At 54.0% G+C, this 57,671-nt stretch carries 46 protein-coding genes (2 of these 46 running past the window's edge); 19 read left to right on the forward strand and 27 right to left on the reverse strand.

What is annotated here, in order from left to right:
* Positions 1-157, forward strand: the end of a protein-coding gene (locus tag FRY97_RS05020; protein WP_147166340.1) for a glucose 1-dehydrogenase. It extends 602 nt beyond the left edge of the window; only the last 157 of its 759 coding nucleotides appear in the window; the start codon falls outside the window, past its left edge; its stop codon occupies positions 155-157.
* Here the strand turns inward: FRY97_RS05020 and FRY97_RS05025 are convergent.
* Together FRY97_RS05025 and kdsB are read right to left on the reverse strand one after the other, a co-directional pair.
* Entirely contained in the window at positions 154-1,230 is a 1,077-nt protein-coding gene (locus tag FRY97_RS05025; RefSeq protein WP_147166341.1) for a hypothetical protein, read from the reverse strand. The two genes, FRY97_RS05020 and FRY97_RS05025, sit on opposite strands and share 4 nt — an antisense overlap.
* Before the next feature lie 129 nt (positions 1,231-1,359).
* Positions 1,360-2,127, reverse strand: a complete 768-nt coding sequence (gene kdsB, locus FRY97_RS05030) for a 3-deoxy-manno-octulosonate cytidylyltransferase (protein WP_147166342.1) — start codon at positions 2,125-2,127, stop codon at positions 1,360-1,362.
* 313 nt (positions 2,128-2,440) lie between these two features.
* Between kdsB and FRY97_RS05035 the strand changes: the two genes are divergently transcribed.
* Together FRY97_RS05035 and FRY97_RS05040 are read left to right on the forward strand one after the other, a co-directional pair.
* Entirely contained in the window at positions 2,441-3,319 is an 879-nt protein-coding gene (locus FRY97_RS05035; RefSeq protein ID WP_147166343.1) for a lytic transglycosylase, read from the forward strand.
* 323 nt (positions 3,320-3,642) lie between these two features.
* Positions 3,643-5,001, forward strand: coding sequence for a pyridoxal-phosphate dependent enzyme (locus FRY97_RS05040; protein WP_147166344.1), 1,359 nt, complete (start codon positions 3,643-3,645; stop codon positions 4,999-5,001).
* Here the strand turns inward: FRY97_RS05040 and FRY97_RS05045 are convergent.
* Complete coding sequence (locus FRY97_RS05045; RefSeq protein WP_147166345.1) at positions 4,998-5,846, reverse strand: C40 family peptidase; 849 nt, start codon at positions 5,844-5,846, stop codon at positions 4,998-5,000. The two genes, FRY97_RS05040 and FRY97_RS05045, sit on opposite strands and share 4 nt — an antisense overlap.
* Before the next feature lie 183 nt (positions 5,847-6,029).
* Between FRY97_RS05045 and FRY97_RS05050 the strand changes: the two genes are divergently transcribed.
* Entirely contained in the window at positions 6,030-7,070 is a 1,041-nt protein-coding gene (locus FRY97_RS05050) for a PorP/SprF family type IX secretion system membrane protein (protein WP_147166346.1), read from the forward strand.
* A 6-nt stretch (positions 7,071-7,076) separates the two neighbouring features.
* On the opposite strand, the gene FRY97_RS05055 is transcribed toward FRY97_RS05050, so the two are convergent.
* The 7 genes from FRY97_RS05055 to FRY97_RS05085 form a co-directional block, all read right to left on the reverse strand.
* Positions 7,077-7,490, reverse strand: a complete 414-nt coding sequence (locus FRY97_RS05055) for a hypothetical protein (protein WP_147166347.1) — start codon at positions 7,488-7,490, stop codon at positions 7,077-7,079.
* Between the two features lie 4 nt (positions 7,491-7,494).
* Positions 7,495-8,133 (reverse strand): LON peptidase substrate-binding domain-containing protein, encoded by a 639-nt coding sequence (locus tag FRY97_RS05060; protein ID WP_147166348.1) that lies wholly within the window; start codon positions 8,131-8,133, stop codon positions 7,495-7,497.
* A 763-nt stretch (positions 8,134-8,896) separates the two neighbouring features.
* Positions 8,897-9,490, reverse strand: a complete 594-nt coding sequence (locus tag FRY97_RS05065; RefSeq protein ID WP_147166349.1) for a toxin-antitoxin system YwqK family antitoxin — start codon at positions 9,488-9,490, stop codon at positions 8,897-8,899.
* 7 nt (positions 9,491-9,497) lie between these two features.
* On the reverse strand, positions 9,498-10,607 hold the full coding sequence (locus FRY97_RS05070; RefSeq protein ID WP_147166350.1) for an endonuclease/exonuclease/phosphatase family protein: 1,110 nt from the start codon (positions 10,605-10,607) through the stop codon (positions 9,498-9,500).
* A 10-nt stretch (positions 10,608-10,617) separates the two neighbouring features.
* Positions 10,618-11,340: a 4-hydroxy-tetrahydrodipicolinate reductase gene (gene dapB, locus FRY97_RS05075; RefSeq protein WP_147166351.1), complete on the reverse strand. Its 723-nt coding sequence runs from the start codon at positions 11,338-11,340 to the stop codon at positions 10,618-10,620.
* Positions 11,341-11,510: 170 nt separating this feature from the next.
* Positions 11,511-14,111: a DNA mismatch repair protein MutS gene (mutS, locus tag FRY97_RS05080; protein WP_147166389.1), complete on the reverse strand. Its 2,601-nt coding sequence runs from the start codon at positions 14,109-14,111 to the stop codon at positions 11,511-11,513.
* Between the two features lie 122 nt (positions 14,112-14,233).
* A complete protein-coding gene (locus FRY97_RS05085) occupies positions 14,234-15,238 on the reverse strand; it encodes a long-chain-fatty-acid--protein ligase (RefSeq protein ID WP_246141567.1) in 1,005 nt (334 codons plus the stop codon).
* Positions 15,239-15,258: 20 nt separating this feature from the next.
* Between FRY97_RS05085 and FRY97_RS05090 the strand changes: the two genes are divergently transcribed.
* A complete protein-coding gene (locus FRY97_RS05090; RefSeq protein WP_147166352.1) occupies positions 15,259-15,759 on the forward strand; it encodes a hypothetical protein in 501 nt (166 codons plus the stop codon).
* On the opposite strand, the gene hemF is transcribed toward FRY97_RS05090, so the two are convergent.
* Positions 15,740-16,654, reverse strand: a complete 915-nt coding sequence (gene hemF / locus FRY97_RS05095) for an oxygen-dependent coproporphyrinogen oxidase (RefSeq protein ID WP_147166353.1) — start codon at positions 16,652-16,654, stop codon at positions 15,740-15,742. The two genes, FRY97_RS05090 and hemF, sit on opposite strands and share 20 nt — an antisense overlap.
* 69 nt (positions 16,655-16,723) lie before the next feature.
* Positions 16,724-17,080 (reverse strand): arsenate reductase family protein, encoded by a 357-nt coding sequence (locus tag FRY97_RS05100; RefSeq protein ID WP_147166354.1) that lies wholly within the window; start codon positions 17,078-17,080, stop codon positions 16,724-16,726.
* A gap of 561 nt (positions 17,081-17,641) precedes the next feature.
* Here FRY97_RS05100 and FRY97_RS05105 point away from each other — a divergent pair.
* On the forward strand, positions 17,642-18,511 hold the full coding sequence (locus FRY97_RS05105) for a nucleoside phosphorylase (RefSeq protein ID WP_211356813.1): 870 nt from the start codon (positions 17,642-17,644) through the stop codon (positions 18,509-18,511).
* Positions 18,512-18,514: 3 nt separating this feature from the next.
* Positions 18,515-20,587 carry a sensor histidine kinase gene (locus tag FRY97_RS05110; protein WP_147166355.1) on the forward strand — a complete coding sequence of 691 codons (2,073 nt, stop codon included), beginning with the start codon at positions 18,515-18,517 and terminating at the stop codon, positions 20,585-20,587.
* A 345-nt stretch (positions 20,588-20,932) separates the two neighbouring features.
* On the opposite strand, the gene FRY97_RS05115 is transcribed toward FRY97_RS05110, so the two are convergent.
* Positions 20,933-21,607 carry an NUMOD4 domain-containing protein gene (locus FRY97_RS05115; RefSeq protein ID WP_147166356.1) on the reverse strand — a complete coding sequence of 225 codons (675 nt, stop codon included), beginning with the start codon at positions 21,605-21,607 and terminating at the stop codon, positions 20,933-20,935.
* Between the two features lie 1,398 nt (positions 21,608-23,005).
* Here FRY97_RS05115 and FRY97_RS05120 point away from each other — a divergent pair.
* On the forward strand, positions 23,006-23,611 hold the full coding sequence (locus FRY97_RS05120) for a hypothetical protein (RefSeq protein WP_147166357.1): 606 nt from the start codon (positions 23,006-23,008) through the stop codon (positions 23,609-23,611).
* A gap of 126 nt (positions 23,612-23,737) precedes the next feature.
* Here FRY97_RS05120 and FRY97_RS05125 read toward each other — a convergent pair whose 3' ends face one another.
* The 3 genes from FRY97_RS05125 to FRY97_RS05135 are packed head-to-tail and all read right to left on the reverse strand — an operon-like array spanning position 23,738 to position 26,024.
* Complete coding sequence (locus tag FRY97_RS05125; protein WP_147166358.1) at positions 23,738-24,244, reverse strand: metallophosphoesterase family protein; 507 nt, start codon at positions 24,242-24,244, stop codon at positions 23,738-23,740.
* Positions 24,241-25,203, reverse strand: a complete 963-nt coding sequence (locus tag FRY97_RS05130) for a quinone oxidoreductase family protein (protein ID WP_147166359.1) — start codon at positions 25,201-25,203, stop codon at positions 24,241-24,243. The genes FRY97_RS05125 and FRY97_RS05130 overlap by 4 nt, the downstream gene beginning before the upstream one ends.
* 8 nt (positions 25,204-25,211) lie before the next feature.
* Positions 25,212-26,024, reverse strand: coding sequence for a C1 family peptidase (locus tag FRY97_RS05135; RefSeq protein ID WP_147166360.1), 813 nt, complete (start codon positions 26,022-26,024; stop codon positions 25,212-25,214).
* A gap of 262 nt (positions 26,025-26,286) precedes the next feature.
* On the opposite strand from FRY97_RS05135, the gene FRY97_RS05140 reads away from it, so the two are divergent.
* Positions 26,287-29,397, forward strand: a complete 3,111-nt coding sequence (locus FRY97_RS05140; protein ID WP_170254510.1) for an AsmA-like C-terminal region-containing protein — start codon at positions 26,287-26,289, stop codon at positions 29,395-29,397.
* Positions 29,398-30,020: 623 nt separating this feature from the next.
* Here FRY97_RS05140 and smc read toward each other — a convergent pair.
* Entirely contained in the window at positions 30,021-33,584 is a 3,564-nt protein-coding gene (smc, locus tag FRY97_RS05145; RefSeq protein ID WP_147166362.1) for a chromosome segregation protein SMC, read from the reverse strand.
* 822 nt (positions 33,585-34,406) lie between these two features.
* Positions 34,407-38,423: a hybrid sensor histidine kinase/response regulator transcription factor gene (locus FRY97_RS05150; RefSeq protein WP_147166363.1), complete on the reverse strand. Its 4,017-nt coding sequence runs from the start codon at positions 38,421-38,423 to the stop codon at positions 34,407-34,409.
* 281 nt (positions 38,424-38,704) lie between these two features.
* On the opposite strand from FRY97_RS05150, the gene FRY97_RS05155 reads away from it, so the two are divergent.
* Complete coding sequence (locus FRY97_RS05155; RefSeq protein ID WP_147166364.1) at positions 38,705-39,220, forward strand: DUF1573 domain-containing protein; 516 nt, start codon at positions 38,705-38,707, stop codon at positions 39,218-39,220.
* 120 nt (positions 39,221-39,340) lie between these two features.
* Positions 39,341-40,213, forward strand: a complete 873-nt coding sequence (locus FRY97_RS05160) for a UbiA-like polyprenyltransferase (protein ID WP_147166365.1) — start codon at positions 39,341-39,343, stop codon at positions 40,211-40,213.
* Positions 40,214-40,431: 218 nt separating this feature from the next.
* On the opposite strand, the gene FRY97_RS05165 is transcribed toward FRY97_RS05160, so the two are convergent.
* The 6 genes from FRY97_RS05165 to pdhA all read right to left on the reverse strand — a co-directional run bounded on the left by FRY97_RS05165 (position 40,432) and on the right by pdhA (position 46,916).
* The gene (locus FRY97_RS05165) at positions 40,432-42,078 is read right to left on the reverse strand and encodes a DNA polymerase/3'-5' exonuclease PolX (protein ID WP_147166366.1); all 1,647 of its coding nucleotides are present in this window, start codon (positions 42,076-42,078) and stop codon (positions 40,432-40,434) included.
* 13 nt (positions 42,079-42,091) lie between these two features.
* Positions 42,092-43,318, reverse strand: a complete 1,227-nt coding sequence (locus FRY97_RS05170) for a M28 family peptidase (protein WP_211356814.1) — start codon at positions 43,316-43,318, stop codon at positions 42,092-42,094.
* A 26-nt stretch (positions 43,319-43,344) separates the two neighbouring features.
* The gene (locus tag FRY97_RS05175) at positions 43,345-44,199 is read right to left on the reverse strand and encodes an MBL fold metallo-hydrolase (protein ID WP_147166367.1); all 855 of its coding nucleotides are present in this window, start codon (positions 44,197-44,199) and stop codon (positions 43,345-43,347) included.
* A gap of 124 nt (positions 44,200-44,323) precedes the next feature.
* Entirely contained in the window at positions 44,324-44,845 is a 522-nt protein-coding gene (gene ribH / locus FRY97_RS05180; RefSeq protein WP_147166368.1) for a 6,7-dimethyl-8-ribityllumazine synthase, read from the reverse strand.
* A gap of 101 nt (positions 44,846-44,946) precedes the next feature.
* Positions 44,947-45,639: a tetratricopeptide repeat protein gene (locus tag FRY97_RS05185; protein WP_147166369.1), complete on the reverse strand. Its 693-nt coding sequence runs from the start codon at positions 45,637-45,639 to the stop codon at positions 44,947-44,949.
* Positions 45,640-45,878: 239 nt separating this feature from the next.
* Entirely contained in the window at positions 45,879-46,916 is a 1,038-nt protein-coding gene (pdhA, locus tag FRY97_RS05190) for a pyruvate dehydrogenase (acetyl-transferring) E1 component subunit alpha (protein ID WP_147166370.1), read from the reverse strand.
* A 258-nt stretch (positions 46,917-47,174) separates the two neighbouring features.
* Between pdhA and FRY97_RS05195 the strand changes: the two genes are divergently transcribed.
* The 8 genes from FRY97_RS05195 to FRY97_RS05225 all read left to right on the forward strand — a co-directional run bounded on the left by FRY97_RS05195 (position 47,175) and on the right by FRY97_RS05225 (position 55,991).
* Positions 47,175-48,230: a ferredoxin--NADP reductase gene (locus FRY97_RS05195; protein WP_246141569.1), complete on the forward strand. Its 1,056-nt coding sequence runs from the start codon at positions 47,175-47,177 to the stop codon at positions 48,228-48,230.
* A gap of 68 nt (positions 48,231-48,298) precedes the next feature.
* Positions 48,299-49,144, forward strand: coding sequence for a zinc ribbon domain-containing protein (locus FRY97_RS05200; protein WP_147166372.1), 846 nt, complete (start codon positions 48,299-48,301; stop codon positions 49,142-49,144).
* A 372-nt stretch (positions 49,145-49,516) separates the two neighbouring features.
* Positions 49,517-50,857 (forward strand): glutamine synthetase family protein, encoded by a 1,341-nt coding sequence (locus FRY97_RS22930; RefSeq protein WP_211356815.1) that lies wholly within the window; start codon positions 49,517-49,519, stop codon positions 50,855-50,857.
* Positions 50,858-50,860: 3 nt separating this feature from the next.
* Positions 50,861-51,880, forward strand: a complete 1,020-nt coding sequence (locus FRY97_RS22935; protein ID WP_211356816.1) for a hypothetical protein — start codon at positions 50,861-50,863, stop codon at positions 51,878-51,880.
* 15 nt (positions 51,881-51,895) lie between these two features.
* The gene (locus FRY97_RS05210; protein WP_147166373.1) at positions 51,896-52,744 is read left to right on the forward strand and encodes an HAD-IIA family hydrolase; all 849 of its coding nucleotides are present in this window, start codon (positions 51,896-51,898) and stop codon (positions 52,742-52,744) included.
* 85 nt (positions 52,745-52,829) lie between these two features.
* Entirely contained in the window at positions 52,830-53,009 is a 180-nt protein-coding gene (locus FRY97_RS05215; protein WP_147166374.1) for a DUF2256 domain-containing protein, read from the forward strand.
* A gap of 6 nt (positions 53,010-53,015) precedes the next feature.
* The gene (locus tag FRY97_RS05220; RefSeq protein WP_147166375.1) at positions 53,016-53,660 is read left to right on the forward strand and encodes a cytochrome c oxidase subunit 3; all 645 of its coding nucleotides are present in this window, start codon (positions 53,016-53,018) and stop codon (positions 53,658-53,660) included.
* Positions 53,661-54,005: 345 nt separating this feature from the next.
* Complete coding sequence (locus FRY97_RS05225; RefSeq protein ID WP_147166376.1) at positions 54,006-55,991, forward strand: monovalent cation:proton antiporter family protein; 1,986 nt, start codon at positions 54,006-54,008, stop codon at positions 55,989-55,991.
* A gap of 77 nt (positions 55,992-56,068) precedes the next feature.
* Here the strand turns inward: FRY97_RS05225 and FRY97_RS05230 are convergent, their stop codons facing one another.
* From FRY97_RS05230 to FRY97_RS05240, 3 genes are all read right to left on the reverse strand, one after another.
* Positions 56,069-56,641: a Uma2 family endonuclease gene (locus tag FRY97_RS05230; RefSeq protein ID WP_147166377.1), complete on the reverse strand. Its 573-nt coding sequence runs from the start codon at positions 56,639-56,641 to the stop codon at positions 56,069-56,071.
* A 287-nt stretch (positions 56,642-56,928) separates the two neighbouring features.
* Positions 56,929-57,495, reverse strand: a complete 567-nt coding sequence (locus FRY97_RS05235; RefSeq protein WP_147166378.1) for a Uma2 family endonuclease — start codon at positions 57,493-57,495, stop codon at positions 56,929-56,931.
* 52 nt (positions 57,496-57,547) lie between these two features.
* On the reverse strand, positions 57,548-57,671 hold the 3' end of the coding sequence (locus FRY97_RS05240) for a tetratricopeptide repeat protein (protein ID WP_147166379.1). The gene runs 740 nt beyond the window's last position; the window shows 124 of its 864 coding nt (coding positions 741-864); its start codon lies off the right edge, out of view; it ends in the stop codon at positions 57,548-57,550.

The raw sequence follows: 57,671 nt of genomic DNA on the forward strand, positions 1-57,671 counted from the left end.
CAATGAGAAGATTTTGAAATACGCCCTTGCGCAGCTCCCGCTACCCCGGGTAGGCCAGCCGGAAGAAATAGCAGGGCTCGGGCTTTTCCTAGCCTCTTCAGCGAGTGCCTACTGCACGGGAGGGGTTTATACTGCAGATGGAGGCTTTACGGTTTAGCCTCCACCCTCGTACCGGCTATTGATTTCTGCGATTACCGCCTGAATGCGGCCGAGCTGCACAGGGTTGTCCAAGATGTCCTGAAAGATGTATTTCCCTTTCAGGTCGGGGTACCCTTCCAATAGTTCCTCCATAAACTCATCGTTGACGATATGTGGCACCCCGGTGTAAGTGTCGAGCACAATGCCGGCCATGGAGCCAGCAAAAACACCCCGCCCAAATAGGTCTGAATCCGGCTCGGTGTACATGCGGTCGATCAGGAACCAATACCGGCCTGACTCCAGCACCCGGGTAAAGTAGTTGCCGCCACCGGGGTAAGTATAGCCCCTAAGGAACCACTCCTGCCCTACCTTAATGGCATATAAGTCTGATTTTTCCTGATCCTTGCGGCTTTTCAGGGAGAAGCGGTTCAGGTTTTTCCTCGAGATAGGCTTCAGCCGCCCGGTGAAAGGGGCCAGGCTGCCGTTGTGCAGGTCTAAGAAGTTTTTTGCACTGGCATTGGCAGGTATAGCCCGGCTACTGCTACTATTGGCTGCATGCACATAGGCGCTGCCGTGCTGCCTAACCTGCTGATAGCGCTGAAGGCACTGAAAAAAGGCGTCTTCAAGCCTGGGCGAATGCCCGTGGGCAACGGTAAGGTGGGGCCCGGAAAGCTGAAGAGCGATCTCCTGCTGTTTACCGTCTGTTGTTTCAAAGCTGACTTTCAAACGGATAAACCCCTGCCCCTCATCATCTTGATAAAGGTGCTCCCAAAAGAAAAGCTCCTTTACGCGCACGGTTACAGCATCTGCCCCTTCAGCAGGGCGCGCCCAACGCTGGGCCCGGGCGGTAAGGTGTTCCCAAAAATGGGCTTCCAAAATTAAAGGCCGCTTCAAGTTGCGGTCTGCCCCTCGGTTGACTATGCCCAAATTGGCACGGAAAGCACGGTCATCGACCACTTGGCTAACGAAAAAATCGCTTTCGAAAGATTGCTCGATCAGCTGAGCAGCCCCAATAACCCGGTAATCTGCCTGAGCGCGGGCCGTAGTGCTCAAAAACAAGGGGATGAGAAATAGTAATGCTTGCCTCCACATAAAGTGCCATTTAAGCTGAATGCTTTCCGAATAATATACGGAACGAAGGCCTAGCCAGGATGAACAGCTCAGGCCCTTTCCGAAAACTACAAATTATTCAACTTTAAAAGGCTAGCTAGGCCAAATTGTTCAGCCTGGCCCAAGCCCTCTTCTGCTGGCAAGCCACCGTTCGGCAGCCTGCAAGTCTTCAGGGGTATCAATCCCGATCGTGTCAGACAAGTCTTCCCCTACCGCAATATCGAAACCCGCCTCAAGCCACCTAAGCTGCTCTAGGGATTCGAGCTGTTCGTACTTCCCGGGAGGCAGGGCAGCCAAGCTCAATAGCGCTTCCCGCTGAAAACCATACATGCCGATATGCTTAAAATACCCTTTGCCAAGGTCCCATTCCGAACGTTCAAGCCCCCGCTGATGGGGAATAGGCTCGCGGCTGAAATACATCGCCCGCCCATCTTGCCTGATGGCTACCTTGACTACATTGGGGCTGAACAGCTCTTCTGCCAGGCCGATAGGCGAGGCTAGCGTGCTCACAGGCACGCCCCCCCCGAGCAATGGCTCCGCAACTTTGACAATCTGGGCCGGGCGGATGAAGGGCTCATCCCCCTGCACATTGATAATGATGCTCTCTGCAGGCAGCCCCGCAGCCACTTCGGCAACACGGTCGGTGCCGCTGAGGTGGCCGGGGTCGGTCATCTGAGCCTCCCCCCCAAAGCCGTCCACCACCTTTTTGATGCGCTGATCGTCAGTAGCTACAATGACCCGGTTGACCATAGGCGTGGAAGCAGCTTGTTCATAAGCCCGCTGTACCATAGGCTTGCCGCCGATCAGGGCCAGCGGTTTGCCGGGGAAGCGGGTACTCGCATACCTGGCGGGGATGACGACAATTATTTCTTTAGGCATAAGCGCTGTTGTTTTCCGCCCCTAAGGTAGCGCAGGCGGCGAAAAGAAGGTAGAAGTGGAGTGAATTACTTATTTTTCCCATCCGTGCCCAGTTTTTAGAGCGTGTTGGGACTTTAGCCCGAGCTAAAGGAGCGGTTCTTTAACGAAGAGCAGGCGGAAAAGAACGAAACTTGGGGTGGCAAGGATTTATGGCTTGAGGCCCTAGTTTTCGGATAGAAGGCCAAAATCCCAACATCTCTAAGCGCCAACCGGGCTACAGGGGAACACTTTAGCAAACAACTTGATTAAACAACAAGGGTAAATACCCCAAAACATGAACCTTCACCTCCCTACCCTCTTCTTGCTCGCTGCCCTGTCGCTGTCTGCTCCGGCCCTTGGGGCCAACGCCGCTACCCTCACCGGCGACAGCCTGCAATACCTGACCGCCAAAGACACCGTGCTGCTGAGTATGGGGCAGCTACAGCAGCCGTTGATGACGCACTACCTGGCCCCGGGGCAGACCCTCTACTCCCTCGCCCGGTTTTATGGCCTGTCCGTCAATGAGCTATACTTTTTCAACCCTGGCCTCAGCCCACAGAGCATGTACTACGGTATGCCTGTCTACATCCCCCTGCCGCCCAAAGCCATACGCAAATATTGGATGCAAGACATGCGCCCTGGAGAATACGCCCCTGCTTATTATATGGTGCGCAAAGGTGATACGCTGTACCGCATAGCTAAAAGCTATTTCAACATCCCGCTCGAAGAGATGATGGCCCGCAATGGGCTGTTAGACCACAACCTGAAACCCAATCAGCTGCTGCTTATCGGGTGGCTTTCGGTTGAAGGGGTGCCCGATAGCCTGCGCAAGCATGTTGGGGGCGTGCTTGGCGAGCGCAATGCTGCCCTGCAAAAGCTGTTTATTTACCAGGCCAACCAGGAGCGTATCCGCGAAAGCCAAGGCGCTGCCTTTTGGCCCAAAGACCTCAACATGGCTGCTGACTTGCTGGCTTTGCACCGGACTGCAAAAATCGGCTCTGTCGTTTCTATCCACAACCCAATGAGCCGGCGCACTGTGTACGCCAAAGTAGTGGGGCGCATACCAGATACGGCCTACAAAGATGATATTGTCGTTGTGGTCTCGCCTCAAGTCGCACAGCTGCTCGGAGCTATAGACCCCCGCTTTTTTGTCAAAGTAAAATACCACCGCTGAGCACGCAGCGCTGAAAAGCGCAAACCAGATTACCGTTTTTTTAGGGCCTGCACCTGACGTAAGGATGAGGGGGCCTGCACCTGCCAGCGGGCAGGTGCCGCTATGCTACGGGGCTCGCTGTCCGCTCGGCCCTATCGGGCTTACCACCCCTTCGCAGCGCTAGGCCAATGCCAGGCAAAAGCCCGGAAAGCTTAAACGCAAGCGGCATTTGGGTTTGCGGCCGCGCTGAAAAGCCCCCCCTGCAGCGCTCCCAACTCAAGACGAAAACACCACTTTTCTTCCCCCCTATTTTGATACCTTTGCGGCAAAACCATATAAGACCAATGGAGTATTACGACAACATCCTCAAGACCATAGGGAACACCCCCCTGGTAAAGCTCAATAAAGTAGTAAAGGACATCCCCGCCTTGGTGCTCATGAAAGTAGAAACGTTCAACCCGGGGCATTCCATCAAAGACCGCATGGCATTGAAAATGCTGGAAGACGCAGAAGCCCGGGGCGACATCAAACCCGGAGGGACGATCATTGAATGCACCTCAGGCAATACGGGCATGGGGCTGGCCCTGGCCGCTTCCGTAAAAGGCTACAAGTGCATCTTTACGACAACAGACAAGCAGTCCAAAGAAAAAATCGACCTATTGCGTGCAGTGGGCGGAGAAGTCATCGTCTGCCCCACCAATGTCACCCCTGAAGATCCGCGCTCTTATTACAGCGTAGCCCGCCGCCTGAGCCAAGAGACCCCTAACTCCTACTGGTGCAACCAATACGACAACCTCTCTAACCGCACCGCCCACTATGAGACGACCGGGCCGGAAATTTGGAAACAGACAGCAGGCAAAATCACCCATATGGTGGTGGGCGTAGGCACCGGTGGCACAATATCTGGTACGGGGCGCTACCTGAAGGAACAAAATCAGAACGTCAAGGTCTGGGGCATTGACACCTACGGTTCTGTATTCAAAAAATACCACGAGACCGGGGAGTTTGACGAAAAAGAGATCTACCCTTACATCACTGAAGGGATAGGTGAGGACATCATCCCCAAGAATGTAAATTTCGACGTCATCGACCACTTCGAAAAGGTGACGGACAAAGATGGGGCACTGATGGCCCGCCGGCTGGCCCGGGAGGAAGGGCTGCTGCTTGGCTACTCTGCCGGGTCAGCTGTTGCCGGCTTACTGCAAATGAAAGATCAGCTGACCAAAGACGACGTTGTGGTCGTTGTCATCCACGATCATGGCAGCCGGTATGTCGGCAAAATTTACAACGACGACTGGATGCGAGACCGTGGCTTCCTCGAGCGAGAACTGTGTGTGCGCGACCTGCTGCAGATGAAAGGCAATCAGCAATTCCTGACCGTCGAATCTTCGGATACCGTTCAAAAAGCCTTTAAGATGATGAAGGAGCACGACATCTCTCAGATGCCTGTAATGGAAGCGGGCACGATGGTGGGCTCGATAACAGAGACGGCCGTGCTTTCTTATTTGCTTGAGAACCCCATGTCGCATGCCGAGCAACAGCTCTCCACAGTGATGGGCGCGCCATTTCCTATGGTGGCTGAAGACCTGCCCTTCAGCAAGCTAAGCCAGTATGTCGATCGGACCATCCCTGCCGTTATGGCCAAAGATAAGGCTGGCAACTTGCACATCCTCACCCAATACGACATCATCCGGGCTGTTTAAAAAAGCTGTACCTGATTCGGGATGCGGGCGCTTATCCGGCGAGGTTCTGTTTGGGTGAGCGCCCGGCCTTTGAGCATACGGCGAGCTACCCTAAGCCGGTGGGTATACCGCCCCTGCCCCCGGTCATAAATCCCATAGTGGTCTAGTTTGTCAATGCGCACACTGCCGTAAGCGTGGATGATCTCCTCGTCCGGCAAGATGATCCCGCAGTGGGAAATCCGGCCGGCCCTGTTTTCGAAGAAAGCCACATCTCCGGGCAGCGCTTGCTGCACAAAGTCAACGACATTCCCTGTGTACACCTGCTGCCCAGCCTCACGGGGCAAGGTAATGTCAACCATTTTGAAGACCATCTGTACCAGCCCAGCTGCATCTATGCCCATAGGGGACCGCCCGCCGTGCAGGAAGGGGGCGTGCAAGTAGCGGCGCGCCATTTTGATGATAAACTCGGCTGATGGCTTGATGTGCTCAGGGAACACAGCCTGCCCGCTAAAGGTATAGCTGACGCCGTCGAGGCGGAAGCGCATCCCATCAAAATTAGGAAGGCAGGAGCCCAAGACAATGGGCACAACCTGATTATCGGCCATGATCGGCTGAAAAAGCTCCAAGCTGTAGGCAAAGTGGGCAGAAAAAGCTTTGTGCTCAGCCGGAGTGATCGCTTTGAGCTGATTGGCTGCTACCCAGCCCACGTAGTTGTCCCAAGTACAGCGCACTTTGATCCATTGCCGCCCTTTAGCCTCAAGGACTTCTGCCAGCTCCCCAAACAGCATTTGGGATACAATTTCACTGGTATCCGTCGCGCTGCTTCGAATCGGCACTATGCTAAGTGGGCAAATGACAAAGGACATGCAAGTGGTTTTTCCGGCGCCCCGGGGCTCGTTATTGCGGGAAGAGGGAACACCTTGGCCCCGCACGTGTTCAAAAATAATAAATATTGCCAAAATGCCGTTTGGTATTTCGAAAAACAGCTGGCCGCGGCCCAGCGGATTTCTTACCTTTGACCGCACAACAAAAGACAAGCAACTCTCCCTATGAGGCAACCGATTATCTGGATTTCACTCGCTCTGCTCCTCTGCGCTTCCACCGCAAGTGCCCAAGACCAGCACTTCACCCAGTTTTTTTCTGCCCCGCTCACCCTCAACCCTGCGCTGAGCGGCACTTTCCAGGGAAAATACCGGGTGGCCCTGATCTATCGGGACCAGGCCCCTTTTCAAACCTACGCCGGTGCGGTAGATTTGCGGTTTCAGCTCGACCGGGCAGGGAAAAGATATAAGGATGCTTTTGGCGTTGGCGTCCTTTTTTACAATGACCGGGTGCCCAAGCTCGGCTTCTCCAACAACCAAATCAACGTTACAGCCGCTTTCCATAAATCATTGAGCCCTTCCAACGATCAATTCCTGAGCGCGGGCTTTCAGGTGGGCATTGCACAGCGCAACTTTAGCTACGAAAGGTTCAACTTCGAGGACCAGTTTGCGGGGGACAACGGCTATACCAACCCTACTGCCGAAATCCTTCCCCCTAACAATTTTGCCTACGGGGATATCGGGCTGGGCATCAACTACACTTATGCGCCCAACCGGGGCATGGGCGTCTACGCCGGCGCAGCCATGCACCACGTGCTAGAGCCAGAAATCAGCTTTTTCTACAATGAAGAAAACCCGGAACTGGGCAGCACTGACTTCTTACACCGCAAATACAGCGCCTATGTGAACCTCAGCATCCCGCTTGGGCTTGGCATCTCGCTTCAGCCCAGGGCGCTCGTGTATGCACAGGGGCCTCACCTGGCGATGAACGGTGGGGCTAACTTCCGCTTTGTCCTTGACGAGATCAACGGTTTTGCGCTTCATACCGGAGGCTGGGTGCGCCCCGTCAGCAGCTTTGATGAGCAGCTCACCCTAGATGCCGTGGTGGGCATGGTGGGCATAGAGTACAGCAATTTCCTGCTCGGCTTCAGCTACGATGCCCGTATCGATGCCGTGGGCAGTCAGCGAAAACAGCGCGGGGCTTTCGAAATTTCCATCGCTTACCTCGGGGAGTACGATGATGAGACCGTGCTCTGCCCTAAATTTTAGCAGAAGCTACCACAAGCTGAGCAAGAGGAGCGCACGGATGGACCATACCACCGTGCGCGCCCAATTCGTTTGCACCAGCTTTCGGTGCACAACAGCATCAAAAGACTGGCTGAGCTGATTGTGCAGGGGCACCTGAATGAAAAAGGTGGAGGCCCATAGCCACAACAGGCCAACCGCATTGCCCCAAAGCAGGAGGTGCCCGGGAAATTGGAGGAGCAGCCATAAGCCTGTACCCAACTCTAACAGCATAGGCGGGGCGGTCACCCAAGAGGTATACCGAGTGTGCAGCCTTTCGTACCCCACAAAAGCCTGGGCAGGGACTTTGCCCATGAGCGGGTAATGCACTACTTGCACAAACCAGATCAAGCCCAGCATATAGCAAGTGGCTAAAAGATGGGTTTTAAAAGCCAAGGTATCCATCAGATCAGAATTGTGGCGGTTTGAGCTCTTTGAAGTGCCCGTTGAGCTGGGCACGCTTACGGAGGTTGTCCATTTCCCTCACCACCGGCAGCAGTTTTTCGAGGTGCTCCTCCATATAAGCCTGGCGGGCCATCTCCGTTGGGATGCAAAGGAACTGATACTCCTGCTCTAGGGAAAAGCCGACATGGTGGGCGAGTTCAAAGGTGCGCAAGGCGGCAGGGTCTTCCGGGAGAGGTTTGCGGATCTGCAGCAGGCCAAAAAGCGTCTCTGTCATATCGAGTATACGGGCGCTCACAATGGGATCGCCGGGCTGTGGGGCATAATCCAGCCAGGCCACTTCAGCGCCAGCGTACAGCTTGCCCGGGCTTTTACGGTAAAGCTGTTCTATGCGGAAAGGCCGGACCCCTTCTGTTTTGACATCGAGCTCCCCGCTGTCGTACTTTTTCTCAATAGAGACAAGCCGCATTTCCGTCCCCACTTCCATGATCTTACCGTCGAGGAATGCAGGGATGCCAAAGGTGATGCCATCCGTTTCGCACTCAGCAAAAAGCTGCCGGTAGCGGGGCTCAAAAATGTGAAGGTTGAGGGCTTCCCCGGGGAAGGCAACCAATTGAAGTGGGAATAAAGGCAGTAATGGCTCCATAACAGTAAAGCAGGATTAGTCTGTATGCCCCCTATAACAGCATTGAGGGCCTGGTGTTGCAAAAATCCATCAGCTTAAAACTAGCCTGGAGGGGTTTAGCAAGATATGCCTACCCGCTCGTCAGCATAGCCGGCAGGGCCTTGGCAAAGCCGCTGTGTTTGAGTTTAGTGGGCTATCGGGCGCAAACCAAAATGCCGCAGCCGCTTACGCTTTTCGGGCTTTATAACCTGGCATTGGGCTAGCGCTGCGCAGGGGTGGTAAGCCTGATAAGGCCGAGCGGATAGCGAGCCCCGTAGCATAGCGGCACCTGCCAGCGGGCAGGGGCAGCCCCCTCATCCTTACGTCAGGGGCAGGCCTACAAAAACGGCAATCTGGTTTGCGTTCAGTTCAGCAAGCGCTTGACTGGCGGCAGGAAGGAGCTCCAGATATGCCCTAGTGGTCTGTCAAGGCTAAAACTAGGGGTTGCCTGCGGCGGCTTTTGAGGCTACTCTCCGTTGGACAACCCCTTACGTAGCGCTGCTATGCGCGGGAACATCCGCCTTGATTTAGCCTCAAAATTCGCTCCCACTCAACCCATAAATTAACACTTGACAAACCACTAGTGCCTTAAGCCATAAATCTCTGATACTTAAGTTGAAGTTATTTTCCGGCTAATCAAGGCGAAGGTTCGCGACTTTAGCCCGAGCAAAAGGTGCGGTTCTTTAACGAAGAGTAGGCGGAAAAGAACGAAACTTGGGGTGGCAAGGATTTATGGCTTGAGGCACTAGCCTTCCTGTTTCACCCCGTCTATATACTCTACTTCGAGCATGACCTCGCCTTCTTCGCTATAAAACCGGTAAGTGCCATGCTGCACACCGTTTTTGTAGTGGGCTTCTTTTTGTAAGTTCCCCGTCTTCCGGTTATACTCAAGGTAAACGCCATCGAGCTCGCCGTTTTTGTAGTGGGCTTCCTTTTCCGGCCGGCCAAAGCTGTACAATGCCCAAGGGCCATCGAGCTTATTGTTTTTGTAGGTTGCACGCAGGGTGAGGTGGCCTCGTGTGTTGAACTCCAGGTAAGTGCCATTCTGTACGCCCTCTGCATAAGTGGTTATTTTGGCGGGGAACACGCCCCCCTCGTGGTAGGCGATCCATGCCCCCATTTTTAGCCCATCGTACAACATGCCTTCCTCTGCTATCTTACCTTCCTCATCCCGCTTCACGACACGCTGCGCCTCGGAGCCCGGTATGTCCTCAACCAAATAGCCTTCCGGCAAACTAGCGGGGTCGGCTTTACCGGGGCGGGCGGGGGCATCTTGTGCATCAGATGGCTGGCAGCCCATGATTGCGCCTAGCAATAAAACAACCATTAAAATCCTCATAATGAATTCAGTTTTCAGCACTTGCCCCTAATTCTACTTCCATATACACCGGCTGATGGTCAGAGAAGCGGAACTGTTGGTCTATGCCTTTCAAGGTTTTGATCTTTACGTTTGGGCTGACGAGGAAGAAGTCGATGAGGGTGATAAAGGTCTCGCCAGCAACATAAGGTGTCTTTGTTTTGCGGTTAGTCGGCACGCGCGGGTCGTACCCCCACTGCCAGCCCTCCGGCATAAAATCCGGCTCGATGTTGATCTGGGTGTAGCCCTGAGTCTTGCCGGGCATGTAGCCATCGAAACGGAAGAAAGGGGGCACTTGGTTCCAGTCTCCGCCTACGATAACATAGTGCCCTTTAGCATACTCTTCTTTTAGGAAACGCTGTAGGAAGGCCATCTGCTGAGCTTTGAGCTGCCCGCCTTTGTCATAGGCAGAGTTGTGGAGGTTGACGGCCACAAGCTCTTTGCCGCCGCTTACGCGGAAGCGGTGCACAGCCAGGCACCTGTCCAATTGGAAAATCCGGGTGGGCCAGCCGAAATCGCCGGGGAGCTGAAGGCGCTCTGATGAATAAGGCTGGTAGCGGGAGAAAGTCCCCAGCCCGCTTTCTACCTCCCCATAAAGGTGCCAAGGCTCAAATACCGGGATCGGGACGACAGGAGCGCGGTAGTTGGGGGCGAAAAATGCCGCATACTCAGGCAATAGCCCCTTGATGAGCTCGAACTGATTGGCAAAATAACTCCGCTTAGAGCGGAAATCGACTTCCTGGTACAGGAAAAAGTCTGACTTGAGCGACTCTGTGTACAAGGCTACCCCTTCATTGTTCTTCTGTACCGCCTCCTGCGGTGCCCGGACCATGCGGCCCCAGGAAAAGTACATGCTGCCGTGGTCAAAAAAGAATTCTGACTCCTCGCCCAGGCCGCCATACCCCAAGTTCCAAGTCACAAAGCTGAGGATGCTGTCTGATATCTCGGGCAAAGCTTCAGCTCCCCGGTTTTCCAAAGCAGCTACAGGCTCAGGCACCCAATCGTTGGCAGTGCCATAAGCCAGCACGGACACCACGTAGGCCACAACGGCCAGGGCAATTGCCAGGATGGCCTTCCCTATCCATTTCCATTTCTTCATCTCCATCGTTTTACAAACCCAACATATCAGACATACCGAACACCCCTTTTTTCCCAATCAGCCAGTGGGCAGCCTGCAAGGCGCCGCGGGCAAACCCTTCCCGCGTATGCGCCTCGTGCCGTATGCTGATGGCATCCACGTCGGAGGCCCAACGGACCTCGTGCGTACCTTTGACATCGCCCTCTCGCTCGGCCGTGATCGGAAGCTGATTTGGCGAAAGCCCATCCCCAGTAAGCCCCCAGCCCTCAAAGCGGGCATGGTGCGCCAGGATATCCTCAGCCAGGGATATGGCAGTGCCGCTTGGGGCATCCAATTTTTGTGTATGGTGTATCTCTGTGAGCTCCGGCTGGTAAGCAGGCCACTCTGCCATGAGGCGGGCCAAATGCCTGTTGAGGGCAAAAAACAAGTTGACGCCTACGCTAAAATTGGAAGCATAGAAAAAAGCGCCCCCCTGCTCCCGGCAGTGGGCAACAGCTTCTTCAAAACGGCTCAGCCAGCCCGTCGTACCGCTGACCACTGCCACTCCGGCATCGAGGCAGAGGGAGATGTTGCCGAAAGCAGCTGCTGGCAAGCTAAAGTCAATCGCCACATCTGCAGCCATCAGGGCTTCCGGCGTCAATTCTTCAGCATTGTCTGCACCTATGCGCAGGACAACCTCGTCGCCGGCAGCCTCGGCAAGCTTTGCAATAGTCTTGCCCATCTTGCCATAGCCCAGCAATGCAATTTTTGCCATAATTTTTCATCCTTTAGTGTGACTCCCCCCTAGAACGGCGTCATAAGGGCAGTTCAAACAAATAAATAGCTACTACACTGAACAGGGAGGCACCGAAAAGGAAATCCCCCTTGCAAAACCCCAATCGCCGTTTGACACCACAGCCCACCCCGGTGGGCTGTTTCATTCCTCTACTCTTCCAGCAGCCCCCTGAGCTCGTTAAGTTTCATCATGCACTCTATCGGCGTCATATTGTTGATGTTCAGGTCTTGAAGGGCCTCCTTGATACGGCCTGCAGTGGGGTCTACCGTTTCGAAGATACTGAGCTGAAGGGTTTCTGTTGAGATTTTCGAAGTATCTGCTTTCGGTGCGTTCACGCCGCCGCTGCCCGCTTCTTCAGTTTGGATGGATTTTTGCTCCAGCTGCGTAAGGATATGGGCGGCGCGCTCCACGATACTACGGGGCATGCCTGCCATCTTAGCTACATGTATGCCAAAACTGTGCTGAGAGCCTCCCGGAACTAATTTCCGCAGAAAGATAACTTTTTGGCCAACCTCTTTGGTGGCGATGCTGAAATTTTTGATCCGTTCAAACTTATTGGCCAGCTCATTGAGCTCATGGTAGTGGGTGGCAAAAAGCGTTTTGGGGCGTGCCTGCCCGTTGTTGTGCAAGTATTCAGCAATTGACCAAGCTATGGAAATCCCATCGTATGTGCTTGTGCCCCGGCCGATTTCATCCAGCAAGATAAGGCTGCGGTCGGAGATGTTGTTCATGATGGAAGCCGTCTCATTCATTTCCACCATGAAGGTAGATTCACCAGAGGAGATGTTGTCCGAAGCGCCTACGCGGGTGAACACCTTATCGACTAGCCCAAGCGCTGCGGATTCAGCAGGCACAAAACACCCCATCTGCGCCATTAGGCAGATGAGGGCAGTCTGCCGCAGCAAGGCCGACTTACCGGCCATATTGGGGCCAGTGATCATCATGACCTGCTGCTCCTCTGTATCGAGGTGGACATCGTTGGGCACGTAGGGGGAGTCGATGGGCAACTGCTGCTCAATGACCGGGTGCCGCCCCTGCCGGATGGTGATGCCGGTGCCTTCGTTGAGCACAGGCCGGCAATAGTTATAGCGGGCCGCTGCCCTGGCAAAGCTCAGCAGACAGTCTACCCTGGCCAGCAAACCTGCGTTGTGCTGAATGGGCTGTATGTAATCCGCTAGCGTGATGACCAGCTCTTCGTACAGGCGCTCCTCAATGTCCAATATCTTTTCTTCTGCGCCCAGAATTTTCCCCTCCAGCTTTTTGAGCTCATCTGTGATGTAGCGCTCTGCATTGGTCAAAGTCTGCTTGCGGGTCCAATCCTCTGGCACTTGATTTTTGTACTTGTTGGTCACTTCGAGATAATACCCGAAGACGTTGTTGAACCCTATTTTAAGGCTGGAAATGCCCGTTCGGCTCACTTCGCGTTTTTGGATATCCAGCAAAAGGTCTTTGCTGTTGCGCACAATATTGCGGAGCTCGTCGAGCTCGTCGTTGAACCCATCCGCCATCACCCCGCCTTTGGACAAGTTCACCGGCGGGTCTTCCACGATTTGCTTTTCGATTTCAGCCCTCAAAATGGGGCAAGGGTTGAGCCCCTCCCCAATCTTAGCCAGCTGTGAGTTCTCTGCACTGCCGAGCAGCTCTTTGATCGGCAGGATAAGATCAAGGGCACGCTGTACCTGTTTGACCTCCCTGGGGTTGATCTTGCCCAAGGGCACTTTCGAAATGAGGCGTTCCAAGTCGCCAATCTGTTGCAAATACTGCCCAAGCTCCTGGTCCAAGGCCTGATTACTTGTAAAATAAGACACCACATCCAGGCGGTTGTTGATGGCTTGCAGGCTGGTCAGAGGCAGTACCACCCATTTTTTGAGCAAGCGCGCGCCCATAGGGGAAACCGTATGGTCCAACACCTGTATCAGCGGTACGCCAGTATCGTGGTTGCTGTAAGCCAGCTCTAAATTGCGTATGGTGAAGCGGTCGAGCCAAACGTAGGCTTCCGATTGCAAGCGGCTTAGGCCGTTGATGTGGGCCAGGTTTTTGTTTTCCGTGGTCGCCAGGTAGTGCAAGGTTGCGCCGGCGGCCACCTGCGCCAGCTCCATATCTTCCACCCCAAACCCTTTGAGGTTTTTGACTTCAAAGTGCTCGAGCAGCCTTTCTCGGGCATAATCCAGCGTGTATACCCACTCATCGAGCATATAGGTGTACAGCTTATCGCCAAACTGCTGCAGGAATGCCTTCTGCCGGTCTTTGGGGAAAAGGACTTCAGAGGGTTTAAAACTTTGCACCAGCTTGTCAATGTAGCTGATGCTGCCTTCACAAACGAGGAACTCCCCGGTAGACACGTCCAAAAGGGAGAGCCCGGCCATATCCTTTTTGCCAAAAAAAACAGAAGCCAGGAAGTTGTTGGATTTATGGTCGAGCAGCTTATCGTCTACGGCTACCCCAGGCGTAACAATTTCGGTTACCCCTCTACGGACAATTTTCTTTTGCGGGCTCGGCTTCTCCAACTGCTCACAGATGGCTACCCGGAAACCTGCGCGGACCAAGCGGGGCAGGTACAAATCCATGGAGTGGTAAGGGAAGCCTGCCAATTCGATATCACTGCCCCCATTATTGCGCTTGGTCTGTACAATGCCCAGCACTTGGGAAGCCGTGACGGCATCCTCGCCAAAGGTCTCGTAGAAGTCCCCCACCCGGAAAAGCAGGATGGCGTCAGGGTGTTTCGCCTTCACTTTGAAGTACTGTTGCATGAGCGGGGTTACCTTACCGCCTTTGGGGGTTTTGCTTCCTTTTGCCAAGAGCTGTCCTTTTTAGTTGGTCGACAAATATAAACCTTCCGGTTGGCTTTTCAAGAGCTCTGGTCGGATACCCTTTACAAGTCGGCTACCATCAGGTTGCAGCCGCGCATATCGCTGTCGTCGAGGCGGCCCAGTACTTCAAAGCCACCGCCGGGCAGCACGCGGCCCAAGTCATCTGTGGCGATAAAGCTGATGGTATCGAGGTTGGCAAGGTCAATGATATTGAGGGCCCCTGACTTGCCGGGTGGGCGGATGCTCAGCGGGTCGGTCACCTCCCGGCACAACACTTGCATAGCCGGGGCCGGGCGGAAAGCCCCCTGCCCCTGTGAGTAGGCCTGCGAGAGCAGCTCAGTCATGCCGTATTCGGAATGTATATGGCTTGCGCCAAAAGCTGTTTTCAGTTCGGCGTGCAGTTCTTCGCGAGTAAGCTCCCGCCGCCGCCCTTTCATGCCGCCGGTCTCCATGATGATACAGCCAGAAAGGTCGGTGGGGTGCTGTTCTGCCAAGTCAAGCAGGGCAAAGCTCACTCCCAAAAGCAGGACAGGGATGCCGTTTTTCCGGCACTGATGAATACTTTCCAGCAATGCTTTAGTGTTGTATAAGAAAAAACCGCTGCCAGGGTAATGCGATTGCCGGATAAAATCCTCCGCCATAAAAACCAGGGAGGAGCCCTGGCGTTCTAAATAAGAAGGCAAAAGCGCCAAGACACAGTACGCTTCGACCGGCCCGTAAAAATGGGCAAAAGCCGCCCTAGCCTGCTGCCGGTACCACTCCGGGTCCCGCAGCGCATGGCGGCTGGCAGTGCTCCCAGTCGTCCCACTGCTGCTGAACACCCTTTCCGGCTGCCACTCGCCAGTTTGAAGCAGGTGTTTTTTGAACAAACTGATCGGCAGAAAGGGGATTTCACGTACCTTACTAATGTGCCCCGGGGAGGCCCCAAGCAAGTTCAGGTAACGCCGGTATACGGGATTGTTCGCCGCTTGATAGCGAAAAACCTCTAGGGATAAAGCCTCGAACCGTTCTGGGCTGACCTCCCTGATTTTCTGCATCAGCTCTTCACGGTACGTTATTTCATTCACAGTAAAAAAGCTTTAAGCCGATGAACATACAAATTTCCACCTTGGTTGCAGCGCTTGCCTTTTTCGCATTCAGCTGTGTACAGCCCCCTGATTACCCGGAAGAGCCGGTCATCGAATATATTGGCTTCAACACGCTGACTTTCCCCCAAGGCGGGGCGGGCACACCTTCCGATACCCTTATCCTAACCTTCGGCTTCACCGATGGGGACGGCAACCTCGGTTTCGACGACTCCACAGTGGACGTTTTCCTCACCGATAGCCGTACCGGTTTCGTTGATGTGAAAAAACTGCCTGTCATCCCTTCTGAGGGGGTCGGCAATGGCATTTCTGGGGAAGTCACCTTGCGGTTCCCCAACCAGCCCTCTCAGATCTGTTGCCTTTACCCTGATCAGAGCACCGGCTGCCAGCCCAACCCCAATTACCCAACAGATACGTTCTCCTTCGAGATACAGATACAGGACCGGGACGGCAATAGGAGCAACATCATCCGGACGGAGACGGTCACTTTGCTGTGCCAGTGACCCAGTCTATGCCTTTGCGCAATAAGCTCAAGGTATGGGCTTCTGCCGACCCAGGCAGGGGGCGGTGCTCGTACACCCAGTCAGCCCGGGGCGGCATGCTCATGAGTATCGACTCTGTCCGCCCATCGGTGTCCAGCCCAAACTTGGTGCCTTTGTCCCAGACGAGGTTGAACTCTACATAGCGCCCTCTGCGCAGGCGCTGCCATTCCTGTTCAGGTTTTCCATAAGGGGCATCCTTATGTTTTCGCACCAAGTGGGTGTAAATTGGGGCAAACCGCTCCCCTACCGATTGCACAAAGGCAAACAGCTCTGCTTTTGAGCGGTCTTCCTTTTCTGTGTTGAGCCGGTCAAAGAAAATCCCGCCTACCCCCCGGGTCTCTTTACGGTGCTTCAGATAGAAATAATCATCGGCCCAAGCTTTAAACCTACCGTAATATTCTGGCGAGTACGGGTCACAGGCCTTTTTCAGCTCCTGATGAAACCAGGAGGCGTCTTCTGTATCAACATAATGAGGTGTCAGGTCTATGCCGCCGCCAAACCACCACAGGCCGCTGTCCATTTCGAAATAGCGGACGTTCATATGTATGATAGGTACCATAGGGCTCACCGGGTGCTGTACAATACTGACCCCTGTAGCTAAAAAATTGCCGGAGGGGACCCCCAGCGCTTGTGTGATGCGGGCAGGCATCTGCCCATGCACAGCAGAAAAGTTGACCCCTCCTTTTTCAATGACTTCGCCTTGCAGAACCCTCGTGCGGCCACCTCCCCCACCAGGCCGTTCCCACAAATCTTCTCGGAAATGGCTGCCGTCTACCGCTTCCAGCTCCCGGCAAATCCGGTCTTGGAGGGCCTTAAAATAATCGATGATCTCAGTTTTATCCGGTGTATGGTGCATCTGCATCGTTTTTTGAGTAAACAGCCCAACGCGGCGGGAAGATAGCCCGCTTGCCGCCTTCTGGCCTTATCATGACAAGCCTGCAGCTTGAGCAGCTTCAGCGATGGTTTTCTTGGTGTTGCCCACGAAAATCTGTCCGTCTATCAAGATAACGGGCCGTTTGAGGAAAGTATACTCTTCGAGGATGAGCCGCTTGTAATCAGCCTCTTGAAGCGCTTGCTCATGAAGCCCCATCGCCCGGTATTTCCTGGCCCGACGGCTGAACAAAGATTCATAGCTGCCCGACAAACGCCCCATCTCGTCCAGCTGTTCTTCGGTTATAGGGCTGGTTTTGATATCTTGCAGGTCAAAACCCTTGCCCTCGCCCAGCTCCTTGATGATTCGCTGACAGGTGTTGCAGGTTGAAAGGTGGTAGATTTTTTTCATTTTTGCCGTAAAGAGACGGAAAAATAAGCAGGAAGGCAACTATTACCTGCCCCGAAATATTGGAGCCTGTTGGGATGCTGGCCTTTTAGGCGAGAGCTTGCAGCTTTTAGGTTAAGCCAGGCACAAAGCCCGGAGGGGCGCAAACCAAAAATTTGGCTGGCGTTTGTGCTTTCCGGGCTTTATAGCCTGGCATTGGCCTAGCGCTGCGAAGGGGCGGCAGGCCCGATAGGGCCGAGCGGACAGCGAGCCCCGCAGCATAGCGGCACCTGCCAGCGGGCAGGGGCAGGCCCCTCCTTACGGCAGAGGCAGGCAAAAAATCGGTAATCTGGTTTGTGCCCAACTCGAGTTTATAGCCTAAATCCCGCTTTTGATACAGAAAAGCGGGAAGGGCTTCCGGAACGGAAAAAAGCGGAAAAGCAGCCTCTGTTTTTGGGGTAGCCCGATTGCGAAAACCCAAGCAGGCTCCTAGCCGTGCTTGCAGCCTGCCAGAACATCGCAACCCCGCCTATGTGCCTGCGATGCCATCTTGGGATTACCATACTTTAGAAAAACCAAAAGCCTATGCAAGGAATTTCCGGTGCCGAGCTCATCTTAAACGAAGACGGGAGCATCTATCACATCAACCTCTGCCCAGGGGAGCTCGCCCCTACCATTATCACAGTAGGCGACCCGGGCAGGGTAGCCCGGGTTTCGGACCGCTTTGACGAGGTGAACGCCCGCAAGAGCAAACGAGAGTTCATTTGCCATACTGGCCGGGTTGGGCGCACGCCCGTCTCTGTCATCTCCACAGGGATAGGCCCAGACAATATCGATATTGTGCTCAATGAGGCAGACGCCCTTTTCAATATCGATTTTGAGACGAGAGCGCCCAAAGAAGAACTGAGCACGCTGCGCTTCATCCGCATCGGCACATCCGGGGCTTTGCGGCCAGATATAGCAGTAGACAGCTTGGTCGCCTCGGCTTACGGGCTAGGCCTGGACAACCTCATGGGCTTTTATCATTACCCAAGCAATCTTGGGGAGGCAGAGCTGACCGATCAGCTGAACGCATTTATGAAGGACACCATTGAACTGCCGTTTTATGCCTGCTCAGGGAGCGCCGGCCTGCTGGAAAAGGTAGGGAAGGGAATGCAGCATGGCATAACACTCACCGCACCTGGCTTTTATGCGCCCCAAGGCCGGCAACTGCGGCTAAAGCCCAGGTTCCGTACACCGGAGATCGAACAGTTGGGCCACTTTGCGTTCCGGGGGATGCACCTGGCCAACTTCGAGATGGAGACAGCAGCCATTTATGGGCTGGCACGGCTGTTGGGGCACGAAGCCCTCTCTACCAATGCGATTTTGGCCAACCGCCCTGCCGGCACTTTCAGCCGCAATCCTGCCAAGGCTGTGGACCGCCTGATTGAAGAGGTTTTATCTCAACTAGGCTGAGCGATGAACTCAAAATTCACCTGCCTGATGGTTTGCCCCCTCCTGGCTGTGCTTGCCCTGGCGATAGCGGCAGGGCAAGCAAACGCTCAGGCTCACGAATATGGCTGGGCCCAGGATGCAAATGCCCTTAAAGAACAGATAAGCGCTACCCGGGATGATTCTACCCTGGCTTACCTTTACAACGAGCTGAGCTGGAGCTACAAGAACAAAAGCTTGGGCCTGATGGAGCAATACGCGCTCAAAGGGCTTCAGCATGCACAGCAGTCAGCCTACCAGGTAGCAAGGGGCAGGGCCCTCAATCTGCTGGCAGTAGCAGAAAACATGCGAGGGGAATACCATGCGGCTTACTATAAAAACCAGGAGGCCTACCAGATTGCACAGCTAGCGCAAGACTCCTTCCTCACCGCTGTATGCCTAAACGACCTGGGCGTGTACTATATGATGAAGGGGCTGCAGGATTCTGCCCTCTACAATTTCCAAACCAGCTATGGCTACCTGCGCGACCAAACTTCGCCCCCGGCTGTTTTCGCCCTGCTCAACATCAGCCTGATCCATTTTTTGAACGACAACCGGGCCCTTTTCGATATTTACTTTGAAAAAGCAATCCAAAGGGCCAGCCAATCTGCTGACCCCAATATGCTGGTAGAAACTTGGCGGGGGGCAGGGCAGGCTTTTGAGGAAGAAGGCAAACTGGACTCTGCGGAATACTACTATGCCAAAGCCATGGCTTACAGCCTGGAAAAAGGGCTGCCCTTTCAAACCGCCCTTACCCAAAACAACCTCGGGCTGTTCTACCAGCAACAAGGCCTGACGAGCCGCGCAGCAGCAGCCTTCTCGCAAAGCATCAGCTATTGCCTAGCCGAGAAGTTCTTCGATTTCCTGACCGTGCCAGCGCTGAACTATCTAAAGCTGCTAAAATCTCAGGACAAGCCCTTAGCTATGTTGGCATTGCTCGAAGAGCTGCAGCTGCCAGAACGGGCTACTTTACCCTTTGACAAACGGGACCTGTTCAAATTGAAGGCAGACGCCCTCGCCGCGATTGGGCAAAGCGGACTGGCTTACCCCCTGAGGGATTCTTTCCTGCTGTACCACGACCGCATCCTCGACGTAGAAAAGCAAAAAGCCATTGCCGAAATAGAAGCCAACTATCAGGCCCGGGAACGGGATGCCCAAAACCAGCTCCTCAAGCTTCAGCAAAGAGAAGACCAGCTCAAATTGCGGCAACAGCAACAATCTATTTTATGGCTGGGCCTATTGATCGCCCTCATCGGCAGCCTCCTGCTCTTGGCCATCAGGAACAACCGGCAAAAGCAGCGGCTCGCAATAGAACTGGAAAAGAAAGTCGCCCAAAAAACTCAAGAACTTGCCCACAGCAATCTGGAGCTTCAGCAGAGCAATCAGGAGCTCGAACGGTTCAACCACATCACTTCCCATGACCTCAAGGAGCCTTTGCGCAATATCATCAGCTTTACTAGCCTTATCGAAAAGAAAAGCGGGGCTAGCCTGACCACCGAGGCCAAGGAGTATTTTGAACACATCAAGCGCAGTGCCCGGCAGCTCCATCTGCTCGTAGAAGATGTTTTAGCTTTTTCCCGGGCGCGCAAAGTCCAGGAGGCCCCAACCTCAGCAGTCGCCCTGAATCTAGTACTAGACCAACTTGCCTTTGCGCTCTCCCAACGCCCTAACGCCAAGCAGGAGCAGCTTAATAGGCCCACTGAGCTGCCTGTGATCGCAACCAACGAGCAGCTCCTTTTCCTGATTTTAAAAAATTTGGCCGAGAACGGGCTGAAATACAATCAGAGCCCCACTCCTACCGTGTCCGTCACTTACCGGCAACTGCCACAGTACCACAGGCTTTATGTAAAGGACAACGGCATCGGCATACCACAAGCGTACCACCACCGCATTTTCGAGCTGTTCTATAGGCTACACGACAGGGGCACCTACGAAGGCACAGGGCTCGGCCTGGCCATTGCAGCGAAGCTGGCTCAAAAACTGGGCGGAAAGATCGGCCTCAAAAGCGACCCGGGCAAAGGGAGCACTTTTTGGCTAGACCTGCCACGCCTGCCTGCATGAACGGGCACGCGGCTGCTGAATGGTTTTCCATGAAAACAATATGGGCGTAAACCCAATTGCACAACGGGATGGGCCTGCCCCTGCACAATGTGAGGGGGCCTGCCCCTGCCTGATGACAGGTGCCGCTATGCTGCGGGGCTCGCTCTTCGCTCGGCCCTATCGGGCTTCACACCCCTCCGCAGCGCTAGGCCGATATGCCCCTGGAAAGCTAATATATTCATGCAATGGCTAACTTAAAAAAAGGCCGCAAGAAACCCTAGCATCTCTAAAAGCCAAAAACCCCTACCTCATTAAAGAGACAGGGGTTTTTAAAAGCAGCCTACTTTAAGGCCAGCAACAACAGTATCAACTGTTTTTGCCTTGCTCAGCAACCTGCGCCAAGATCTGCTCGTCCGTCATGTTATCATCATCATCATCGATAGTGACATGGCTCCAACGGATGCCTTTTTCAATTTTGTAGGCGCAGTTTTCGCTTACGCCAAACTGTTTGGCGATGATCTTGCGCTTAGTCTTGCCCCGCTTGAGCAGTTTCTTCATCATGCGGACCTGCGTCTCCGTCAGCTTGTAATTTTTGGTCCGGGAAGGGCGCCCTCTCTGAATGGGGCTTTTCTTTTGGTAAACCTTCCAGTCTTCTTCTGTCGCCCACACTAGGTTGGTCCAGTTGTTGTTGCCTTTGTCATAATCCTTGTGCAGGATATACTCCTGGTCTTCGGATTCCCGCTCCACGAAGTTCTCCGCTACAAACCGGTGGATGTAGACAATACCTGTAGAACCGTCCCTGAGCTTTTGGTTAAGCATGATGAGGCCGCCGCGGGCTTTTGCCCCTTTGAGCAAACGCTCCCGCCCAGTCAGCTTGTCCACGCTTTTGATCCTACCAAAAGAAGAAATCTCATAATCACAGGTTTTAGTTTCTCGCCCGAAATCTACAGGCGCCCATTTTTCATTCCAAAATGGCTTGACCTTCTCTGGGTTGGCTGCCCACCGGTCTGATTTTGGCTTGTCTGACTTTGATTTTTGCATAGTGTAACGCTCTAAGTTTGATTGATTGATTGATTGCAAATCGACAGCTGGAGTAAAGCTGTTTTTGTCCTTTTACCCATTAATAAGGGCTTGTCGGTACTCGAGTGGCCGGACCTGCCCTGCTGCCACCCCTTTTTCCTGCTTTTCACACAGTAAAATCGGGATTCGCGTTCTGGGAGTCTTCCTCAATCCCACGAAATGGCTAGTTCCCGGCTAGAAAGCTAAAACCCCAAAGCAAGCTCTGACGACCATCAGCAGCTTCCACAAGCCACACCTGTCCAAACAGGGCTGCTACTGTGCTTTCCACAGCCGAGGCGGAGGCTTTTCTATGGCAAACCTACAAGGCACAACAAATATCACTGTAAACATCTGTGGTTTTGCCAACAGTTTTCCTTGAAGTAGTTCCATCTGAAAACCAATAAATTATGCCCGCCTGCTGTGCCAGCATGCCCAGCAAGCGCTGATTAGGCTATAAGAACAATCTTCAAGCATGCTCTAAGCTCAAAAACAGCCGGATACCAAGCCACAGAGTACATTTCTCTCTACTCTTGCGTACAAGCGCCTTGAGAAGCCAATCTGTACGAAGGTTTGCCCGAGCAACTACCGCCCACAGCGCCCTTCGCAGCTCAGGAGAGGCTGTAACTGCATACGCAGACCGTTTTCCGTGATACTTCTTTTTGCAAATACCCACAAGAGTACCTGCTGACAGGTTCTCGAGAAGTAGACTGTTTTGATTCCAAATGATGGCTTGGGGTCGGATCCTCTGCTTATCATTCATGAGGGTGCGCAGGGGAAAAGCAATGGATAGTAGCGATAGTCCTAAATACGGATGTCAATTTCTCTGATAGCCCCATAAACGCTGTTCAACAATTTAAGCGGTGCTTAAGAAAAACAGGCTTGGGTTAGATTGCAGAAAAGCGAATGCTCTGTGTTCTTTCTTCGACATTGCTTGGACAAATATAAGCCTTTTTGCCAAAAATCCAAATTAAACACCCTGCCTGCTATATTTTGACAGGAACATTCTTAGCCTTGCCCGTCCGAAGGCCCCGCGTAGATTAACCGCGCTTGAGCGCCTATCCGGGATTTCAGAATAATTGTATATTTTACACTAAGTATAGCGCTTTTTCCACTCCCGCCGGCCGCTGTCCACCAAACAAAATTCCAATATTAAGGCACTATTTTAACCCTGCTGCCCAATTTCAAGCCATCTTGGGTTAACAGGGTATCATTATTGGTTAATTCATTGGTGGAACACTGGGTTTTGCACACTTACTTTTGTACCGTCAACAAACAAGCAAGGCCAAGCAAGAGCCAGCCTTGCCGGACATGTGCTATAAACGACTCCATACACTGCCTGACCCAAAAGGCAATTTCTTCACAAAAGTGAAACCATTGACTATGAAAAAGTTAGCTATCCAACTTGCCCTTCTGCTGATTGCCACAGCCCCGCTGTCTGCCGCTCCAGGCGACCGCCTGCCAGAAGTGGAATTCAACCGCATCCCCGCTGAGCAGAAGTTCAGCCTGAAAATCACTAACCTGAGGGAAGCCGCTACCGTACTCTTGCGCGACGGCATTGATGGCACCATCCTTGCTGAACAAAAAGCTGCAGCAGGTACAGATTATGCCAAGATCTTCAACCTGGAAGGGCTAAACCCAGGGACCTACCTCGTCAGCATCAAAACCTCGCTTTCAGAGCTGGTACAGCCTATTGAGCTGACGCACAGTGGCGCTGAAATTGACCCTTCCCGGGCACGCAGGTTCTATGCGCCGGTTTTCAACCTCAGCAAAAAAGGCTATATTGACATATCCTACTTTGCTGGCACGATAAAAGATGTGCTGATCACCATTTACAACAACAACGGCAGCAAAGTATTCAGCGAACGCCTTGATAACGTACTGCTTGTGGAGAAACGCTACAAACTGGAAACGCTCCCTTGGGGCCGCTACACCATTCAGGTAGAAACCGCGGACAAGGTGTACTCCAAGGAGTTTGACGTACGCTAACCGCTGCCTTTGGAGCTGCTTGGGGGATCATTCGCAGGGTTGAAATAGCCCATCCCTGCTATGCTGGCCCGGCGCAGCAAGCCTAGCCGCCAAAAAGCCGCTGTCCTTTCCAGGCCAGCGGCTTTTTTACCGCAGCGCCCCCCGCTTTCCGAGCTCCACCACTTCCATCCCCTCTATGCGTGCCTCCTTTAGCGTAAAGCGGACTACCGTCCTTACCTGATGAAAACCATGATGGCCAGCTGCCCCCGGGTTGACATGCAGCAGCCCCCGTTTTTTGTCTGGCATCACCTTCAGTATATGCGAATGCCCACATATATACAATTGGGGCTTTAGCTCATCGATCAATCCGCGCACCCTGGGGCTGTAGCGGCCGGGATAACCGCCAATGTGCGTCATCAGTACCCGGACGCCCTCACATTCGAACCATAGGTCCTCTGGATAAGCCTGCCGCAGCTCCCTCCCATCGATATTGCCGTATACCGCTCGGAACGGCCTGAAATCAGAAAGTGCATCGGAGAGTTTAGGGTCTCCGATATCTCCAGCATGCCAGATTTCGTCGCAGCCCTCAAAATACTTGAACACCGCCGGGTCAAGATAGCTATGGGTATCTGATATCAGCCCGATCCGCTTCATAAAGACAACACAATTTTCCCAAACTGTGCGCCCTCAGCCATGCGCTGGAAAGCCTCGTTGGCGCGGTGCATCGGATAAACGCGGTCGATCACTGGGCGGATCTGATGCTTGCCGACAAAAGCCAGCATATCGCGGAATTCCTGATCGCTCCCCATGGAAGTGCCATGGATGGTGATCTGTTTCCAAAAAATCATCTGAGGAGAAAAATCAGGCACTTTCCCTCTTGTGCCCCCATAGGTGACGATGCGCGCGCCAAAATTGGCGATTTTGGGAAAAAAAGCGAACCCGGGGCCACCTGCGCTGTCAATGATCAGATCAAACCCTCCGGCCATTCCCGCCAGCTTTTTATGCCAATCGTCCTCTTTATAGCTGGCCCCTCCTACAGCGCCCATAGCCCGGGCCTTTTCTAGTTTTTCCGGGCTGCCAGAAGTGACATAGGCCTCCGCCCCACAAGCTAGTGCAAACTGTAATGCAAAAAGGGCTACGCCCCCTCCGATCCCAGAGATGAGCACCTTCTGGCCAGCAGCACACCCGCCTCGGGTGAACAAAGCCCGGTAGGCTGTCAGCCCGCCTAGCGGGAGGGCTGCGGCTTCTTCCCAGCTTAAGTGCGCCGGTTTGTCCTCGAGCCGGTCTTCTGGCAGAATGATCTGCTCTGACATCGTACCGTGGTCGGGCATGCCAAGCACACGGTAGCTTGGCTCCTGATGAGCAAGCGAACTGCCCCAGCCTACATTGGGATTGATGACGACCTCTCGCTGGCCGGCAAGGCCGGCACCGTCAGCTCCGAGTATACTCGGGGCCTTGATGCCAGGGTACAAGCCCTGTGTGATAAAGACATCCCTGTGGTTGAGTGCCGCTGCTTTGATGTTCACGGTGTGCTCGCCCGCTTTTGGGGCAGGCAGCTCAAAGTCGGACCAACGGGGCGGCTGCCCCTTTTTTTCTAGCACGTATGCTTTCATAATGCATTCTACAATTTTGGGACCAGAACATAGCCATTTTTGGCGTACTCCCCAAAATCATCATAACGGATTTGCAAATAACCGCTCTGCCCCCAGCTGCTCCCCCAGCTGCTCATGACCTCAAACATCTGCTCTACTTCATCGTATCCGACAACGATTAGCGGATAGGCCACAGAATGGTCCTTGCCTGGCTGCCACACGCCCGTGCGCACCAGGTTCTGAATCGAGGGGCCAGCTTCCAGCTCGATCAAGACAGGGTTGCCACGCATCAAGGCTTTCTTGGCCTCAAACACACGTTGGCGGCCCTTTGTCGTAGCCCTGAAAATATGCAGGTAATTGTTGATCTGGTACTTCTGTGTGGCATACACGGCATTGGGTATGCTGTTCGCATCGTAAGGCATGATGGCTGCACTGACGGTGCCGGCATCCGCCAAAAAGCGGCAGGCTTCTTCCAGGTTGACCGGTTTGCCTGAGTTTTGCAAATTGAGCGCGATGAAATCTGGGCTCAAATTGTCCTTGTAGTTGTTGTTCAGGTTGATGTAAAACTCCAGGCAGGTAGCCAGGGCGTAGCTCAAAGCTGAGCCTTTGGGGCCCAGCTTGCGGACCGGCATCATATAGGGCTTTACGCTCTGCTCTGTGAGGTTGTCGGAGGGGTCTATGGCCACCCCGGCTACCGTGGGCATCATCCGCTCTATCCAAGCTGCATCGGTTACCCCGAAAGCCACCTCCTCTGTACTTTTGGGCAGCTGTACCTCGATCTGTGCGGCTAGCGGTTGGAGCGCCAGCATGATCAGCAGGCCAATGCCTGATATCTTTTTCATTGTGTACGGTTTTGGTGAACAAAATCTTGGGCACTACCTGTGCCAAGCGTTTAATCAACGCTATCGGTAGGTGCTTTCTTACACCGCTTCGGCCTTATTTATCATTCACAGCACCAAACGCATTGCGATGATACAAATAATTTTATTTCCTATCTATTGCTGCCAGCTCCGCACAGCTTAAAAAATAAAGGGCGCCCGGATGCACCAACCCCAATTGTTAACCGTTTACTTTGTAGCGCAACCTACATCCAACCACACGAACATGAAAATCGCTAAAAAACTACTGCTGGGCCTCGGTATACTGATCGCCCTCCTCTTGGCACTAGCCATTATCCTGCCTGTTGTCTACAAAGATGAGATCATTGCCCTGGTGAAGGCGGAAGCCAATAAAGCCGTCAATGCCGAAATTGCTTTCGGGGACGTGGGCCTTTCTCTTTTCAAAGACTTCCCCAATTTCAGCCTTTCGGTATCTGATTTCTCCGTTACCGGGAAAGCCCCTTTTGAAGGGGTTGCCCTTGCAAAAGGGAAAACCGCCGCTTTTTCTCTAGACCTCATGTCTGTCATCAAGGCGGACCGGCCCGTTTCTGTAAAGTCCATATCTTTGGAAGCCCCGGCCCTGCACGTTATTGTGCTGAAAAACGGGCAAGCCAATTATGACATCGCCCTGCCTTCAGATGCCGTGGCAGAAGAAGCAGCGCCTACGGAAGGCTATGGCAACCTCGTCATCAACCTCGACGAGTACAGCATCACCGACGGTTCCCTCATCTACGATGACCATAGCCTGGATGCCTACGTCAGCCTGTCGGGGCTCAACCACAACGGCAATGGCAATTTCACCATTGATGTTTACGACCTAGACACCCATACTGACATCGGGGCACTTACCGTATCCTATGGGGGCATAACGTACCTCAATGAGGCCCGGGCCAGCCTCGATGCCATTTTCAACATCGACCAGCCCAATGCGGTGTATACCTTGAAAGATAATAAGCTGACGCTGAACGAGCTGCAGATTGTCGCCGATGGGAAAATAGCCATGCCGGGTGAAGACATTGATTTAGACCTTAGCTTCAGCAGCCCACAAAACGACTTTAAGCGCCTGCTCTCTATGGTGCCCAATGCCTACATCGAAGGCTATGAAGACGTAAAAGCAAACGGCCAGTTCCAACTGCAGGGCGAAGTCAAAGGCATTTACAATGATACTTCCTACCCTGCCTTTGAGCTCCGCGCTGCGGTCAGCGACGGACAGGTACAATATCCGGGGCTCCCGGCCAGCATCAACGATATCAATGCCAGGGCGACGGTCAATAGCCCCAGCAGTGATTTTGACGACCTCGTTGTTGATGTCACCCGCTTTGGGCTTTCCCTGGCAGGCAGCCCGTTCAACGCCAGCTTCCGTTTGTCTACCCCTATGAGCGACCCCGCCCTGCAGGCCACCGCCAAAGGGAAGATCGTATTGGAAGACCTGGCCAGGGCTTTCCCCATGGAGGGGGTTGAACAGCTGCAAGGGCTCATCAATGCAGACCTCGCAATTGATACCCGCCTGTCCTTTATCGAGCAGGAAGCCTACGAGCAGGTCAATATGTCCGGCAACCTGGATTTGTCTGGAATGAAATACGCGGCTGAAGATATGCCTGTAGTGAGCATAGCAGAAGCCAGTATGGCCTTTTCCCCCCAGTTTGTCGCCTTGCGCAGCTTTGATGCCCAGCTCGGCCAGAGCGATATCCAGGCCTCTGGCCGGATTGACAACCTGCTGGCCTACTTCTCCCCGGATAAAACGTTAAAAGGCAGCCTCCGCATCCGGTCGAACACCTTTGACGCCAACGAGTGGATGCCGGCAGAGAGCAGCGAAAGCACAGATGCCTCAGCGGTTGCCCCTGATACTACCGCTTCTGCGGAGGTCTTTGACCGCTTCGATTTCATCCTAGATGCAGCCATCGGAGAGCTGATCTACGATAGCTACCGCATCAAGGAAGCCACCGCTGTAGGGCATATGACTTCCAATATGCTCCAAGTGGAAGAGCTGTCCGGCAATCTCGGCGGCAACGACTTCCTGCTCCGTGGCACTTTGACGGGCATTTTCGGCTACCTGTTCGATGCCGGCATGCTTGGCGGGGACATACAGTTCAAATCCGCCAACCTTAACCTCAATGACTTCATGGGCGAAGAGGAGGCTACCGCTGCCGTGCCGGCAGAAGGGGAAGAAGCGGCTTACAGCGTCATTCCCGTCCCCCCCAATATCAACATCAACGCCATGGCTGAAATTGGGCGTTTGCAGTATACCAATATCGACCTCAAGAAAGTCTCTGGCCACCTCGTCATTGCCGATGAGGCGGTGGTCCTGGACCAGGTAAAAGCCAATGGGCTGGGAGGCGAAATGCTGATGAGCGGCAGTTATGACACTTCCGACCCGGAGGCACCGGGCTTCAGCTTCAAGTATGACCTGAGCGGGCTGGACTTTCAGCAGGCCTTTACCACCCTCAACACTTTCGAGCAACTGGCGCCCATTGGCAAATATATCGACGGCAAGTTCAACAGCACCCTTTTGCTGAATGGGGTGCTTGGGCAAGACCTGTACCCCAAGCTCAGCTCTATCAATGCTGAAGGGTTTCTGCAAACAATGAACGCGGTCATTGAAAACTTCAAGCCATTACAGTCTGTAGGCGAAAAACTGAACGTAGACTATCTGCGGGAGCGCATCCCTATCAAAAACTCCAAAAACTGGTTTACGATTGAGAACGGCACACTGGCCCTGCAGGAATTTGACACTAAGGTCAGGGACATAGCCATGACGGTTGGAGGCACTTACAGCATCACCGATTTCCTGAACCTCAAAGTAAAAGCGACCGTGCCCCGCAAAACACTGGAGAAAAACGCAGTGGGGGCTGCCGCCAATCAGGGGCTGCGCTTTTTACAATCTGAAGCCGGAAAGCTCGGTATCAACCTGGCCCAAGGGGAGAACATCAACGTGCTAATCAACCTGACCGGTGCCATTACCGCCCCCAAAACCAGCCTCAAACTACTGGGCATGGACGGCGAAGAAGATACGTCACTTGGCGATCAGGTAAAGGAGCAAGTGCGCGATGAAGCTAAACAGAAGCTGGAAGAAGGCAAACAGGCAGCCCGCGATGCTGCGCAGCAAGCTGCAGATTCGTTGAGGGCAGAAGCTCAAAAACGGGCAGAGCAAGCGGCCAAAGATGCTGCCGCAAAAGCTGCGGAAGAGCTCAAGAAGAAATTAGGCAATAAAGTGGATTCTACTGCACAGCAGAAGATCGATTCTCTGCTGAACCAGGCCGGCGGCAAAACAGCCGACGACATCAAAGACAAGCTTGAGAAATTCAACCCGTTCAAGCGGAAAAAGAATGGGAACTAAACGGGCGTAAACCCGATTGCCGTTTTTTTTACCTGCCCCTGCCACAAGGATAGGGGCCTGCCCCTGCCAGCGGGCAGGTGCCGCTATGCTACGGGGCTCGCTGTCCGCTCGGCCCTGTCGGGCTTGCCACCCCTGCGCAGCGCTAGGCCAATGCCAGGCTAGTGCCTTAAGCCATAAATCTCTGATACTTAAGTTGAAGTTGTTTTCCGGCTATAGTTCTCCAAGGCAGGATTTGTGCAAAGTTGACGCAGGTATTTTTTTCGCTCGCAAGGCGAAAAACGCAGGCATAGCCTCAGCTACGGCGAGGCTTTTCAACGCGGCGAGCGGGAAAAAGAGCAAGTCAAAATGCATTAATCTCGCCTTGGAGAACTATAATCAAGGCGAAGGTTCGCGACTTTAGCCCGAGCTAAAGGAGCGGTTCTTTAACGAAGAGTAGGCGGAAAAGAACGAAACTTGGGGTGGCAAGGATTTATGGCTTGAGGCACTAGAGCCCGAAAAGCATAAACGCCTGCAGTATTTTGATTTACGCCCAACCAAACCCTTAGGCTGTACAGCGGAAAGCGGCCCTGGCTTTCCGCTGTGGCTTAGGAGCGCTTAGCAATGTTAGATTAACATAGCGCCTCTTAATTTTCTTCCCGCACCTCAAAAGTCATGGCGTGGTCGAAGTCGCGGAAATCGACCGGGCTGACCCCGGAAACGCCCTGCTCCGCCATATACACCCCATAGATGGTGTCCACAGCAGCCATGGTCAGCTTATTGTGGGTGACGATGATGAACTGGGAGTCTTTAGAGAACTTCTTGATGATCTTGTTGAACTTCTCGATATTGGCATCATCAAGCGGGGCATCCACTTCATCGAAGATGCAGAACGGGGCTGGCTTCAGCAGGTAAAGGGCAAAGAGCAGGGCGGTAGCCGTCAGGGTCTTCTCCCCACCTGAAAGCTGGGAGATGGTCTGAGGGCGTTTGCCTTTGGGCTTGGCCACAATCTCAATTTTCGACTCCAGCGGGTTATCCGGGTCCAAGAGCACCAGGTCGCAGGTATCTTCGATGGTGAACAGGCTCCTGAACACATCTATGAAGTACAGCCTGGCTTTATCGAAGGATTCTAGGAACTGCTGGGTAGCCGTCTCCTCTATCTCTTTGATCGTAGCTTCGAGGTCATCCTTAGCCTGAAGGATATCGTCCCGCTGCTGGGTGATGTTTTCCGACCGGGCTTTCATCTCATCGTAAGCCTCTACCGCCATCGGGTTGACCTCACCGTAATTTTCCAACCGGCCGCGCAGGCGTTCGGTCTTCAGCTGCAGCTCTTCTTTTTCGATGCCCAGCTTGGGCTCCAGCTGCAATATTTCATTGATATCGATGTTGAACTCGATGCGCATCCGCTGGGCTACAGCGCTCACTTTGTATTTGACATCATTGACTTTGTCCTTGAGGGTATTCACCAAGATCTGGGCGTCTTGCCTTTTCTTGTTGAGCTGCCGCAGGCGGTCTTCCATTTCATTGATGCCGCCACGAGTTTTATAGTAAGCCTGTTCTGCCTGAGTGAGCCGCTCCTCCCTTTCTTTGCGCTGGCTATAGGCAGTGAGGAGTTTTTGCTCCAGCTCGTCTGCCTGGCCCTGCAGCTCTTGGATTTCCTGCTTTGAGGTTTTTTCCTTCTCCTTGTTGGCTTGAATACTGGCTCCGGCCTCATCCAGCTGCCTTTCGCGGAAACTCAGCTCTCGCTGCAGTGCAGAAACTTTGTTCTGCTGTTTGATGAAGCTGATGTTTTTTTCATTAAAAGCGGTAGCGGCTGCGCTAAGCTGCTCGGCCACATCCCGGTAAGACACATCGGTATCTGCAATCCGTGCTTTGACTTGGCTGAGCTCGAACCTTTTCAGGCGCAGCTGCCCGTCGATGTCCTCATTATCAGCCTGCAGCTCTTCCATTTGGCGGCCCTGTGCCTGCAGGCGTTCCTGCGCTTCTGCCAAGAATGACTCGAAATTATCAAGGCGGGCAGCGATGGCTGTTTTTTCCTGCAACACCTGATTGAGCATACGCTGCTCCTGCTGTATTTTCAGGCTGCCCTGCTGAGCTTTAAGCTGCTCAAGCTGCCCTTTGAGGCTATGGAAACGGTCAGAGAGCTTGTCGTCTTCTTTCTCCAGCTGCCTGATCTCTTCCTCCAGCACTTCGAGGTTTTTCTTGCGGCCTATTTTTTTCCCTTCGAACAAACCAATAGAGCCCCCAGAAATGCTATACTGCCGCTGTATGAACCGCCCGCTTTTCGCCAGCAGTATATACCCGGCTTCCGATACAGGCCCCTGTATCTCCTCGCTGTCGGTCACCAGTACCTGTTCCAGGAGGAAGGCGATGAGGTTGCGGTACTCCGGGTCCGTCTTTACCAGATCGGTGGCCCGCTGAGTGCCGGGCAGCATCACAACCGGCGGCACATAGCTGGCAAAAGCATCGAGGAGGAAGAAGTTGGCCTTGCCCTTCTGCGTTTTGTTCAGCAGCTGTATAGCGCGGTAAGCCGCCTCAAGGTCCGGTACGACGTAATAGTTCAGGTAAGGCTCCAGGAAATTTTCAATAGCCACCCGGTAAGCCTCCTCTACGTAGATAAGATCAGAAAGCAGAGGTGTCGCTTTGTCCCATTCTGGGGATTTGGTCGTGCTCAAGAATTTGATGGACTCTGGGAAGCCTTCCAGGCTTTCGACCATGCTCTGCGTAAGCTTGAACTCATTGCGGCGGGCATCGAGGGTACGCGACACCCTGACCCGCTGCTTGTTGAGCTGCTCTATCTGTTCCTCAGTTTTTTCTAGCTCGCTGAGCCGTTCTTCCTCGGCCTTCTCCAGCTCGCTCAACCCCAGCTGTAGCTCTTGTTCACGGGTTTCAAGCACACGGATTTTCTCTTGCAGGCCATTGACTTCCCCATTCCGGCGGTCGATCTCCTCTCGCCCCCTTGCCGCTTCGCGCTTCCCGCTCTCTATCTGATTGGTATTGATAGCTTTCTGCTTTTCCAGCTCAAAAACCTGACGGTCAAGCTTCTGCTGCTCCTCCACAACCTGATCGAGCCCGGCTTTTAGGGAGCCATGATCCTTGCGGATGCGGGCAAGGGCCTCCTCCGCCTCGTTCAGCTCTTCTTCCAAACGGGCTTCGATGCGCTTTTCCCCGTTCAAGTCTTCCCTGTACTGCCCAATGTCTTCGTTAAGCTGCCGGATGCGCGCTTCCGCTGCCTGTATGTCTTCTGCCAGTTTGCTCAGGTTGCTGTTGAGGAACTGCTGCTTCTGCTGCTGCATCCGCTTGTCGTTCTCCATGCCACGGATATTTCCCACGAGGCTGTTCAGTTCTCGCTGCCGGTTGGACAAAGCCTGCTCCTTGTCCAAGTTCGCTTTGCGCTCCTGTTCAAGCACCGCTTCGAGCTGATTGATGCCGACATCATGTTGCCGGTAGGCATCTTCTTCCTGCTCCAATTGTTTGCGGAGGCTGTTCTGCTGCTCCTTGAGGGAGCCGATGCTCAGCAAAGCCAGCTCAGTGCTGTACTCCTTGTACTGCGCTTTGATCTCAAAATACCGGCGCGCCCTCTTGGCCTGTTTTTCCAGTGACTTTAGGTTGTTCTGAATTTCGTGCAGCAGGTCTTCCACCCGGTCGAGGTCTTCGGTAGTGCTCTTCAGCTTATTGAGGGTCTCGCGTTTGCGGACTTTGTACTTAGAGATGCCAGCGGCCTGCTCAAACATCTTGCGGCGAGAATTGTCTTTGTCCGCCAGGATGTCGTCTACCATCCCCAGTGCGATAATGGCGTAAGAATTGGAGCCGATCCCAGTATCCAGGAAGAGAGACGTGATGTCCTTCAAACGGCAGGGCACCCCATTTAGGCGGTACTCCGAATCGCCGTTCCGGTACAGGATGCGGGTGATCGTCAGGGTGTGGTACTCCGTGGGCAGCAGGTTCTTGGTATTTTCAAAGGTCAGGGAGACCGAAGCGATCCCACCTGCTTTCCGGCGTTTGGTGCCATTGAAGATAACACTGCTCATGGTATCGAGGCGGAGCTCGCGGCTCTTCTGTTCCCCGAGCACCCAACGGATCGCATCAACAATATTTGACTTGCCAGAACCATTGGGGCCGACAATACCAATGACATCTTCCTCAAAGTTGATGACCGTTTCGTTAGCGAAACTTTTGAACCCCTTGATGTCTAGCTGTTTTAACCGCATATGTTGTGCTTGAAAGCTTGCCGGGCTGCGCTGCGGCCCGAAGTACGCCATAGCCCACAAAAATAGGATTTAGAAAGGGTTTGCCAACTTAGCGCCTGTCTAAAATTCTTTCTATTGCCACCCAAGTATTATAGAGCCTGTTTGCCCTTTTTGCTTAGGGCAATACCCCAAAACAGGCATAATCCATTGATTTGCAACTATCAACAATCAAGCAATGCCCCAACTGTAGGGCGCCTACAGGGCAGCGGGCTAGCGCTGCGGAGGGGTGGGAAGCCCGATAGGGCCGAGCGGACAGCGAGCCCCGCAGCATAGCGGCACCTGCCGTCAGGTAGGGGCAGCCCCCAAATTGGCAGCCTGATATTGATCCAGTTTTAAATTTTGTTACTGGGCAGGGCTCAGCCGGAAAAGGCACACCACATTTCAACGGCTGCCGGGCACCGGCCTGAACCCGCTGAAAAAGAAAGGCAGCCCGGAATACGAGCTGCCTCTTTAAATCAGAATCGATTTTTTTGTCGATTCCCCCTTGCGCCTTTCCGGGGCGGGAGCAGGTATGCGCTCCTCCCCTATTTATGTCATAACTGCAGTGCCGGAAGCTCCCTTAGCAGTGCTTGGTGATGGCTATTTTGATGGCCACGCCGGCGGAGCTGTATGTTGGGCTTCAGGTGCTTAAATATCAAGATGTCCTTGATCTGCACTTGTTTTTCTTTCGATGATGCTAAAGTCAGGAAAAGGGCAAGAGGGAGTGTTCGCTCACGTTGCAAAGGTGTTCGCAAATGTTGCAAGCGGGATCTCCAGCGGAGCAAAACACTGTAAAACAAGCAATTAGGTCTCACTGGGCGAATAACCGAATTTTTCTTTATACCGGGTAGCAAAATACTGAGGGCTGCCGAACCCCGTCCTAGCGCTAACTTCTGCCACGTTGAACTGGCCTTGCTGCAAGAGCTGATGAGCACGCTCGAGGCGGAAATCCCTGAGGTAGGCTGTAGCCGATTTCCCAGTCAGGGCTTTCAGTTTTCGGTGGAGCTGAGAGCGGCTCATGAACACCTCTGCTGCGAGGAGCTCAATGGTCAACTGTTCATTATCGATATGGCTTTCGATGGCCTGCTTCAGGCTGACGATAAATTCAGCCTCTGCTTCCGGGGGTTGATAGCTGTGCGGTTGGGTATTTGCAGGCTCGCCAGATAGCTGGAAGTAGGCCTGCATGTACTCCCGCTGACGGAGGAGGGCATTGACCTGGGCGGTGAGCTCTTCAATATGGAAGGGTTTGCCGATATAAGCTTCTGCACCATGGTTGAGCCCTTCAATGCGGCTGTCCAGCCCAGATTTTGCGGTCAGCATAACGACCGGTATATGAGAGGTGCGCTTGTCTTTTCGCAACAGCTGCACAAATTCAAACCCGTCCATACGGGGCATCATGACATCAGAGATGATGAGGTCGGGCGTATGCTCGGTAGCGAGCTGCAGCCCGGTCACTCCGTCGCGTGCAGCGAATACTTGAAAATCGGGCTGAAGGATACTGTGCAAGAAAGCCCTGACCTCCTCGTTGTCATCAACGATAAGGATACTGAGCTGCTCCCCATTGGAGCTGCCGACGTGGGGCGCTGTGTTTTCCGGGATCGAGAGGGGGCTGTCCTGGCTGTTTTGGCTGACCGGGATGGGCAGGGAGACCGTAAACTGCGAGCCGCCCCCGGCCATGCTCTCCACCCCAATGTGGCCGTTCATCAAAGTAGTGAGCTCTTTGCAGAGCGCCAGGCCTATGCCTGTACCTGGAGCTTGGGATGCCCCCTGGCTATCCGATCGGTAAAACCGCTCGAATATACGCTCCTGCTCCTCCTTAGGGATGCCGAGCCCGTTGTCTGTGACCCTAAACTGCAAAGGCAGAGGCTGACCGGGCATAAAATGGCTGCTCACCACCACCTGCCCTCCGGGCGGGGTGAATTTTAAAGCATTGGAGATCAGATTGGTCAGTATTTTTTCCACTTTATCATGGTCAAAGTAGACATGCTGTAGTGCAGGATCTGCGTCTGGCTGAAAAAGCAAGCCCAGCTCTTGCCCCTTTGCCCTGCTGCTGAACCCCTGCACGATATCTGCCATAAAATGAGAAAGATCCCCCTTTTCGTAGAGGACAGGCATGAGCTGGCCGTCCATGCGGTTGATGTCGAGCAGCTGGTTGACGAGCTTCAGCATCTTTTCCGCATTGCGGACGATCAGTTGGGCCCAAGTTTGCTGCTGAGGCTGTTTTTGGCGGGCCTGAAGCTGCCGGGCCGGCTCAAGGATCAGCGTCAGCGGTGTCCTGAACTCATGGGTGATGCTGGAAAAGAAGTTGCTTTTGATCCGGTCAAGCTCTGAGAGCCTTTCGGCTTCCCTTTGTTCGAACCGGAGCTGGTTCCTGAGCTTGGCCCTTCTGACTTGCACGGAGTAGGCCGTCCAAATAGCGGCAGCTGCGAGGAGGCAGTAAGCAGCCCAAGCCCAATGGGAAGCCCACCAGGGCGGGGTGATGGAAAAGGAGAGCGCAGCAGGCTTTGTACTCCACACCCCTTGGCTGTTCGCCCCCCAAACTTTGAAGGTATAATCGCCGGGAGAAAGGTTGGCGTAGGTCACTTCGTTGCGGTTTCCGGCTTCTACTAAGGAGGCATCGACCCCTTCCAATTGATAGCGGTAGCGGTTGTTGGCGGCAGCGGTAAAGTCAAGGGCTGCAAACTGGAAACTCAGGACGTTGTCGGAATGCCTCAGGGTAAACCGGCTGGCCGTTGGGATCCATGCTGGCAGGGCATCTTGCCTATGGACATGGTAGGGCTGGTTGTTGATGCTCAGGCCTGTAAATTGTATTTGCGGGCGGGCGCTTGAGTCTTTCAATTCCGAAGGGTGGAAGAAGTTGATACCATTGATGCCGCCAAAGTAGAGCGTGCCATCTGTTGCCCTGAAATAGGAAGTCGTATTGAATTCGTTGTCTTGCAGCCCATCTTGTGCGGTGTAATTCCGGAAACCTCCCGTTTGGGGCTGAAAATTAGACAGCCCCCGGTTGGTACTCAGCCACAGGTCGTCATTGGCACCAGCCAAAATCCCATAGATCACGTCATTGGGCAAGCCATCAAGCACGGTGTAGGACCGGAACTCCCCGGATGGGATGTCCAAGGCATTAAGCCCTCCGCCTTTGGTGCCGACCCAAAGCGTCTCGGGGGCGAACGGGGCTATGAGGAGGCTGTGGATGAAATTCTCGGATAAGCTATTGGGGGTATTGGCATCAAATTGATAGAGCCTCGGGCGGCTCAGCTTTCCGGCTACAGCCGAAAAGCCGATGAGGCCATACTGTGTGCCCAGCCAAAGCTGTTGATGGTGCTCGTCAAAAAAGATCGCTTGTATACCTACGATATTATTTATTTCCGGAAACCATTCAGACAGGTCGTAGTACTGAATGCCAGCATCCGGCTGCCGGGTTGACAAAGACATCAGCTGCCCGTCTCGGTTGCCCAGCCAAAGCCGCCCCTCCGAAGAGCACACCATTGGGCTCCTCGGTTCTGGAGTGCCCTCATAGGGAAACCTTTTGACGGTTCCGGTTTTAGGGTTGACGAAAGCCAGGCAAGCCCCTTTTTCTTCTATAGGGTAGTGCAGCCAATATTCGTCGAGGGCGGGGTTGAGCAGCCAGGTGGCCCGCCTGAGCCAATCAGGGAAGCCATCGGGGAAAGCTGCATTCCTGCTGGCTGGGCTGTAGCGGAGCATCTTTTGTGGAGACCAATACCACACCTGCCCTTCCAGGTCCTCGTAAATCTGCCGGATCGTCTGCCCTTCCAGGTGATGGTTGAAGCGGCCGGCAGTGGGGCTGTAGGGGAGCACTCCATAGCCGTTGGTCCCCAGCCAGATGATACCGCTGCGGTCCATGTATATCTGCGGGGTAAGGTAATTCCCTTTGGAGGGGGCCACCGAGGCAATTTCTGCCGAGCCGAGGCGTAGCCGGAACAAACCGCCAGAAGCCCCCCATACCTCCCCCTTTGGGGAACGGATGAGGCTTGGCGTGTACAAAGACCGGACCTCCTCTGGGACAACGTATACCTGCTTGACGTCCAGTTGGCTGTCTAGGTGGATGATCTCATCTGGGGTTGGCACCAGTACGCCCCCATCCGGCAATGACAGCAGCGTGCGGTATTGATTGGGCGGCTTAAGGGCGTGAGGCCCTAATGCAGGGGTCACTATCTCTGGCTGTAAGGTTTGTGGGTCAATACGGTACAATTGGGCATTACTAGCGGCCAGGAGGGAGCCATCCCCTAGAAAAGCTAAAGCGTTGATGACGGGAGGGGCTTGGCCCCCAAAATCGACGCTACGGGCGCGGACGTGCCCGCCCAGGCTGGCTGTGGACAAACGGCTTACCGATGTGAATGAAGCCGTGAGCCTGCAAAGCCCCATCCGTGTGCCGGCCCAGTAGGTAGAGTCATTTTGCTGTACAAAGCTGATGATCTCATTGGAAGGCAGGCCGGCGGCCGGGCTGCTGATGTGATGAAACTTGCCCGTGTAGGGGGAAAATATGCTGATGCCGTTGTTTTCGGTCCCCACCCAGATATTGTGGTGGGCATCTTCGTGCAGGGTATTGACGACATGGCCTGCGAGGGAGAAGGAGTCTTCTGGCGAGCTATTGTAGACCCTGAGGCGATAGCCATCAAAACGGTTGAGGCCGTCTTTGGTCCCTATCCAAAGGAAGCCTTTGGAGTCTTGAAGGATGGTATGCACCATGCCTTGCGATAATCCATCTTTTGTACCGATGAGGCCTTCATCCTGAGGCGGCTGGGCGTATAGGAGGCCAGATGTTGCCAGGGCGGCTATTATGAAGATTTCCGCTATGCGCATGAGTTTAGTGCATCGTTTGGGTACACAATCAAAGGGCAGTCGGGAGCGTTTGGGGCAGTTTAAAGGGAAGGCATTTCCTTATCATTTCGAAGTAAATATAACCGTTAACAGCTCGTTAACAAAAGTTCGGGCCTGATTAACGCTAGTGAATCTGCCATTCCCTACTTTTGTGCCTAGGCACGAGCGGAAAGGGGAAGGCTGATGGCTCATTTTGGCAGGCCTCCAAACCTTTTTTCATGTGCCGCGTTCCCAATATTAATTAAATCCAAAACTTAGCAAAGATGTTGAAGCAAATCAAAGTTGCCGCTATGGCGTTGTTGGCAGTAGGTTTCGCAGCCAGCTGCAATAACAGTGAAACTGCAAGCCAGGCCGAAGCCCGTGAGAGCCTGGAAAATAGCGTACAACCTGCAACCCCACAGCCCGCCGCCGCACAGGCTGCTGCACCTGCAGGCCCTACCACTACTATGGAGTTCGATGCCACGGAGTTTGACTTCGGTACGGTACAGGATGGAGAGAAAGTGTCACACACTTACACCTTCAAAAACACCGGCAGCGAGCCGCTTATCCTCAGCAATGCGAAAGGCAGCTGTGGCTGCACAGTGCCAAGCTGGCCACGTGAGCCTATCGCTCCGGGCGAAACAGGCGAGATCACAGTGGAGTTCAACTCTAAGAACAAGAAAGGCCGCCGCAACCAGAAAGTGACCATCACTGCCAATACCAACCCGCCGCAGTCATTTATCTACCTGAAAGGTGAGGTTATGGGCGATGCAACTGCTGCACCAGCAGTAACGCAGTAACCTGCTCCTGATCGCCTGTTTGCGGGCGTATTGAAAAGCAGTACACAAGCCCGGTTTCCAAAACACTGGAAACCGGGCTTTGTTATATCCGGACATATCCGGAATTAGTATCTTCGCGCCATGAAAGTTTCAGATTACCTGTCGCTGGTCAAATTCAGCCATACCATATTTGCCCTGCCGTTCGCTATGGTAGGCTTTTTCCTCGGCACGGTCGATTCTGGGGAGGGGCTCAGCCTAAAGCTGCTTGGCCTTGTCGTGCTGTGCATGGTTTTTGCCCGCAGTGCAGCAATGGGCTTCAACCGTTACCTAGACCGGGACATCGACCATAAAAACCCCCGCACGGCCAGCCGGGAGATCCCTGCCGGCGTCATATCGGCAAAAGCCGCCCTGCTGTTTGTTGTTTTGAACAGCCTGCTGTTCATTGGCACCACTTGGTTCATCAACGACTTGTGCTTCTACCTTTCCCCGGCTGCGCTGCTGGTCATATTGGGGTACAGCTACACCAAGCGCTTTACCTTCCTATGCCATTTCGTGCTGGGGCTGGGGCTGGGGCTTGCACCGGTCGGGGCTTACCTTTCGGTTACAGGCGCGTTCAGCCTGTTGCCTATACTGTATGGGCTTGCTGTGCTATTTTGGGTCTCTGGGTTTGATATCATTTATGCCTTACAGGATGATGATTTCGACCGGTCGTTATCTCTAAATTCAGTGCCGGTCAAAATGGGGCGCAGGCGTGCACTGAGCTTGTCCAATGCCCTCCACCTTGGCTCTGCGGCATTTATCCTTTATGCTGCTTGGCTGCTGGGGGGCAACGCGCCGGAAGTGTTTGGCGGGCTGCACTGGGGCGGTGCTGCTATCTTCCTGGTGTTGTTGTTTTATCAGCACACTTTGGTACGGCCTGAAGATTTGTCAAGGGTCAATTTAGCCTTCTTTACGACCAATGGCGTGGCAAGCTTGTTGTTTGGAGCCTTTTTCATCCTAGATGTGCTTGTTTAGCTGGCCCACCCGCTGTATCGAACCGAAAAGGCTTTCCGGTTTTGGAACCTTCTGCGGCAGGAGCCGCTGAGCGCCATAATGGCATTGGACTAGCGATGCGCAGGGGTGGCAAGCCCGGCAGGGCCGAGCGGACAGCGAGCCCCGGAGCGTAGCGCCCCCCGCTCTTCAGGCGGGGGTAGGCCCCAAAAACCAAATCGCTAATTTATGCCCGATGGGCTCTACAGGCCGATGGCTTTAGCGAAGGCTTCCACACCAAGTGCATTGAGGCATTGAGGGGCAGAGAGCCCGCCCTTCCGGGCGGCAAAGACCCCATAACGTATATCGTGTATGCCAGCGGTGCTGTGAGCATCAGGGTTGATGCACAAAGGCACGCCTTTTTCCAGCGCGTAAGGGGCCCAAGACCAGTCTAGGTCTAGCCGGTAAGGGTTGGCATTGATCTCAATGGCCACCCCATTGGCAGCACAGGCATCGATGACTTTGGCATGGTCGATAGGATAGCCTTTGCGGGAAAGCAGCAGGCGGCCGGTCGGGTGCCCCAGTATGGTCGTGTAGGGGTTTTCGATGGCGGTGATGAGGCGGGCAGTAGCCTTGTCCTCATCCATACGGAGGTTGCTGTGGACGGAGGCGATGATAAAATCGAAGGCCTTGAGCAAGTCTTCCTCATAATCCAGGCTGCCATCGTTGAGGATGTCGCTTTCGATGCCTTTAAAAATCCGGAAGGGCGCCAGCTCCTTATTCAGTGCATCGGCCTCCTCCATTTGCTGCAGGACCCGTTCTGGCTGAAGGCCATTGGCATAAAAAGCGGACTTGGAGTGGTCGGTAAGGCCGAGGTACTCGTAGCCCTGCGCTTTGGCATAGCGGGCCATCTCTTCCAGGGTATTGGCGCCGTCGCTGTAAGTGGTATGGGCATGCACCACCCCCTTTATGTCGGCCTCCGTGATGAGCGCTGGCAGCTGCCCGGTGCGGGCGAGGCTTGCTGCCCAAGACTGTTCCCTCAGCTCTGGGGCAACAAAGGGGACCGAGAGCGACTGGAATATTGCCTCCTCATTGTCAAAAGCCTCGGTTGGGGCAGGCAGGGCGCTGGCAAAATCATCAGTTGCCGTGAGCTGGTACAGGGCGCTGCCAAAAGCCTCCGCAGCACAGGTGTAAACATAGGCGGGGACACCCTGGGCGGTTTTGCCTGCCCACTTCCCCTCCCCTACCTGCTCTAGGGGGGCTAGCCACAAGCTGGAAGCGATGACGCCTTCGGGAAGCGCAGCACTTCCAAAAAGGATTTCGATATGGCTGACCACTACAGCTTTGCGGCGGATGGCCCCACAGAGGCTGGCCTTCACCTGAGGGTATTGGCTTTGCAAGGCATCCAAAAGCTGGCTGGCTTCTGTTTCCACTGCAGCGTAGTGATAGCGGTTTTTGGATTTCTGGTAGTACTCTAGTTTTTGGCGCAGCTCTTCCTGCGTTTTTTTGCCGAACCCTTTCAGCTCGACAAGCCGGTTTTCGTTTACGGCATAAAGCAGCTCACCGATGGACTCCACCTGTAGGCCCTGCCAGACCGCCATGATTTTTTTGGGGCCAAAGCCTTTGATGTTGAGCATTTCCTGAATGCCCTCGGGCGTTTTGGAGCGGTATTTCTCCAGCGTGCTCATCTGCCCAGAAGCCAAAAGCTCCTGGATTTTGGCGCTGATGGCTTTGCCAACCCCTTTGATCTGCCCAATTTCTTCAGGCGCCATGCTGCTGAGCGGGCCTTCGTAAGATCTGAGCGTACGGTAAGCGCTTTGATAGGACCGGATTTTAAATGGGTTCTCCCCGTGCAGTTCCATCAGCTGTCCTAGCTGACGGAACTGCTGGGCAATCTCTTTATTGGTCATTGCGCGGCTGCTTTTAAAAGGTCACTTCTTTCTCCAGGGTCTTTTCGCCCCGCTTGATGAGCACGATGGCCTTGTCGCCAGCGCTAAAACTGGACAACCCCTCCATATAGCCGTAGATATCTTTTACGTCCATATCTCCGATTTTGAGTATGATGTCCCCTTTTTCGAGGCCAGCCTTGTCTGCGGTACGCCCCTGCATGACGCCATCGATGCGCATGCCTGTGCCTTGGTAGACGTAATCCGGCATGACCCCGAGGGTGACTTTGTAGGCAGCAGGCCTGCGGCTCTCCTGCTCGTCTTGGGTTTTGGCAAAAACTAAACGGCCTTGCCCATCTAAGCTTTTGATAAGCGCCAGGATGTAATCTGTGGTAAGGAGCAGCCCCCGGTAATTGACCAGCTCGGAATCGTCTTCCGGTTTATGATAATCCTCATGCTGCCCGGTAAAGAAGTGGAGGACAGGGATGTCTTCGAGATAAAAAGAAGTGTGATCGCTAGGGCCAATGCCTGATTCAGACTGCACAGCAGAGATGCCGCCTATACTGAGCCTGTCGAGCGCAGTTTTCCAGGCAGGAGAAGTGCCCACCCCGTTTACAGAAAGGACTTTTTCTTCGTTGAGCCGGCCTACCATATCCAAGTTGAGCATGTAGTTGACCTCTGCGAGGTTGATGGTAGGGTTTTGGACATAATACTTAGAGCCGAAGAGCCCCATTTCTTCTCCGGAAAAAGCGATGAAGAGGTAGTTATTTTGGGGGGCGGCCCCTTCTACCAGCAGCTCTGCCAAGCGTAGGATGCCGGCCACGCCGCTAGCGTTGTCATCTGCCCCGTTGTGGATAGCGGGGCTGCCCGTATGCCTTGAGCCCATAATGCCGTGCCCAAGATGATCGTAGTGGGCGCCAATAACGACAGTATGCTCGGCCCCATTGTCCAGGTAGCCGATTACATTTCGGGCAGTGCGCTCTTCGGTCTCCTTAGCATGCGGGTGCGCTTTGTACTGCACCTCAAAGTCTTGGAACCACTCGCCTGCGTAGCCTTTGGGGGAAAGCCCAAGCTCTTCAAAACGGTATGCGATATAATCGGCAGCCTGCCGCTCCCCTTTCTTGCCCGTCTCCCGGCCTTGCAGCAGGTCAGATGCCAGGTAGACAACGTCCACCTGCAGTTTCATGAGCGCCTCTGACTGCCCTTGTGCTACGGCCGTGCCTGCCAGGAAAGGCAATATGAGAATCCATGCCTTCATCTTCATGGTCTTGTGTTTTGTTGTTTTGGAAACTATACAAATAACTGTTCAATATCTATTTCTTCCCCCCGGTCTATACGGCCCCGCTCATTGCGGCTTACCGATACACAAGAGGTCACGGGGTCGTGTTCAAAAAAGAGATAATGCCCTTTGTCTACGCCATCTTCAAGCATCCGCCCTTTTTCCCGCATGGTATCTAAGGGCCGCAGGTCGTAGCTCATGACGTAGGGCATGCCGATGTGGAAGGAAGAGGGGATGACATCCGCGCAGTAGACTAGGGTATGCCCGCCCTGTTCGAAAATGGGGACCATCATGGCTTCTGTATGGCCATATACGAAGCGCACCTTGATGCCTGGCATCCACTCTAAGTCGTCTTTCTGGACATCCAGAAATTTCAGCACCCCTGCTTCTTTGAGGGGCACAAAATTTTCCTGTAGGAAAGATGCTTTTTCTCTGGCATTGGGGTAATAGGCCCAGTTGTAGTGGGCCTCGTTCGACCAATAAACCGCATTGGGGAAAGTGGGGATGAGCTCCCCTTTTTCGTTGTAGCGCACCGCGCCGCCTACATGATCGAAGTGCAGGTGGGTCAGGAAAACATCCGTAATATCCTCTGGCGCTAGCCCTTCGGCCTTCAGGCTACTGAGGAGGGTCATATCCCCATGAGGATGGAAATGAGAGCGGAACTTATCCCCCTGCTTGTCCCCTATGCCCGTATCGACCAGGATCTTGCGGTCTCCATGCTCTACCAAGAGGCATCGCATAGCCCAGGTACAAAGGTTGTGCTCATCGGGCGGGTTCAGCCGCTGCCACATGGACTTGGGGACGACGCCGAACATGGCCCCTCCGTCGAGCTTAAAATAGCCTGTATCAATCAACTTGATCCTCATAAACCTTTGGGATATTTTAGAGCGTGTTGGGACTTGAGTAATCGGTCTGTCCCGCTAAGCTAGCGGGACACTTTTTTGCCTATACTTCGCCCCGAAAATCCTCATTTCGCTTTGGAACGATAAATTAGGCAGAAAAACCGATGCTGGGCTTATCGCCCTTGAGCCCTTCGCGCAAGGCCGCCATGCGGATGGCCGTCACTGCGGCTTCCACCCCTTTGTTGCCATGCTTGCCGCCTGCCCGGTCCAAAGCCTGTTCTTCGTTGTTGGGGGTGAGCACACCAAAGATGAAAGGCTTGCCGTATACCATGCTCAAGTTGGTCAGCCCATTAGCGACTGCATAGTTGATGTACTCGTTGTGTGTTGTCTCGCCTTTGATGACACAGCCCAGGCAAATGACCGCATCGAGTTTATGCTTTTCGGCCAGCATTTTAGCGCCCGCTGTGAGCTCGAACGCACCGGGCACCTGCAGGGTGTGGATTTGGCTATCCGGCACCCCATGTTTGGCTAAGGTGTCAAAGCAGCCTTCATACAAAGCATGAGTAATGTGGGCGTTCCAATCGGCAACGACAATGCCGAATGAAAATCCAGCAGCATCTTTAAGGCTGCGCTCATCGTAATCTGAAAGGTTCTTTAGGGCACTTGCCATAGTCATTGTTTTTTGAAGAGGCCTAAAAATAAGAAAGGTAAAGCTCCCCGTAGAGAACCTTACCTTTCTGCCCGTAGTTCAACACAGGAACGTAAAAAACGTTACCCTTTAGATACCCGGACGATGTACTTATCGATATCGCGGCCGATCGGAGAAGCCGGATAATCGGCTTTGATGCGCTCGTACGCGGATTTCGCCTCGGCCAGGTTGCCGTTGCGCTCGTGGAGCATGCCCATTTTCTTAAGGTAATAAGGAGTGAGGACGCTGTTGTCTCCTGCATTGACCGCCTTTTTGTAGGCGCTCATTGCGGCATCGTAATTGCCCAGCTCAGACTCAGCATCGCCGATCGCACCATGCTTCATGATGGGCGTGATCTCCCCTTCCGGGCTAAACCCTTTGAGGTAATCCAATGCAGCTTCGTACTTGCCCAAGTGCAGGTAAGAAACGCCAGCGTAGTACTTGGCTGTATTTGCAGCAGGTGTGCCGCTGTATTCGTCAATTATATCGAGGAAGCCCGAAAAACCACCGCCTGGGTTGGTCAGCGCCAGAGCGAAGGAGTCTTGCTCAAAGCGCTGCTGTGCGCGGTACATCTGAGCCACTGCTTCTTGCTGCTTAGGCGCTTTGTAGAAGTTCTTGTAGGCCAGGAAGCCGCCAACAAGCACCACTAATGCGACCAAACCACCGAAGATGTAAGTTTGGTTAGCGTCCATAAAGCTTTGCGCCTGATCGCGCACCTCGACGATGTCCACCAGTGTTTCGTCTGACTGCTTCTGATTCCGTTTTCTTCTTGACATGATATGGTTACTGTTTTGAAAAGCTGGGCAAAAATAATGTAAAGTTTGATAGGCGCAAATTTTAGCCCCTGTTAAAACCCGAAGAGTTGTTTAAGCAGCAATAGCCTTGATGCATCGCAGGCCGTTGCAGGGTTGAGGGCCGCTCATTTCCGCGCTGCCCTGAACCGGCGCATCAAATCTAACAAATGGGGCAGCCCCGTGTGGAGCTGCCCCATTATCGAGCCTATAGTACAAGCAGTTTAGTCCTTGATGAAAGGATAATCTGCCTGTACGTAATTTTCTTCCCACAGCGCGGACGCATCGGGGAACTCAGATTCCTCGGCGAATTTCACCGCCTCTTTGATCTCCTCCTTGATTTTATTTTCGATTTCCTTCAGCTCTTCGGCTGTGGCGATTTTATGGTCAAGAATAGTCTGTTCCGTAATTTTGATGGGGTCGCGGTCCTTGTACTGCTGCACCTCCTCCTTGGTCCGGTACTTAGCCGGGTCAGATACAGAGTGCCCTTTATAGCGGTAGGTGCGGATCTCCAGATAGTACGGGCCGTTGCCGGCACGGATATGCTCAGCCGCACGCGAGACCGCCTCGTGTACTGCTTCCGGGCTCATGCCATCTACTACTTCACTTGGCATATCGTACGCCAAGCCCATTTTGTAGAGCTCCGTCACATTGCTTGTGCGTTCTACGCTAGTGCCCATGGCGTAGCCGTTGTTCTCTACGATATAGAGCACTGGGATTTTCCATGCCATGGCCATGTTAAAAGATTCGTGCAAGGCCCCCTGACGGGCAGCGCCATCTCCGAACATGGTCACGCAGAGGTTGTCCGTGCCCTTGTACTTTTCCGCGAAAGCGATACCGGTGCCGATAGGGATCTGAGCCCCTACGATGCCGTTGCCCCCGAAGTAGCGGTGTTCGGCAGAAAAGAAGTGCATAGATCCGCCCTTGCCTTTTACGATACCGGTCTTTTTCCCGTAGAGCTCGGCCATGCAAGCGTTGGTATCACAACCGCGCCCTAGGGCGGTGCCGTGCTGCCGATAAGCGGTAACGATGGCATCTTCTTTACGGATAGCCGACTCCATCCCGGCTGCTACGGCTTCCTGCCCAATATAAACGTGGCAGAAGCCCCGGATTTTCTGCTGCCCGTACATCATGAGCGCCCGTTCCTCAAACTTGCGGATGCGGAACATCAGTTCATACCATTCGAGGTACTGCTCTTTGCTGTACGCAGGCTTTTTAGAACGGCTTTTGGTTGTTTTTTTCTTTTCTGTTGCTGTATCCATACCTGATTCCATGGTTATATTTCAAAATTGCTGGCTGACACCGGGCGTAAAGGGCAAACCGCCCCTGTCCCGCTTTTCAGCTTAGTGGTTCAACAACTCAGACACCACCTTGTTTTCGATAGGCAGGAGCGGTTTGCCGCTGTACGGAGTTGGAATAGGCAAATATACCGCCCCAATAGGGTTTTGCCAATTTTCCAGACAACTTATGACCTTCTAGATGAGGCAACCCTTGTGAAACCTCAAAAAGCTAAGCGATTGATGACCGACAAAGCAACGCATCTGGCCTTCACGGTAGCACGGATCGAACGGCCTATGCCCGATACGGCCCATATTTTCTTAAAGCCCGAAACACCTGGGCTGGCTTACAAAGCAGGACAGTTCCTCACCCTGCTGCTCCACGATAGCAATGGCGCCCCCATCCGGCGCTCCTATTCCCTAGCCGGCGCTCCTGCAGCGGGCGGCCCCATTTCCATTTGCCTCAAGCGGAAGCCCAATGGCTCTGCCTCCAGCTTCCTGACCCAACAACTGAAGCCCGGCGACCGGCTCACTGCGCTCCCCCCTGCCGGCAGCTTCACCCTGCCTCATAGCAGTACAGGGCCTTACCTCTTCCTCGCCGCTGGCACGGGGATTGTGCCGGTCTGGTCTATGATAAAAGAGCTCTTGCTTACGCAGCCCGAGGCCAAAGCGAGCCTGTTGTATGCCAATTCGGGACCGGCTTCCATCCTTTTCGGGAAAGAGATTGCCCGCTGGCAAGCCCGCTATGCTCAGCGGTTCAAGGTGCTGCACCTCTTGAGCCAAGCGGCGGAGGCCAAAAGCAAAACCGGGGTAAGGGCCGGGCGCCTGAGCAATGCAATGGCTGAAGAATGGGCTTTGGCTGAGGCGGGCCCAGCTTTGCAGCAGGCACACGCTTTCCTTTGCGGCCCCACCGGGTTTATGCTGAAAGCCGAGATGGCCCTCAAGTTCATAGGCGTGAAAGCAGGCCGTTTTCATAAAGAAGACTTCATCATCCACACGCCCTTCCGGCCAAATGCAGCTACTCTTCCTGATGCCAACGCTACCCTGAAGGCCAAAGGCGCCCGGCCCTTTCCTTTCAAAGTCGAAGCTGGGCAAACCCTGTTGGAAGCCGGGCTGAAAGCAGGTGCCGACCTCCCCTACTCCTGCCGCAGCGGCAGCTGCACCACCTGCGCTGCACAGCTGCTGAAAGGGGAGGTGGACATGTACACCCACGACACGAAAACCAACAGCACGGCCACCCGTGGCCACATTTTCACCTGCGTAGCTTACCCGCTCACGCCGGAGGTCGAATTCAGGTAAGGGCGGCACCCGGCACAAAAATGCCCCTCCCGCGCCCGATTTGAAGTTGTTTTTGTACTTTCATCCCGATGAACTGTAAAAGTTGCCAGGCCACATTGCCCGAAGGGGCCCGTTTCTGCCCACAGTGCGGCGCCCCACAGCCTCAGCTGCAAGGCCCGGTTGAGCCTTTGTTGGATTTGAGCGGCGATCTGCCTGAACAGCTGAACGGGCTTTTCATGAGCACCTTGAAGCGCAAGCTGATAGAAGAACAGCCGGGCACCGCCTTTGAAGATTACGCGGAGCTGCTCTACAGCAGCGGTTTCAGAGACCGCCTGGCGCAAAAGTATGCCCACCTGTCGGAAAGCCTGCGACTACTGCAAGACAGCGGCACCCCTGCCCAAAGGCTCAACCATAAAATTGAACGGGAAATGGACGAGCTCACTGATCAGTTCGTCATTCATTTTGCCCGTGCCTTGAATACCATCGACTTACCCGAGGCGATACTCCGCTATCAGGGGCCCCGCAGCCGCACTGCGCTGCCTGTGGGGCAAGCCATCTTCGATTACCTTCACTTTAGCGATCAGCCAAAGGAGACCGTCTACACCGATTTCATCCAAATGCCCAAAACCAAGCTCCGGAATGCGGGGAAATCCTATCTCAAAACGGCATCGAGAGCAGAGCGGGTATTGTTCATTTGCGATCAAAGCCTGCTAGGCTCCTGCAAGGAAGGGTTCGCTATGACCGAGCAGGGGCTGTACTGGAAAGCCCAACTGCAGCCTCCTGCGCACGCCCACTTTGCTGCTGCCCCTACTGTGGCCCGGGAAAAAGACTGGCTGCTGATCGACGGCCATTTTTTCAATGCCAACCCCACCCTCAACATCCGGCTGATGAAACTGCTCCGCAAACTGAGCACGTGGCTCTCTACAGGCGCTTAGCGGCCTGAACGGACAGGTGAAATACGCCCAGAAAACGTAAAACCAATAAAAAATGGGGCCACAGCACTCCTGTGGCATGCCAAAAGGTTGGAACCGTTCCTTAAAATTGCAAAAAGCCCGGCTCCCCTGTAGCATTTCCGCCGGGCAGATACGCCCAAAAAGGCCGGGCGTAGACCAAAATGCCGCAGACGTTTGTGCTTTCCGGGTTTTAGCCTGGCATTGGCCTAGCGCTGCGCAGGGGTGAAAGCCCGACAGGGCCGAGCGGACAGTGAGCCCCGTAGCATAGCGGCACCTGCCCTCAGGCAGGGGCAGGCTCCAAAAAAACGACAATCAGGTTTGCGCCCAAAAGGCCTGCCAAAATACTGAGCGACTATGCCCAACCCTGCTTTCTCCTCCCCCACCCCAAATGCAGCTAAAATTGCTGTTGCCGACTTAGACGGGGTGCTGCGCGGCAAATACGTCAGCGCAGAAAAATATGCCCAAATACTGGAAAAAGGCTTCGGCTTCTGCAATGTAATTTTCGGCTGGGACATGACAGACCTTTGCTACGACAATGCCCAAGTCAGCGGATGGCATACCGGCTACCCTGATGCCCTGGCCTGGCCAGATACGAGCACCCAAAGGGCCATCCCTTGGGAAAGCCAGCTGCCCCTGGTACTGGCCGACTTCAGCAAAGATGAAAGCGGTGCGGCCAGCGTTTGCCCAAGATCCCTATTGAAACGGGTGGTGGGCAAAGCTGCTGAGATGGGCTACGAGGCCTACTTCGGTGCAGAGTACGAATGGTTCAGTTTCCGGGAGACCCCGGCCTCGGTGCACGAAAAGGGGTTTCAGCAGCTAACGCCCCTCTCCCCTGGCATGTTCGGGTATTCTATGCTCCGTTCCAGTCAGCACGCCAGTTATACAGATGCCCTCCTACAGCAGCTGCCCGCTTTCGGCATCCCGTTGGAGGGCTTGCATACCGAGACGGGCACCGGCGTTTACGAAGCAGCCATTGCCCATAGCGGGGCGTTGGAAGCAGCCGACCGGGCGGTGCTCTTCAAGCAGGGCGTAAAGGAAATCGCTCATCGGCAGGGCCTCCTTGCCTCCTTCATGGCCAAGTGGGACAGCGGCATGCCAGGCTGCAGCGGGCACCTCCATCAGTCCTTGAAGCATACAGGCACCGAGCAGCCTGTCTTTGCCGGACCGGGCCGGCCCAATGGCTTCAGCCGGGCTTTTGAGCACTACCTCGCCGGCCAGATGGCCCTGCTGCCCATTCTGCTGCCCCTGCTCGCGCCCACCGTAAACAGCTACAAACGCCTGGTCGAAGGCTCCTGGGCCCCGGTGAACATGAGCTGGGGCATAGACAACCGGACCGTAGCGCTGCGGGCTATCCCAGGGGCGCAGCCCAGGGTGGAAGTGCGGCTCGGGGGCGCTGACGCCAACCCCTACCTCGCCATAGCCGCCTGCCTCGCGGCCGGGCTCTACGGTATCGAAAACCAGCTCGAACTAGAACAGCCGCCGGTGAGCGGAGATGCATACCAGATAAAAGGGCTGCCCGCACTGCCCAGAAACCTGGGAGATGCTACCGCCCGGCTGAAAGCCGCCCCCCTGGCTGGAGAATGGCTTGGGGAAGCTTTTATCAGCCACTTCGTACGCACACGGGAGTGGGAATGGGCACAGTACAGCCAGGCCGTGACCAATTGGGAGCTCAAAAGGTACTTTGAAATTATTTAGCCGATGGATTTCATCAATATCATCCGGAATGCGTGGGCAGCCTACGACCCCAGCCGGCCTATCGACCGGGTCTCAGACATCAGCGCCATGGTCTCCACCAATCATGTCTTTAAAATACGCTTGGCCGATAAGCAGAATATCATAGCCAAGCTCTCCTACTTCGGCGCCTTTGAGCATTTTGTGGAAGACCACACCATCATCAATGCGCTGTCCAACAACTTGCCAGTACGGTATGAAAACTTCCTCTCCAGGGCATTGATGAAGGGGCACCGCCTATTTGTGCACCGCCATAAGACCGACGAACTCGACGTGTGGGTGGTTTTCTACCGGCCTATCCGCATCCGAAACCGCATGCCCAGGCGATTGTCCGGAGAGCACATCGACCAGCTCGCCGTGGAGTTTGCCAAATTCCATAAAAGCTGCCACCTCATCCGGCACACCCTGCCGTTGTCCTCCAAAAACATGACGACAGACATCAACGAGCTCGCCCGCAAGGCTAGCCAATATGGCCCTTACCGAGACGAGATCCTGCGGCAGTGCGATACTTTTTTGTACAACACCTACAGCATCAACGCCAATGGTTTTGACATCATACCTGTGTTTGTAGACTGGAACATCGGCAACTTTTCCGTCACTGCCACGGGGCGCTTTTTTTCCCGCTGGGACTATGACTGGTTCCGCATGAGCTCGCGCGTGGCAGATTTTTACTTTATCAGCCGGGTCGTTTCCCATGCAGGGGACCAAAGCGCTTTCACCTACAACGCCAGCACCCTGATGGAACCGCGCTTCCTGCGCTTTTTAAAGAAATACCACGAAGTGCACCCTCTAAGTTTTGAGGAGGTGCTGTTCATCAAAGAAGCCTACCGCTTTTTTCTTCTCAACTATGTCATCAAAGAAGGGCACAACTTCTTCCTCCAATCTTTTGCCACCCAACTGCAGCGGGATGCTTTTGAAGCCCACCTGCCCACCATCGACCAGGCCGTTCAGGCAGAACAGCTGGCGCGGGCGCTGCATCTGTCCTAACTCAACTGATCTCCTATGGAAAGGAACGCCTCTTTTTTCACTATTGCACGATCTTTCAAAGCCATTTTCCTCGACTCCTACGGGGTCGTCAAAAACCACCGCGGCCTCATCCCCGGCGTACAAGGCACCATCAACTACCTCAGGGACAGCGGCAAGACCCTGCGCATCCTCACCAATGATGCTTCCAGGAGCCCGGAGCAACAGGCTGCCCGTTTTGAGCACCAAGGGCTCAAAGGCTTACAGCCTGAAGAGATCATCACCAGCGGCATGATGGCACATATGTACCTGGTGCACAAAGCCAAATCGGGCCGTGTAGCCTACCTCGGCACTCCGGATGCTGCCGCCTATATCCTGCGGGCCGACTGCCCATCGGTGCCCGTCAGCGATATCGACCTTGATGATATCGATGATATCTCCGCCATGGTCTTTTTGGACGATGAAGGCTTCGATTGGAACCAAGACATCAACAAAACGGTCAACCTCCTGCGCAAGCGCAACATACCAGCCATCGTAGCCAACTCCGACAAGCTCTACCCGGTGGCCCAAAACGATGTCTCCATAGCTACAGGCGGCATCGCCAGGCTCGTGGAAAGCATCCTCAACCGCAATTTCATCCATTTCGGAAAGCCAGACTCCCAAATGTTCAGCTATGCCTTTGACCACATCAACCAATACGGCCAGTTTGGAAAAAGTGACATTCTCATGGTTGGGGATACCCTGCATACCGATATATTGGGCGGCAATAAATTTGGGGTGGCTACGGCCCTCGTCTTCACGGGCAACACCAGCCCCGATACGGTAGACCTGGACATCAGCGCCTCGGGCATCATCCCCGACTACATCTGCCCTTCCATTGTACACTAAAAGCGGCTGACAGCAGCCAATTTTAAAGGCCAGAGGAAAAAACAAATTGCCGATTCCAGAGTTTTGCATCCAAAGCCCAAACAATATGCCAAAACACCGGAAAAAGGGAGACCTGCCAGAGAAAGACTGCCTGCACTGCGGCCGGCCCTTCACCTGGCGCAAAAAGTGGGAACGGTCTTGGGAAGAAGTACGCTACTGCAGCGAGCGCTGCAAGCGCGAGGCCAAGAAAACCGACAAATCGGAATCAAAAGACATTTTAAAGTAAACCATCATGCCGGGACAATCCAACACGCCAGCCAATCACAAAACTGAAGAAGGGTACAATGAGTACCAGTCTTTTGCCTTCCACCCTTACAATGTACTGCTCATCCTATCGCTTTTCGGCATCACCGCTATGTTCCTCGCTTTCACGGCCGCCTTTGTATACACCAGGGTCCAAAGCGACCTCCCCCCCTTGCGCCTGCCCAATATCTTCATCTTCAACACCCTCATCCTCCTGGGCAGCAGCGCTACTATGATCTGGGCCAAGCGCAGCTATCAGGCCGATCAGACACAAAATTATCAGCGTGCGCTCATGGCGACCATGGGCATCTCCTTTCTGTTCATGGTTTTGCAGGGCGTAGGCTGGTATCAACTGTTCAGCAATCAAATATACATCCACAGCGACAACTCTGCAGGCTACCTCTATGTCATCTCCGCCCTCCACTTTGCCCACGTCATCGCCGGGCTGCCCTTCCTGGGGCTTTTCCTATGGACCGCGCGCAAGCGGATGAAAGAGCCGGTCAGTGTACTGGTCTATTTCTCAGACCCTGAAAAAAGGCTGAAGCTGCGCCTGCTCACCATCTATTGGCACTTCCTGGATGGGCTATGGATTTACCTCGTGATTTTCTTTTACCTCAACTACCTCTTCCGGTAGGCTGGCGCCCCATCCAAAAGTTTGCTGCCAGGCTGAGTCCGACCAAGATGGCTGTTTTTTGGGGCCACCCCCGCCAAAAGGCGGGGGCCGCTACGCTCCGGGGCTCGCTATCCGCTCGGCCCTGCCGGGCTTTCACCCCTGCGCATCGCTTGTCCTGGGCAAAGCTTGGCCGCCTATTGCCTGCCCCCAGCATAGCTGCTGCAGGCTAGCGCCCGGGGCTGGCAGATAGCCTGCTGAACGACAAGATCCCCGGAAGAAGGCATCGCCCCTTGCAAACCAAATCCCGCTTCGTACGCTTTCTTTCCAAAACAACTTGCTCAACCTTCAGTCGAAAACCCAACCGCCATGCATTTCCCATTATTACAAGACCTGCTCCTCTTCATGGGTTGCTCGGCCATCGTTGTCTACGCGCTACAGCGCATCCGGCTGCCTTCTATACTGGGCTTTCTAATGACTGGCATCTTGATCGGCCCACATGGGCTCGGGCTGGTGAGCGAATCCGAGCAGATCGAGCTCATCTCGGAGATTGGAGTCATCCTGCTGCTTTTCGTCATCGGCATGGAGCTGTCCATCAAGCACCTGGCCTCCATCAAAAACTCCGTATTCATAGGCGGCACCCTGCAGGTAGGGCTGACGGTGATCGTAGCAGGGATGGTGTATTACCTCTTGGGCAACAGCTGGGAGGCGTCTCTTTTTGTAGGCTTTTTGTTTTCGCTCTCGAGCACCGCCATCGTGCTAAAGGTACTGCAGGACCGCAACGAAATATCCGCCCCTCAGGGCCGGAATGCATTGGCTATCCTCATTTTCCAAGACATCATCGTAGTGCCGATGATGCTGTTCACGCCTATTATCGCCGGGCAGTCCGGAGATATCACAAGCAGCATATTGGCCCTCCTGCTCAAGACGGCTGTGGTGGTGGCCATCACGATCATAAGTGCCCGCTACCTAGTGCCCCTGCTCATGCGCAGCATAGCCAAAACCGGCAGCAAGGAGCTCTTTCTCATCACCACCATCACCATCTGTTTTGCAGTCGCTTTCCTAACTGCCGAAGCAGGGCTCTCCCTGGCACTGGGCGCATTCCTAGCCGGTTTGATCATTTCAGAATCCGAGTACAGCCATCAGGCCACGAGCGTCATCCTGCCTTTCCGGGAGCTGTTCACGAGCTTCTTTTTCATCTCGGTCGGCATGCTGCTGGACTTGCAGTTCTTTTGGGCCAACATCAGCATCGTAATGCTGATCGTCTTCATCGTCTTTGTAGTCAAGTCGCTGATTGCCTCCCTCGCAACGGCTGTACTAAGATACCCTCCGCGCACCTTCCTGCTCACCGGGCTTGCCCTGTTCCAAGTTGGCGAATTTGCCTTTATCCTATCCAAAGTCGGCATACAATACGGCCTGCTCAGTGCTTCTGCCAATCAGTACTTTTTGGCGGTATCCATCGTTTCCATGCTGCTGACGCCCTTCGTCATCATTTTCTCTGAGCGCATCGCCTTTGGCGTGCTGAAGTTCCGCCCTTTGAAAGCATGGGATGAAAAATTGCTCGCTTCGCAGGAAACTGAGCATACCGTTGCTACAGATCAGCTCCACAACCACCTGGTGATCATTGGTTACGGCATCAATGGGAGGAACCTGGCGAGAGCCGCCGCTTTCAGCAATATACCTTACGTGGCCGTGGAGCTCAATGCAGAGACCGTCAAAACCGAACAGAAAAAGGGCGTGCCCATCCTTTTTGGGGATGCCGCAAAAGACCCTGTGCTAGAAGCGGCCAACATCTCCAAAGCCAGAGTGGTAGTCATCGCGATTTCCGACCCTGAGGGCACCAAGGTGATCCTCCAAAACATCCGGACCATCAGCCAGTCCGTCCACCTCATCGTCAGGACGCGCTTCGTCAATGAGATACCCGAGCTTATTGCCCATGGTGCTGATGACGTTATCCCTGAGGAATTCGAGACCTCGATCGAGATCTTCTCCCGGGCCCTCCGCTACTTCCTCATCCCCGAAGACGACATCGAGCACTTTGCGGAGATCACCCGCTCAGACAACTACAGCCTTTTCCAAAATAAAAAGAGCATCCCCCGCACTTTCCGCCCCAGCAAATACCCAGAGTTTGATATTACCTGCCTGAAGGTCAAAACAGACAGCCGCCGCATTGTAGGGAAAACCCTGAGCGAGCTAGATGTGAGGAACCAATTTGGCATCAACATCCTTGGGCTGTCCCGAAAAGACCAACTCCTAACCTATACCGGGCCAGATGAGGCCATCCTGCAGCGGGATATCCTGTACGTTACGGGCCCGCAGGAAAGCATAGATCGGTTTAGGAAGGCAATTGAGTAAGTAAGAGCATTGCAGCGAAATATGGTGCACTCCTGACATCGGCATCAGCAACAACCTGGGCGGCAACAGATGGCGCTCTACACCCCCACCCCCTGATACACCTCCCCCAGCTTCAGCTCCAAATCCAGTGTGATGAAGGAGAAGGCATTATCCTGCCCCGCCACCGGCTCCCGGATGATCCACTGGCCCGCATCGTTCCGGTAGAAGCCCTCTATCTGGCATTGGTCCTGTGCGACCAGCACATACTCCCGCAGACTGTTGATAGCCCGATAGGCTTCGAATTTGGGCCCGCGGTCACGGGCTGCTGTGGAATCGGATAGCACTTCGATTAACAGGAGGGGATTAAGCAGGGTGTCAGGGGCATTTTCCAAATAATGCTCCTCTCCTTCCGTGAGCACGAGATCCGGGTAATAATATTTATCATCTATACCAGATTTTACGCGTAGTTCGGATGGATACAATTCATACCTGGCTAAAGGTCCGAGATAATTCCAAAGAATGGTCGTTAAATTCCTGACTAATCGATTATGCTCTCTACTACTTCCACCCCTAGCAATCAGTTTTCCATTTTCGTATTCATGGCGCTCCTCCTGCGCTGCTTCCCATTCCAGGTAGGCGGATGGGGATAGTACGGTTGTTGCCTCTGCCATTGGTTATTTTTTATTGTAGCTTAAATTAAAGTACGGATTTTCGGGAAAAGGAGCAAGTGGAACAGAGCCTGCTAATGGGCGCAAACCAGATAGTCGTTTTTTTTTTTGGAGGGGGCCTGCCCCTGCCAGCGGGCAGGTGCCGCTATGCTGCGGGGCTCGCTCTTCGCTCGGCCCTGTCGGGCCTGCCGCCCCTTCGCAGCGCTAGGCCAATGCCAGGCTATAAAGCCCAGAAAAGAAGAACGCCTGCGACATTTTGGTTCACGCCCCTGCTAATCTTGCCAAAAAGCCTAAACATCCAACACGGCCGAAACCTCCACCGCTTTCATAAAATCCGTAGCTATTTCATCACCCGGCAGGAAGATATGGATATCGGTGTACCCCTTGGGGCTTGGGCTTCGGTAGCGCTCTATCTGCTTATCCTGCAGGTTGACGATCCAAACCTCTGGAATGCCATGGCTGGCGTAAAGAGGCAGCTTAATGTCCCGGTCTTTTTCCAGGCTGCTGTCAGCAACTTCAATGAGCAAATGAATATCTTCAGCAACAGGATGTGCATTAACATAAAAGTCCGACCGATAACTCAGCAAGCTTAAATCTGGTTCCGGCTCAGAATAATCATCGAGTTGTATAGGATCTTGCACACCAAGGATGATAGATGAGGGCAACAGCTGGCTAAAAAGCCTAATCAAACGTTTCACTGTCCCCGCATGATTACTTTTTATCGGGCTCATATCCACAATTTTGCCATAGAGCAGTTCGACGCGCTGCTCCCCGAAGACGCCAGCCTCCCCCATACGATGGTAGGCTTCTGCGGAGAAGCGGTGGGTATCGGTTATTTCTGTGGTCCGGGAAGTCATAGTTTTGTCTTTGTTGCAAAATACAGAAATCAGGACTGGAATGCAAGGCGCCCTACAACGCCCGCAAATTATCAATCATCTGCCGGGCATGCTTCGCATTGCGGTAGCCCTTCATCACAGCTTGCCGCAGTAGCGCATCCGCTTCATCGAAGCACCCTAGGGAAGCCTTGGCTATC

It is taken from the genome of Phaeodactylibacter luteus (assembly GCF_007993045.1).
Lineage (GTDB): Bacteria > Bacteroidota > Bacteroidia > Chitinophagales > Saprospiraceae > Phaeodactylibacter > Phaeodactylibacter luteus.

Coding starts and splice junctions, on each gene's coding strand:
- FRY97_RS05215 (WP_147166374.1), top strand. CDS start 52,830: ATGCCAAAACACCGGAAAAAGGGAGACCTGCCAGAGAAAGACTGCCTG.
- FRY97_RS05130 (WP_147166359.1), bottom strand. CDS start 25,203: ATGAAAGCATACGTGCTAGAAAAAAAGGGGCAGCCGCCCCGTTGGTCC.
- FRY97_RS05045 (WP_147166345.1), bottom strand. CDS start 5,846: ATGTCCTTTGTCATTTGCCCACTTAGCATAGTGCCGATTCGAAGCAGC.
- FRY97_RS22930 (WP_211356815.1), top strand. CDS start 49,517: ATGCCCAACCCTGCTTTCTCCTCCCCCACCCCAAATGCAGCTAAAATT.
- FRY97_RS05070 (WP_147166350.1), bottom strand. CDS start 10,607: ATGAAGAAATGGAAATGGATAGGGAAGGCCATCCTGGCAATTGCCCTG.
- FRY97_RS05220 (WP_147166375.1), top strand. CDS start 53,016: ATGCCGGGACAATCCAACACGCCAGCCAATCACAAAACTGAAGAAGGG.
- FRY97_RS05055 (WP_147166347.1), bottom strand. CDS start 7,490: ATGGATACCTTGGCTTTTAAAACCCATCTTTTAGCCACTTGCTATATG.
- FRY97_RS05185 (WP_147166369.1), bottom strand. CDS start 45,639: ATGTCAAGAAGAAAACGGAATCAGAAGCAGTCAGACGAAACACTGGTG.
- FRY97_RS05150 (WP_147166363.1), bottom strand. CDS start 38,423: ATGCGCATAGCGGAAATCTTCATAATAGCCGCCCTGGCAACATCTGGC.
- FRY97_RS05025 (WP_147166341.1), bottom strand. CDS start 1,230: ATGTGGAGGCAAGCATTACTATTTCTCATCCCCTTGTTTTTGAGCACT.
- FRY97_RS22935 (WP_211356816.1), top strand. CDS start 50,861: ATGGATTTCATCAATATCATCCGGAATGCGTGGGCAGCCTACGACCCC.
- FRY97_RS05170 (WP_211356814.1), bottom strand. CDS start 43,318: ATGAAGATGAAGGCATGGATTCTCATATTGCCTTTCCTGGCAGGCACG.
- FRY97_RS05100 (WP_147166354.1), bottom strand. CDS start 17,080: ATGAAAAAAATCTACCACCTTTCAACCTGCAACACCTGTCAGCGAATC.
- FRY97_RS05090 (WP_147166352.1), top strand. CDS start 15,259: ATGAACATACAAATTTCCACCTTGGTTGCAGCGCTTGCCTTTTTCGCA.
- FRY97_RS05050 (WP_147166346.1), top strand. CDS start 6,030: ATGAGGCAACCGATTATCTGGATTTCACTCGCTCTGCTCCTCTGCGCT.
- FRY97_RS05065 (WP_147166349.1), bottom strand. CDS start 9,490: ATGAGGATTTTAATGGTTGTTTTATTGCTAGGCGCAATCATGGGCTGC.
- FRY97_RS05060 (WP_147166348.1), bottom strand. CDS start 8,133: ATGGAGCCATTACTGCCTTTATTCCCACTTCAATTGGTTGCCTTCCCC.
- FRY97_RS05195 (WP_246141569.1), top strand. CDS start 47,175: ATGACCGACAAAGCAACGCATCTGGCCTTCACGGTAGCACGGATCGAA.
- FRY97_RS05175 (WP_147166367.1), bottom strand. CDS start 44,199: ATGAGGATCAAGTTGATTGATACAGGCTATTTTAAGCTCGACGGAGGG.
- ribH (WP_147166368.1), bottom strand. CDS start 44,845: ATGGCAAGTGCCCTAAAGAACCTTTCAGATTACGATGAGCGCAGCCTT.
- FRY97_RS05160 (WP_147166365.1), top strand. CDS start 39,341: ATGAAAGTTTCAGATTACCTGTCGCTGGTCAAATTCAGCCATACCATA.
- FRY97_RS05155 (WP_147166364.1), top strand. CDS start 38,705: ATGTTGAAGCAAATCAAAGTTGCCGCTATGGCGTTGTTGGCAGTAGGT.
- mutS (WP_147166389.1), bottom strand. CDS start 14,111: ATGCAACAGTACTTCAAAGTGAAGGCGAAACACCCTGACGCCATCCTG.
- FRY97_RS05140 (WP_170254510.1), top strand. CDS start 26,287: ATGAAAATCGCTAAAAAACTACTGCTGGGCCTCGGTATACTGATCGCC.
- FRY97_RS05200 (WP_147166372.1), top strand. CDS start 48,299: ATGAACTGTAAAAGTTGCCAGGCCACATTGCCCGAAGGGGCCCGTTTC.
- FRY97_RS05235 (WP_147166378.1), bottom strand. CDS start 57,495: ATGACTTCCCGGACCACAGAAATAACCGATACCCACCGCTTCTCCGCA.
- FRY97_RS05125 (WP_147166358.1), bottom strand. CDS start 24,244: ATGAAGCGGATCGGGCTGATATCAGATACCCATAGCTATCTTGACCCG.
- FRY97_RS05230 (WP_147166377.1), bottom strand. CDS start 56,641: ATGGCAGAGGCAACAACCGTACTATCCCCATCCGCCTACCTGGAATGG.
- FRY97_RS05165 (WP_147166366.1), bottom strand. CDS start 42,078: ATGACCAATAAAGAGATTGCCCAGCAGTTCCGTCAGCTAGGACAGCTG.
- FRY97_RS05110 (WP_147166355.1), top strand. CDS start 18,515: ATGAACTCAAAATTCACCTGCCTGATGGTTTGCCCCCTCCTGGCTGTG.
- FRY97_RS05115 (WP_147166356.1), bottom strand. CDS start 21,607: ATGCAAAAATCAAAGTCAGACAAGCCAAAATCAGACCGGTGGGCAGCC.
- hemF (WP_147166353.1), bottom strand. CDS start 16,654: ATGCACCATACACCGGATAAAACTGAGATCATCGATTATTTTAAGGCC.
- FRY97_RS05120 (WP_147166357.1), top strand. CDS start 23,006: ATGAAAAAGTTAGCTATCCAACTTGCCCTTCTGCTGATTGCCACAGCC.
- FRY97_RS05135 (WP_147166360.1), bottom strand. CDS start 26,024: ATGAAAAAGATATCAGGCATTGGCCTGCTGATCATGCTGGCGCTCCAA.
- pdhA (WP_147166370.1), bottom strand. CDS start 46,916: ATGGATACAGCAACAGAAAAGAAAAAAACAACCAAAAGCCGTTCTAAA.
- dapB (WP_147166351.1), bottom strand. CDS start 11,340: ATGGCAAAAATTGCATTGCTGGGCTATGGCAAGATGGGCAAGACTATT.
- FRY97_RS05105 (WP_211356813.1), top strand. CDS start 17,642: ATGCAAGGAATTTCCGGTGCCGAGCTCATCTTAAACGAAGACGGGAGC.
- FRY97_RS05035 (WP_147166343.1), top strand. CDS start 2,441: ATGAACCTTCACCTCCCTACCCTCTTCTTGCTCGCTGCCCTGTCGCTG.
- FRY97_RS05210 (WP_147166373.1), top strand. CDS start 51,896: ATGGAAAGGAACGCCTCTTTTTTCACTATTGCACGATCTTTCAAAGCC.
- FRY97_RS05040 (WP_147166344.1), top strand. CDS start 3,643: ATGGAGTATTACGACAACATCCTCAAGACCATAGGGAACACCCCCCTG.
- smc (WP_147166362.1), bottom strand. CDS start 33,584: ATGCGGTTAAAACAGCTAGACATCAAGGGGTTCAAAAGTTTCGCTAAC.
- FRY97_RS05225 (WP_147166376.1), top strand. CDS start 54,006: ATGCATTTCCCATTATTACAAGACCTGCTCCTCTTCATGGGTTGCTCG.
- kdsB (WP_147166342.1), bottom strand. CDS start 2,127: ATGCCTAAAGAAATAATTGTCGTCATCCCCGCCAGGTATGCGAGTACC.